Annotated in this window: 42 protein-coding genes (1 of these 42 only partly in view); 23 read left to right on the top strand and 19 right to left on the bottom strand. The window is 60.0% G+C overall.

Features of this window, described 5'->3' with window-relative positions:
• Nucleotides 1-195 carry the 3' end of a hypothetical protein gene (locus tag QD280_RS11055; RefSeq protein ID WP_279839240.1) on the top strand. It extends 372 nt beyond the left edge of the window, so only the last 195 of its 567 coding nucleotides appear in the window; its start codon lies off the left edge, out of view; it ends in the stop codon at nucleotides 193-195.
• A 120-nt stretch (nucleotides 196-315) separates the two neighbouring features.
• Complete coding sequence (gene glrR / locus QD280_RS11060) at nucleotides 316-1683, top strand: two-component system response regulator GlrR (RefSeq protein ID WP_054555312.1); 1368 nt, start codon at nucleotides 316-318, stop codon at nucleotides 1681-1683.
• A gap of 238 nt (nucleotides 1684-1921) precedes the next feature.
• On the opposite strand, the gene xseA is transcribed toward glrR, so the two are convergent.
• From xseA to QD280_RS11080, 4 genes are all read right to left on the bottom strand, one after another.
• Complete coding sequence (gene xseA, locus QD280_RS11065; RefSeq protein ID WP_279839242.1) at nucleotides 1922-3292, bottom strand: exodeoxyribonuclease VII large subunit; 1371 nt, start codon at nucleotides 3290-3292, stop codon at nucleotides 1922-1924.
• A gap of 166 nt (nucleotides 3293-3458) precedes the next feature.
• The gene (locus QD280_RS11070) at nucleotides 3459-4961 is read right to left on the bottom strand and encodes a tripartite tricarboxylate transporter permease (RefSeq protein ID WP_279839243.1); all 1503 of its coding nucleotides are present in this window, start codon (nucleotides 4959-4961) and stop codon (nucleotides 3459-3461) included.
• An 18-nt stretch (nucleotides 4962-4979) separates the two neighbouring features.
• A complete protein-coding gene (locus QD280_RS11075) occupies nucleotides 4980-5420 on the bottom strand; it encodes a tripartite tricarboxylate transporter TctB family protein (protein ID WP_107335582.1) in 441 nt (146 codons plus the stop codon).
• The gene (locus tag QD280_RS11080; RefSeq protein WP_279839244.1) at nucleotides 5417-6442 is read right to left on the bottom strand and encodes a tripartite tricarboxylate transporter substrate binding protein; all 1026 of its coding nucleotides are present in this window, start codon (nucleotides 6440-6442) and stop codon (nucleotides 5417-5419) included. Before QD280_RS11080 ends, QD280_RS11075 begins: the two co-directional genes overlap by 4 nt.
• A gap of 177 nt (nucleotides 6443-6619) precedes the next feature.
• Here QD280_RS11080 and QD280_RS11085 point away from each other — a divergent pair, with 177 nt between their 5' ends.
• The 6 genes from QD280_RS11085 (at nucleotide 6620) to QD280_RS11110 (ending at nucleotide 14491) form a co-directional block, all read left to right on the top strand.
• Nucleotides 6620-7291 (top strand): response regulator, encoded by a 672-nt coding sequence (locus QD280_RS11085; protein WP_279839245.1) that lies wholly within the window; start codon nucleotides 6620-6622, stop codon nucleotides 7289-7291.
• Entirely contained in the window at nucleotides 7288-8682 is a 1395-nt protein-coding gene (locus QD280_RS11090; protein WP_279839247.1) for a sensor histidine kinase, read from the top strand. Before QD280_RS11085 ends, QD280_RS11090 begins: the two co-directional genes overlap by 4 nt.
• The gene (locus tag QD280_RS11095; RefSeq protein WP_279839248.1) at nucleotides 8679-9827 is read left to right on the top strand and encodes an ABC transporter substrate-binding protein; all 1149 of its coding nucleotides are present in this window, start codon (nucleotides 8679-8681) and stop codon (nucleotides 9825-9827) included. Before QD280_RS11090 ends, QD280_RS11095 begins: the two co-directional genes overlap by 4 nt.
• 277 nt (nucleotides 9828-10104) lie before the next feature.
• Entirely contained in the window at nucleotides 10105-11574 is a 1470-nt protein-coding gene (gene guaB / locus QD280_RS11100) for an IMP dehydrogenase (protein WP_054555314.1), read from the top strand.
• A gap of 165 nt (nucleotides 11575-11739) precedes the next feature.
• Nucleotides 11740-13314, top strand: coding sequence for a glutamine-hydrolyzing GMP synthase (gene guaA, locus QD280_RS11105; RefSeq protein WP_054555315.1), 1575 nt, complete (start codon nucleotides 11740-11742; stop codon nucleotides 13312-13314).
• A gap of 211 nt (nucleotides 13315-13525) precedes the next feature.
• The gene (locus QD280_RS11110; RefSeq protein ID WP_279839249.1) at nucleotides 13526-14491 is read left to right on the top strand and encodes a HEPN domain-containing protein; all 966 of its coding nucleotides are present in this window, start codon (nucleotides 13526-13528) and stop codon (nucleotides 14489-14491) included.
• 144 nt (nucleotides 14492-14635) lie between these two features.
• Here QD280_RS11110 and QD280_RS11115 read toward each other — a convergent pair whose 3' ends face one another.
• The 8 genes from QD280_RS11115 to QD280_RS11150 all read right to left on the bottom strand — a co-directional run bounded on the left by QD280_RS11115 (nucleotide 14636) and on the right by QD280_RS11150 (nucleotide 23144).
• A complete protein-coding gene (locus tag QD280_RS11115; RefSeq protein WP_279839250.1) occupies nucleotides 14636-15262 on the bottom strand; it encodes a hypothetical protein in 627 nt (208 codons plus the stop codon).
• The gene (locus QD280_RS11120) at nucleotides 15259-16452 is read right to left on the bottom strand and encodes a DUF3500 domain-containing protein (protein ID WP_279839251.1); all 1194 of its coding nucleotides are present in this window, start codon (nucleotides 16450-16452) and stop codon (nucleotides 15259-15261) included. Before QD280_RS11120 ends, QD280_RS11115 begins: the two co-directional genes overlap by 4 nt.
• Before the next feature lie 142 nt (nucleotides 16453-16594).
• Nucleotides 16595-17485: a pseudouridine synthase gene (locus QD280_RS11125; RefSeq protein ID WP_279839252.1), complete on the bottom strand. Its 891-nt coding sequence runs from the start codon at nucleotides 17483-17485 to the stop codon at nucleotides 16595-16597.
• Nucleotides 17486-17714: 229 nt separating this feature from the next.
• On the bottom strand, nucleotides 17715-20084 hold the full coding sequence (locus tag QD280_RS11130) for an AAA family ATPase (RefSeq protein ID WP_279839254.1): 2370 nt from the start codon (nucleotides 20082-20084) through the stop codon (nucleotides 17715-17717).
• A 7-nt stretch (nucleotides 20085-20091) separates the two neighbouring features.
• Nucleotides 20092-20769 carry an ABC-three component system middle component 1 gene (locus tag QD280_RS11135; RefSeq protein WP_279839255.1) on the bottom strand — a complete coding sequence of 226 codons (678 nt, stop codon included), beginning with the start codon at nucleotides 20767-20769 and terminating at the stop codon, nucleotides 20092-20094.
• A complete protein-coding gene (locus QD280_RS11140; protein WP_279839257.1) occupies nucleotides 20762-22057 on the bottom strand; it encodes an ABC-three component system protein in 1296 nt (431 codons plus the stop codon). Before QD280_RS11140 ends, QD280_RS11135 begins: the two co-directional genes overlap by 8 nt.
• A 224-nt stretch (nucleotides 22058-22281) precedes the next feature.
• The gene (locus tag QD280_RS11145) at nucleotides 22282-22596 is read right to left on the bottom strand and encodes a hypothetical protein (RefSeq protein WP_043333722.1); all 315 of its coding nucleotides are present in this window, start codon (nucleotides 22594-22596) and stop codon (nucleotides 22282-22284) included.
• A 203-nt stretch (nucleotides 22597-22799) separates the two neighbouring features.
• The gene (locus QD280_RS11150) at nucleotides 22800-23144 is read right to left on the bottom strand and encodes a hypothetical protein (RefSeq protein ID WP_279839258.1); all 345 of its coding nucleotides are present in this window, start codon (nucleotides 23142-23144) and stop codon (nucleotides 22800-22802) included.
• Between the two features lie 548 nt (nucleotides 23145-23692).
• On the opposite strand from QD280_RS11150, the gene QD280_RS11155 reads away from it, so the two are divergent.
• On the top strand, nucleotides 23693-24127 hold the full coding sequence (locus QD280_RS11155; RefSeq protein WP_043333725.1) for a hypothetical protein: 435 nt from the start codon (nucleotides 23693-23695) through the stop codon (nucleotides 24125-24127).
• Between the two features lie 342 nt (nucleotides 24128-24469).
• Here the strand turns inward: QD280_RS11155 and QD280_RS11160 are convergent, their stop codons facing one another.
• Nucleotides 24470-26071 carry a hypothetical protein gene (locus QD280_RS11160; RefSeq protein ID WP_279839260.1) on the bottom strand — a complete coding sequence of 534 codons (1602 nt, stop codon included), beginning with the start codon at nucleotides 26069-26071 and terminating at the stop codon, nucleotides 24470-24472.
• 1083 nt (nucleotides 26072-27154) lie between these two features.
• On the opposite strand from QD280_RS11160, the gene dbpA reads away from it, so the two are divergent.
• From dbpA to QD280_RS11175, 3 genes are all read left to right on the top strand, one after another.
• Nucleotides 27155-28555, top strand: coding sequence for an ATP-dependent RNA helicase DbpA (gene dbpA, locus QD280_RS11165; protein ID WP_043333726.1), 1401 nt, complete (start codon nucleotides 27155-27157; stop codon nucleotides 28553-28555).
• Between the two features lie 229 nt (nucleotides 28556-28784).
• On the top strand, nucleotides 28785-29357 hold the full coding sequence (locus QD280_RS11170) for an N-acetyltransferase (RefSeq protein WP_279839262.1): 573 nt from the start codon (nucleotides 28785-28787) through the stop codon (nucleotides 29355-29357).
• A 186-nt stretch (nucleotides 29358-29543) separates the two neighbouring features.
• Nucleotides 29544-29711 (top strand): hypothetical protein, encoded by a 168-nt coding sequence (locus QD280_RS11175; RefSeq protein ID WP_166019763.1) that lies wholly within the window; start codon nucleotides 29544-29546, stop codon nucleotides 29709-29711.
• A 121-nt stretch (nucleotides 29712-29832) separates the two neighbouring features.
• Here the strand turns inward: QD280_RS11175 and QD280_RS11180 are convergent, their stop codons facing one another.
• Entirely contained in the window at nucleotides 29833-31191 is a 1359-nt protein-coding gene (locus tag QD280_RS11180; RefSeq protein ID WP_043333727.1) for a NarK family nitrate/nitrite MFS transporter, read from the bottom strand.
• A gap of 562 nt (nucleotides 31192-31753) precedes the next feature.
• Here QD280_RS11180 and QD280_RS11185 point away from each other — a divergent pair.
• The 3 genes from QD280_RS11185 (at nucleotide 31754) to QD280_RS11195 (ending at nucleotide 34379) form a co-directional block, all read left to right on the top strand.
• A complete protein-coding gene (locus QD280_RS11185; RefSeq protein ID WP_054555320.1) occupies nucleotides 31754-32329 on the top strand; it encodes an ANTAR domain-containing protein in 576 nt (191 codons plus the stop codon).
• A 50-nt stretch (nucleotides 32330-32379) separates the two neighbouring features.
• Nucleotides 32380-33588, top strand: a complete 1209-nt coding sequence (locus tag QD280_RS11190; RefSeq protein WP_279834341.1) for a CmpA/NrtA family ABC transporter substrate-binding protein — start codon at nucleotides 32380-32382, stop codon at nucleotides 33586-33588.
• A 170-nt stretch (nucleotides 33589-33758) separates the two neighbouring features.
• Complete coding sequence (locus QD280_RS11195) at nucleotides 33759-34379, top strand: TetR/AcrR family transcriptional regulator (protein ID WP_043333730.1); 621 nt, start codon at nucleotides 33759-33761, stop codon at nucleotides 34377-34379.
• 161 nt (nucleotides 34380-34540) lie between these two features.
• Here QD280_RS11195 and preA read toward each other — a convergent pair whose 3' ends face one another.
• The 4 genes from preA to QD280_RS11215 all read right to left on the bottom strand — a co-directional run bounded on the left by preA (nucleotide 34541) and on the right by QD280_RS11215 (nucleotide 39889).
• The gene (gene preA, locus QD280_RS11200; protein WP_192838599.1) at nucleotides 34541-35905 is read right to left on the bottom strand and encodes an NAD-dependent dihydropyrimidine dehydrogenase subunit PreA; all 1365 of its coding nucleotides are present in this window, start codon (nucleotides 35903-35905) and stop codon (nucleotides 34541-34543) included.
• The gene (locus QD280_RS11205) at nucleotides 35905-37305 is read right to left on the bottom strand and encodes an NAD(P)-dependent oxidoreductase (protein ID WP_279839264.1); all 1401 of its coding nucleotides are present in this window, start codon (nucleotides 37303-37305) and stop codon (nucleotides 35905-35907) included. Before QD280_RS11205 ends, preA begins: the two co-directional genes overlap by 1 nt.
• Nucleotides 37306-37459: 154 nt before the next feature.
• Nucleotides 37460-38902 (bottom strand): dihydropyrimidinase, encoded by a 1443-nt coding sequence (gene hydA / locus QD280_RS11210; protein ID WP_043333732.1) that lies wholly within the window; start codon nucleotides 38900-38902, stop codon nucleotides 37460-37462.
• Between the two features lie 84 nt (nucleotides 38903-38986).
• Nucleotides 38987-39889 carry a nitrilase-related carbon-nitrogen hydrolase gene (locus tag QD280_RS11215; protein WP_279839266.1) on the bottom strand — a complete coding sequence of 301 codons (903 nt, stop codon included), beginning with the start codon at nucleotides 39887-39889 and terminating at the stop codon, nucleotides 38987-38989.
• 487 nt (nucleotides 39890-40376) lie between these two features.
• Here QD280_RS11215 and QD280_RS11220 point away from each other — a divergent pair, with 487 nt between their 5' ends.
• Together QD280_RS11220 and QD280_RS11225 are read left to right on the top strand one after the other, a co-directional pair.
• Nucleotides 40377-40772 (top strand): hypothetical protein, encoded by a 396-nt coding sequence (locus QD280_RS11220; RefSeq protein ID WP_279839268.1) that lies wholly within the window; start codon nucleotides 40377-40379, stop codon nucleotides 40770-40772.
• Between the two features lie 4 nt (nucleotides 40773-40776).
• Nucleotides 40777-42255, top strand: a complete 1479-nt coding sequence (locus QD280_RS11225) for an NCS1 family nucleobase:cation symporter-1 (RefSeq protein ID WP_225996544.1) — start codon at nucleotides 40777-40779, stop codon at nucleotides 42253-42255.
• 145 nt (nucleotides 42256-42400) lie between these two features.
• On the opposite strand, the gene QD280_RS11230 is transcribed toward QD280_RS11225, so the two are convergent.
• Nucleotides 42401-43294 (bottom strand): LysR family transcriptional regulator, encoded by an 894-nt coding sequence (locus QD280_RS11230; RefSeq protein WP_054555324.1) that lies wholly within the window; start codon nucleotides 43292-43294, stop codon nucleotides 42401-42403.
• Nucleotides 43295-43580: 286 nt separating this feature from the next.
• Between QD280_RS11230 and QD280_RS11235 the strand changes: the two genes are divergently transcribed.
• From QD280_RS11235 to QD280_RS11260, 6 genes are all read left to right on the top strand, one after another.
• Nucleotides 43581-44690, top strand: coding sequence for an S-(hydroxymethyl)glutathione dehydrogenase/class III alcohol dehydrogenase (locus QD280_RS11235; protein WP_279839269.1), 1110 nt, complete (start codon nucleotides 43581-43583; stop codon nucleotides 44688-44690).
• A 121-nt stretch (nucleotides 44691-44811) separates the two neighbouring features.
• Nucleotides 44812-45675 (top strand): S-formylglutathione hydrolase, encoded by an 864-nt coding sequence (gene fghA / locus QD280_RS11240; RefSeq protein ID WP_279839270.1) that lies wholly within the window; start codon nucleotides 44812-44814, stop codon nucleotides 45673-45675.
• Between the two features lie 688 nt (nucleotides 45676-46363).
• Complete coding sequence (locus tag QD280_RS11245) at nucleotides 46364-47545, top strand: GlxA family transcriptional regulator (protein ID WP_043333766.1); 1182 nt, start codon at nucleotides 46364-46366, stop codon at nucleotides 47543-47545.
• Between the two features lie 191 nt (nucleotides 47546-47736).
• Nucleotides 47737-48600: a monofunctional biosynthetic peptidoglycan transglycosylase gene (gene mtgA, locus QD280_RS11250; protein WP_225996519.1), complete on the top strand. Its 864-nt coding sequence runs from the start codon at nucleotides 47737-47739 to the stop codon at nucleotides 48598-48600.
• Nucleotides 48601-48848: 248 nt separating this feature from the next.
• Nucleotides 48849-49859 (top strand): dipeptidase, encoded by a 1011-nt coding sequence (locus QD280_RS11255; RefSeq protein ID WP_052384560.1) that lies wholly within the window; start codon nucleotides 48849-48851, stop codon nucleotides 49857-49859.
• 99 nt (nucleotides 49860-49958) lie between these two features.
• Nucleotides 49959-50481 (top strand): DUF5943 domain-containing protein (locus QD280_RS11260; RefSeq protein WP_279839273.1); only part of this gene is annotated, 523 nt, incomplete at its 3' end.

A 50481-nucleotide genomic window follows, 5' to 3' on the forward strand; every position in this document is an offset into this window, starting at 1 on the left:
CCGAGCCGCCTGCAGCCGCTGCTTCGTCAGTGGCTCAATGGCCTCGAGGAGCGTCGCGGTCTGATCGCCGAGCGTGACAAGAATGACGGTGCCCGTCGCAAGCTCAGCGCCGAGAACGCCCAGCTGACCAAGAAGCTGGAAGCCTTGACGGCCATCGAAGAATCGATCAATTCGCGCCGCCAGAGCACGCCCTGAACCCTCAGCGGCAGACTCTGGCCACGACCCTGTCACTCAATCCCCGCGATTGCATGACGCAAGACTGTGCGGCCCCGACGTCGATGTCCCAGGCCCTCGGGTGTCGCAAGGAGAGTTAGTGTGAAATACGCACAAGCGCATATTCTGCTCGTCGATGATGATGCGAGCCTGCTCAAGCTGCTCGGCATGCGTCTCGAAAGCCGTGGCTTCAAGGTCACGACGGCCAGCAGTGGCCGCGAGGCGCTCAGCCGTCTCGAAGCCGCACGTCCAGACCTGGTCCTGTCCGACCTGCGCATGGATGAAATGGATGGCATGGCCCTGTTCGGTGAGCTGCAGAAGCGTCAGCCGGGCATGCCCGTCATCCTGCTGACCGCACACGGCTCCATCCCTGATGCCGTCAGTGCCACCCGCCAGGGCGTGTTCAGCTTCCTGACCAAGCCGGTCGACAAGGACGAGCTGTTCGCCGCCATCGATGAGGCTCTGGCTCAGGCGCCGCCCGTAAAGGAGGGTGACGATGCCTGGCGCGCTGGCATCATCACTCGCTCCCCGCAGATGGAGCAGATTCTCGAGCAGGCGCGCATGGTGGCGGCATCCGATGTCAGCGTGCTGGTCACCGGCCCGTCCGGTTCGGGCAAGGAGCTGATGGCCAAGGCCATCCACAACGCCAGCCCGCGCGCCTCGCGCCCCTTCGTCGCCATCAACTGTGGCGCGTTGCCGGAGCAGCTGCTGGAAAGCGAGCTGTTCGGCCACGCCAAGGGCTCGTTCACCGGCGCGGTCAGTGCCCACCAGGGCCTGTTCCAGGCGGCGGACGGCGGTACCCTGTTCCTCGACGAGATCGGCGACATGCCGCTGGCGCTGCAGGTCAAGCTGCTGCGTGCACTGCAGGAGCGTCAGATTCGTCCGCTGGGCTCCACCACCTCGGTGCCCATCGACGTGCGCATCATCTCCGCCACGCACCGCAATCTCGACAAGGCGATGCATGACGGCGACTTCCGCGAAGACCTCTACTACCGCCTCAACGTGGTCAATCTGAAGCTGCCCGCCCTGCGCGAGCGTGCCGAGGATGTGCCGCTGCTGGCCAAGTACCTGATCAGCCAGGCGGCCGCGCGCCACAAGCCGTTCGTGAAGGGCTTCTCGCCGGAAGCGCTCAACCTGCTGGCCTCCAGTGCCTGGCCGGGCAACGTGCGTCAGCTGGTCAACGTGGTCGAGCAGTGCGTCGCGCTCACCAGCTCCTCGATGATTCCGGAAGCGCTGGTCTCCCAGGCGCTGGCCGCGGAAGAGAACGCCTTGCCGTCCTTCTCCGAGGCGCGAGCCGGCTTCGAGCGCAGCTACCTGATCAAGGTGCTGAAGATCACCGAAGGCAACGTGACCCAGGCGGCGCGTATCGCCGGACGTAACCGCACCGATTTCTACAAGCTGCTGGGACGTCATGATCTGGAGCCGGGCGTGTTCAAGCCGGGCGCCGAGCAGGGTCCGCCTGACTTCTAGGGTTATCGCGTCCGAGGCCACGCGAAAGGCATGAGGTCAAAAGCGGCCCGGCGCCACGCGAAAGACCAGGGTCAAGACCTGCGTAGCAGTTCACGAGTGTCAGTGTGAGTTATGCGCAAGGTGAGTGGTCAAAAGCGGCTGGGTGTGTCGGACGTGAAGCGCCCATGAAAAAGCCCCGTTACCTGTTCAGGTAGCGGGGCTTTTTCGGTTTGGTAGCGCGACAGTGCCGATCAGAGGATCAAGGGCGCGGCTTGTAGCGACGTTTGACCTCGACGGCGAGGCGGCCTTCGCCGAGGCGGATCGAGAGCATCTCTCCGGGCTGGGTCTGGTGGGCGGCGCGAATCACCTTGCTGTCGCCGGGTGACTGCGTCTGGCCGCTGCCGACGCGTTCGACGATGGCGTAGCCACGGTTGAGCACATTGAGCGGGCTGACCGCATTCAGCGCGCGCATCGCGCCTTCCAGGCGCTCACGATCAGCGGCCAGGTGACGTGGCAGGGCGTTGTTGAGGCGCGGGGTCAACATCGCCAGTTGCTGACGATGGCGCTGGATGTCGCGCGCGGGGCTGGCCTGCTGCAGGCGGCGGGTCAGCTGATCGGCCTTCTGCTGCTCACTGGTCATGCGCATGCGCACTGCGGTGTGCAGGCGGCGTTCCAGCTCGCGGGCACGCTGGCGCTGGGTTTCCAGCTCACGGGCCGGATGTCGAAGGCGCGAGCGGGCATGATCCAGCCGCTGCGCCGCCTGGTCGAGGCGGGCCCGCTGCGCGCGCCACAGGCGCTGCTTGAGGGCGGTAAGTTGCTGCACCTGGGCGCGTTGGTCCGGGTACAGCGCCTCGGCTGCGGCGGAGGGCGTCGGCGCGCGCAGGTCGGCGGCCAGTTCCGCCAGGGTGGTGTCGGTCTCGTGGCCGATGGCGGCGACGACAGGCAGGCGCGAGTGGAAGATGGCGCGCGCCAGATGCTGATCATTGAAGGCCCACAGGTCTTCCAGGCTGCCGCCGCCACGCGTGATCAGCAGCGCATCACAGTCGCTGTCGCGATTGGCCATTGCCACCGCGCGAATCAGCTGCGGCACCGCCTGCGGCCCCTGCACGGCGACCGGCAACACGCTCAGATGCGCCTGCGGCCAGCGCTTGCGCGTCACCGCGATCACATCCTGCAGCGCCGCACCGGTGGCGGAGGTGATCACGCCCAGATGGCGTGGCGGATGGGGCAGGGCGCGCTGATTGGCGAACACGCCCTCGGCCGCCAGTTGCTCCCTCAGGCGTGCCAGTCGCGCCAGCCACTCCCCCAGCCCCGCCTGCTGCAACGCCTCGACGATCAGCTGATAGTCGCCACGCGCCTCGAACAGCGACACCTTGGCGCGCACCCGCACCCGGTCACCATCCTTGGGCTTCTCGCGCAGAAACTGGGCGCGGCTCTTGAACAACGCACAGCGTACCTGGGCGTTGTCATCCTTGAGCGTGAAGTAGCAGTGGCCGGAGCGCGGCTGCGAAAAGCCCGAGATCTCCCCCTCGATCCAGAGCTCCCCCAGGCCTCGCTCCAGCAGGCCCTTGGCCTCGCGGTTGAGCTGGGTCACGCTGATGGCGTTGGCGGCAGACGAGGTTTCGAACACGCGACATTCCTTGTGCTGGAGCTGACGGAAGCTTGAGTGAGGGCGACTATTGAAGTTGTGAAGAGAACAAGACAATGATGCCACAGGCGATGGCGCTGCCACCAAAAAGCCCCCGCACTCCAGAGGGAAAGCGGGGGCTTGGGGGTTGCCACAGGGCGTACCTTGATCAGGCCGTCTGTGCCTTGCGCTTGCCGAGACGTGACAGCAGGAAAGGCCCGAGCAGCAGCAACAGCGAGGCCAGCCACAGGCCCTGCGAGATACCCGATTGCCACAGGATGCTGCTGTCGCCACCGCTGATGGCCAGGGCGCGGCGCAGATTCTCTTCCATCAGCCCGCCGAGCACGAAGCCCAGTACGATGGTCGCCAGCGAGAAGTTCAGCTTGCGCAGCAGGTAGCCCAGCACGCCGATGCCCAGCATCAGATAGATGGCGCCCATGTCGGAATGCAGCTGATAGACCCCGACGAAGGACAGGATGACGATGCCCGGCACCAGCGCCCAGCGCGGAATGGTCAGTACGCGAGCGAAGAAGCCGGCCAGCGGCAGGTTGAGCAGCAACAGCACGATGTTGCCGATGTACAGCGAGGCGATCAGACCGCCCGCGACCTTGGGATGCTCACTGAACATCATCGGGCCGGGGGTGATGTTGTAGAGCATCAGCGCGCCCAGCAGCACGGCGGTGGTGCCGGAGCCCGGAATGCCCAGGGTCAGCATCGGCACGAAGGAGCCCGCTGCGGACGCGTTGTTGGCGGCTTCCGGTGCGGCAAGGCCGCGCATGTCGCCGGTACCGAAGGTGTTGTCCTTGTCGCTGACACGCTTCTCTGTGGTGTAGGAAACAGCCCCCGCCACCGAGGCGCCGGTGCCCGGCAGCACGCCGATCAGGAAGCCGAGCAGACCGGAGCGCAGCATGGCGCCTTTGCAGTAGAGAATTTCCTTCATCGTCACGAAGACGCGACCGATGACAGGCAGAGCGCCGGACTTGCCATGCTGCAGGCGGCTTTCCAGCATCAGCAGGATTTCGCTGATCGCGAACATGCCGATGATCAGCACCACGAAATCGATGCCGTCGTAGAGATCGGGGATATCAAAGGTGAAGCGCTGGATACCGGTGCCGGAATCGACGCCGACGGTGCCGATCAATACGCCGAGGATGGCGCCCAGTGCGGTCTTGACCGGGTCATTGCCCATCATCACCGACATGGAGGCGAAGGCGAACACCATCATGGCGAACAGTTCCGCCGGACCGAACTGCACGGCCACCGTGGCCAGCAGCGGGGCGAACAGGGTCAGACCCAGGATCGCGATGCTGGCGCCGACGAAGGAGCTGATCGCCGAGATGCCCAGCGCCGGCCCGGCCAGTCCGCGCTTGGCCAGCGGATAGCCGTCGAGGGTGGTCATCACGGCGCCGGCATCGCCCGGCACATTGAGCAGGATGCTCGACATCCGGCCGCCATATTCGGCACCGGTATAGATACCTGCCAGCAGAATCAGCGCCGATTCCGCCGGCAGGCCGAGGGTATAGGCCAGCGGCATCAGAATGGCGATGCCGTTGATGGGGCCGATGCCCGGCAGGGCGCCGAACAAGGTGCCCAGCAGTGCGCCACTGAAGGCCAGGCCAAGGTTGAGTGGCGTCAGTGCGACGCCAAAGCCCTGGATGATGAAATCAAACATGAGAAAGCCCTCTCGGAATCAGGAAAACCACAGCCCGGTCGGCAGCGAGATTTCCAGCACGGCGGTGAACAGCACATAGCTTGCTCCGGCCATCAGTACGCCGGTCACGCAGGCGGCGCGCCAGCTGGCACCGAACAGTCGTGCGATGGCGGTGATGGCGGCGACGGCCGTGATGGGGTAGCCGAGACGTACGAAGAAGAAGGCGAAGGCGATCAGGATCACCATAACCAGTCCCAGCTGCAGCATCACGCTGGCCGATGGCCAGTCACCTTCCGGGCCGGGGCGCAGGATCAGCACCAGCGAGAAGATGGCCATCAGGATCGAGAGGCCGATGGGAAAGGCCTTGGGGCCTACCGGGTCGTAGGCGAAGGGCACTTCGATACTCAGGGACTGGGCGACGATGAACGCCGCCAGTCCCATCAAGGCGAAGCCCAGGATGCGATCGGCGGCGAGTCTCATTTTGTCAGTCCCACTTCCTTGGCGAGGTCTTTGAAGTCGGCGACCTGGTCTTTCACGTAGGTATCGAAATCAGCGCCGAATTTCTGGATCGGGAACAGTCCGCGGGCTTCACGAATCTCGGCGAATTCCGGCTTGTCGCTCAGCTGCTTGAGGCGCTCGACCCAGGTGTTGTAGTCGGCGTCACTGACGTCGTTGCCCATGTAGTAACCGCGCCAGATCGGCCAGGTCACGTCATAGCCTTGTTCCGTGGCGGTGGGGATGTCGGCATAGGGGCCGTCCATACGCTCTTCGGACAGCGCGGCCAGCACGCGAATCTTGCCGCTGGAAAGCTGGGCCTTGAGCTCGGACAGGTCACCGGTGAAGACCTTGATGTGATTGCCCAGCAGAGCGGCCAGTGCTTCACCGCCGCCTTCGAAGGACACATAACGCAGCTTGCGCGGCGAGACGTCGACGGACTTGGCGATCAGCGCGGCCTTCATCCAGTCCTGGCTGCCCACGGTGCCGCCGGCGCCGAAGGGAATCTCACCGGGGTGGTCCTTGAGGTCCTGCATCAGCTCATCGAGGGTCTGCCACGGGGCATCGGCGCTTACCACCACCGCGCCGTAATCGACGCCCAGCGCGCCGACCCAGCGCACGTCATCGGCGCTGTACTTGCCGAACTTGCCCAGCGCCAGATTGACGGCGGCGCCGGTACTGGCGGCCACCACCAGATTCGGGTCATCGCTGCGCACGCCGATGATGTGGTTGTAGGCGACCGCGCCGATGCCGCCCGGCATGTAGGTGACCATCATCGGGGAATCGATGACGCCGGTTTCCAGCAGGCCGTTGGCGGCCAGGCGGCAGGTGAGGTCATAGCCACCGCCGGGCTTGGCCGGGGCGATGCATTCACTCTTGTCGGCCGCCGCCGCAGGCATGGCGACCAGGCTTGCCGCGGCCAGCACGATGGGGGGAGTCATCGCGGCGACGAGGCGCAGCGGCGTGAAGTGGCGCAGTGATGAAGGCAGGCGTCGAGTCTGGGGCATGGTGTGCTCCTGATGGCTGTTGTTTTTGTCTTCGCAGCGCCTTTTGCTTTATGTTCTTGGCGGCAATGGCGCTGGCTGGGCAATGCATCGCAGGCGTGGATGCGATACCGGCATGGTATGAGCGCGACCTTTCATCAACCTGTCACTTTCCCTTCACCTTACTGAGACTTTGGACGCATGCGCCTGCTCGTCGTCGAGGATGACCCCCTCATTTCCAGCACCCTGCAGCGCAGTCTGACGGCGCTGGGCTATGCCATCGATGTCTTCGATAGCCTCGCCCCCGCTAGGGACGCGGCGCGCCAGGGCGGCTTCGATCTGATCCTGCTCGATCTCGGCCTGCCCGATGGACAGGGCATGGACCTGCTGGCGGAGCTGCGCCAGCGCAATGACCTGACCCCGGTGCTGATCATCACGGCGCGGGACGGCGTCGATGACCGCGTGCGCGGGCTGGATCTCGGTGCCGATGACTATCTGGCCAAGCCGTTCTCGCTGGTGGAGATGGAAGCGCGCGTACGTGCCTTGCTGCGGCGCAGCCAGGGGCGCAGCGACAACAGCGTGCGTTTCGGGCCGCTGTCGCTGTCGACCAGCAGCGGCATGTTCACGCTGTGCGAGACGACGCTGGACCTGCCGCCGCGCGAACGCCGCCTGCTGGAAAGCCTGATGCTGCACGCCGGCAAGGTGGTGTCGCGCGAGGTGATCGAAGGCAAGGTGTTCGGCTATGGCGAGGTGGGCTCGAATGCGCTGGAGGTCTACATCAGTCGGCTGCGCAAGCGCCTGATGGGCAGTGAGATCCAGATCCGCACTCTGCGCGGGCTGGGCTATCGGCTCGAGCTGATCGACGCCGGATGATCATTCACGGCAAGCTGCGCAATCGCCTGCTGGGCTGGCTGCTGAGCATGATGCTCATCGTCGGCGGCCTGTTGATGATGGACGCCTGGGTGACCAGTCAGCGCTCGGCGCAGCGTGCCTTCGACAGCCAGCTTGAAGATGCGCTGTTGACCATGACCGAGGCCATCCAGTGGCAGGATGATCAGCCGCGCATCATGATGCCGCCCGCCGCGCTCAAGATTCTCTCCACGCGCCATCAGGAGCGCGTCTTCTACCGTCTGATCGATGATGAGGATCGGGTACTGGCCAACAACCTCGACATTGCGCTCTCCGCGAAGCTGCAGCGCGAGGCCGCCGAAGGCGATGTGTGGCACAACATCCACTATCAGGGCGTCGAGTGGCGTCTGCATGCGCGTAGCGTGCGCTCGGCGGGCTGGGAGCGGCAGTTCCGCGTGCAGGTCTGGGTCGGACATACCATCGAAGGGCGTGAGCAGCTGGCGCGAGAGCTTCTGACACGTGCCATGGGGCGCATTCTGGTCATGGGGCTGTTCGCCGCCATGATGATCTTCATCACCCTGCGCCTGGCGTTGACGCCGCTCAAGCGTCTGCGTCATCAGCTGCGTCGCCGCCAACCGCAGGATGCCAGCCCGCTGTCGGGTACCATGCCCGAGGAGATGCGCGAGCTGACCGATACCCTGGAGCAGCTTTTCCACCGCCAGGGGGAATCCCGCGATGCGTTGCTGCGCTTTACCGCCGATGCCAGCCATCAGCTGCGCACACCGCTGGCCGGCGTGCAGAACGCTGCTGAATTCGCGCTGAGCAGTGACTCGCCGGCGCAGTGGCATCAAGCCTTGAGCGATATCCATGCCAGCGCCGCGCGCACCAGTCGTCTGGCCGGGCAGCTGCTGAACCTGACGCGGTTGCGCCATCTGGCATTGCCCACGGAGCAGGACGCGCTGGATCTCGCTGACTTGCTGCGCAGCGTGGTGCTGGAGTGGGTCGATCACGACCTCGCGCGCCAGCATGATCTGGGGCTGGCCGAGCTGCCGGCACAGCCAATCTGCGTGATTGGCGAGCCGTGGGCGCTGCGCGAGATGATCGGCAATCTGATCGAGAATGCGCTGCGCTACACCCCGGTGGGCAGCGAGATCACCCTGGGGCTGAGCCTTGAGGCAGAGGGCGGGGGAGTGGTGCTGAGCATCGAGGACAACGGCCCCGGCGTCGACCCGCAGATGCTGGAACGACTCTGTCAGCCCTTCGAGCGCGCAGGGCGTCAGGACACTGATGGCTCGGGGCTGGGGCTGGCGATCGTCGAGACGATTGCCCTGCGTCATCAGGCCGAGTTGCAGGTCAGCAATCGCGATGCGGGAGGGCTGTGCGTGCACATTCGCTTTCCAGGGAGACAGTCATGAAGTTCACGCCTGACAGGCCGCTCGTCATGGCCTTCGCTATCGTTCCCTCCATCGTTCATATCATCGCTCCCACACGGGCACGCCGGGCCATGTATCGTCTGCTGCTCACGCTGTGGGCCAGTGTGGCCATTCTCGCGGCGGCGATGCCAGTCAAGGCGGTTGCGGCGCCCACCCAGGCTCGTCTGGTGATCGAGGCGGCGATGGATCGCGAGGTCGCGGCGCCCCTGCTGGCGGCCTTCACGCGCCGCTATCCCGACGTCGAGCTCGATTACCGCGACCGCAGCTCGATGGCCGTCAATGCTCGAGCCCAGCAGCCAGACCCTCGGGTTGACGTCATTCTCAGCTCCGCAATGCCGTGGCAGGTGGCGCTGGTCAATCAGGGGCTGGCGCAACGACTCGACAGCGACGAGGCGCGGCAATGGCCACAATGGGCCAAGTGGCGCGATGAGGTCTTCGCCTTCACCTTCGAGCCTATCGTGATGGCCTACCGGCTGGACCTCGCCGCCAGGATGCTGCCGCCTGTCTCGCATGCGGATGTCCTGAATCTGTTGACGCAACACGCCGAGACGCTGGCCGGGCGGGTAGTGGCCTATTCGCCCTCCAAGAGTGCGCTGGGCTATGCGCTCTACCTACAGGATTCCCGCTATTCGGGGCGCTTCTGGAAGCTGGTCGCGGCGTTGGGGCGGGTCGATGCCACCCTCGAGACCAGCACCCAGCGCATGCTGGAAGGCCTGAGTGACGGGCGCTACTGGCTGGGTTACAACCTGCTGGGCTCCTATGCGCTGCAATGGGCGCAGACGCATCCCGACATCATCGTGCAGATGCCCTCTGACTATGCGCTGATCTCGATGCGCACCGCCTTCATCCACCGCGATGCCCCGCACCCGGAGCAGGCGCGCGCCTTCATCAACTTCCTCATCGGTCGCGAAGGGCAGCATGTCGTGGCTGGCGAGACGCCGCTCTACAGCATCCGGGACGATATCGTCGGCCCTTTCACCGCCCAGTCACTGCGTGATCAGGTCGGTCAGCGCCTGTATCCGCAGCCGCTGGATGCCTCTTCGCTGAGCATGCTGGACACCGCGCGTCGCAATGACTTTCTGGCCCGCTGGTTCGATGCCTATTCGGGTGGCGCCCCGACGCCCTGATGGCCGCCTTCGCGGTGGCAGGCAGTCGTTACGCTCTCACCGCCCGCCAGCCCGCAGGCCGCGCCATCCGTGGCTTTAGTTGACCAGATGGTTAGTGTCGCCGGGACGTGAAGTTGCGAGTTTGATAGCCTGCGACGTTTGTCTCGGGCGGGGCGAATGGGTTATCATGGGTGATTACCTCGCAGCAACCGCTAGAACCGTAGTCATGGCGCCTGTCCATCGGGCCCTGCACTGCGGCTTTCGCGCATCCCTCATAAACTGCTACTGGGCGTTCGACATGCTACGTATAGCGCAAGAAGCTCTGACGTTTGATGACGTTCTTCTCGTCCCCGGCTACTCCGAGGTCCTCCCCAAGGACGTCAGCCTGAGATCACGTCTCACACGCGACATCAGCGTCAATATCCCGCTTATCTCCTCTGCGATGGATACCGTCACCGAAGCTCGCCTGGCCATCGCCATGGCGCAGGAAGGTGGTGTCGGCATCATCCACAAGAGCATGAGCATCGCCCAGCAGGCCGCGGAAGTCCGCAAGGTCAAGAAGCACGAAAGCGTCATCGTGCGTGACCCGGTCACTGTCAGCCCGAAGGCCAAGATCCAGGATCTGCTGGCAATGTCCGAGGAGCATGGCTACTCCGGCTTCCCGGTGGTCGAGGGTGAATACCTGGTCGGCATCGTGACCGGTCGCGACATGCGCTTCCAGCCTGACTTCAGCGATACCGTCGCCGGCATCATGACCGGCCGCGAGAAGCTGGTCACCGTGCTGGAAGGCACGCCGCTGGACCAGATCAAGGCCAAGCTGCAGGAAAGCCGCATCGAGAAGATGCCGATCGTCGATGACGAATTCCGCCTGCGCGGCCTCGTCACCGTTCGCGACATCGAGAAGGTCAAGACCTACCCGAACGCGGCGAAGGACAGCAACGGCAGCCTGCTGGTCGGCGCCGCCGTCGGCACCGGCCCGGAAACCCCGGACCGCGTCGCTGCACTGGCCGAAGCCGGCGTTGACGTCATCGTCGTCGACACCGCTCACGGTCACTCCAAGGGCGTGATCGACCGCGTCGCCTGGGTCAAGGAGCATCACCCGAAGATTCAGGTCATCGGTGGCAACATCGCGACCGCTGAAGCCGCCATCGCCCTGGCAGAAGCCGGCGCGGACGGCGTCAAGGTCGGCATCGGCCCGGGTTCCATCTGCACCACGCGTATCGTCGCCGGTGTCGGTGTGCCGCAGATGAGCGCCGTCGCCAACGTCGCGGCCGCCATGGCCAAGTACGACGTGCCGGTCATCGCCGATGGCGGTATCCGCTTCTCCGGTGACATCGCCAAGGCCATCGCCGCAGGCGCCAGCATCGTCATGATCGGCGGCCTGCTCGCCGGGACGGAAGAAGCGCCGGGCGAAGTCGAGCTGTTCCAGGGTCGTACCTACAAGGCGTATCGCGGCATGGGTTCCATGGGCGCCATGTCCCAGACCCAGGGTTCCAGCGATCGTTACTTCCAGGACAAGAACGCCGGCGTCGAGAAGCTGGTACCGGAAGGCATCGAAGGCCGAGTGCCCTACAAGGGCATGATGAGCGCCATCGTGCACCAGCTGATGGGTGGCCTGCGTGCCTCCATGGGCTACACCGGCAGCCAGACCATCGAAGAGATGCGCACCAAGCCGCAATTCGTGCAGATCACCGGTGCCGGCTTCGCCGAATCCCACGTCCACGACGTGCAGATCACCAAGGAAGCGCCCAACTATCGGCGCGACTGAGACATAGCGAAGCGCGATGCAAAGCGGGAGCCCTACACGGGTTCCCGCTTTGCTTGGGTCGAACGAACTTTCGGTATCGGCTACCCTCGACGCCAGATTGTTTCGGCCCTGCGCTCCCTCGCAGCTCCGAAGCGGGTCTCACGACTCCCCAATGAGAGACTGAAGATGCAAGACATCCATTCCCACAAGATCCTGATCCTCGATTTCGGTTCCCAGTACACACAGCTGATCGCGCGTCGCGTGCGTGAGCTGGGCGTGTTCTCCGAGGTGCGTGCCTTCGACATCACCGAAGAAGAGATCCGCGAGTACAACCCCAACGGCATCATCCTGGCCGGTGGCCCGGAATCCGTCACCGAGCTGGACTCGCCGCGTGCGCCTGAGTGCGTGTTCGAGATGGGTCTGCCGGTGTTCGGCATCTGTTACGGCATGCAGACCATGGCCGAGCAGCTCGGCGGCAAGGTCGAAGGCTCCAACGTGCGCGAATTCGGCTATGCCCAGATTCGTGTCGATGGTGAGTCCGCGCTGTTCAAGGACATCAAGGACCACCTGGACGACGAAGGCCGCCCGCTGCTCGACGTCTGGATGAGCCACGGTGACAAGGTCGCGAAGGTCCCGGAGACCTTCACCGTCACCGCCTCCACCCCGAGCTGCCCGATCGCCGCCATGGCGTGGGAAGAGAAGCAGTTCTACGGCGTGCAGTTCCACCCGGAAGTCACCCACACCCTGCAGGGCCAGCGCATCCTCGAGCACTTCGTGATCGAGATCTGCCAGTCCGAGCGCCTGTGGACTCCGGCCAAGATCATCGAAGACCTCACCGATCGCGTTCGCGCTCAGGTCGGTGACCGCAAGGTGCTGCTCGGCCTGTCCGGCGGTGTCGACTCCTCCGTGGTCGCGGCGCTGCTGCACAAGGCCATCGGCGACCAGCTGACCTGCGTCTTCGTCGACAACGGCCTGCTGCGCAAGAAGGAAGGCGACCAGGTCATGGAAACCTTCTCTCGCCACATGGGCGTGAAGGTCATCCGTGTTGACGCTGAAGACCTCTTCCTCGGCAAGCTGGCTGGCGTCAGCGACCCGGAAGCCAAGCGCAAGGCCATCGGCAACACCTTCATCGAAGTGTTCGATGCCGAAGCCGCCAAGCTCAAGGACGTCGACTTCCTCGCCCAGGGCACCATCTACCCGGACGTGATCGAATCCGCTGCCAGCAAGACCGGCAAGTCTCACGTCATCAAGTCCCACCACAATGTCGGCGGCCTGCCGGACGACATGAAGATGGAACTGGTCGAGCCGCTGCGCGAACTGTTCAAGGACGAAGTCCGCAAGGTCGGCCTCGAACTCGGCCTGCCCTACGACATGGTCTACCGTCACCCCTTCCCGGGGCCGGGTCTGGGCGTGCGTATCCTCGGTGAAGTGAAGAAGGAATACGCAGACATCCTGCGTGAAGCCGACGCCATCTTCATCGAAGAGCTGCACAACTTCGACTGGTACCACAAGACCAGCCAGGCGTTCGCCGTCTTCCTGCCGGTCAAGTCCGTCGGCGTCGTCGGCGATGGCCGTCGTTACGAGTGGGTCATCGCCATTCGTGCCGTCGAGACCGTCGACTTCATGACTGCCCGCTGGGCGCACCTGCCGTATGAGCTGCTGGAGAAGGTCTCCAATCGCATCATCAACGAGCTGGAGCACGTCTCGCGCGTCACCTATGACGTCAGCAGCAAGCCGCCGGCCACTATCGAGTGGGAATGATCGCCTGACGATCACCCCTCGCTGAGCTGACGCAGCGTTCTGTCTTGTCGGTCTCTTGACTGATCGAGACGAGAACGCAGCAAGCAATAAGCAAAAAGCCCTTCTGGCCAATGGCCGGGAGGGCTTTTTTGTGTATATAGTACACTTATATTAATGCCATGATTCGTAGTTAATATTATTGATGTGCCGTATTTTATGCTGAGGTGATATTATGGAATTTATTTTTATAACTGCTTTGCATAATGTCTCAATAATAGAGGGGTTGCATAATGGTGATAAGATTGGAGATGGGATAAAGATAACAAATGACTCTAACGTAAAATCTACTTTTGTAAACGAAAGTTTAAAGCCAATGATTGGTGCTATTGAATACAACCACCTTAAGACTACGGAAGTATTTCTGTATTCATCTGAGAAGGTCTCATCAGAAGCAGATCCAATAGCCTACCTAACCTCTAAGATGTATACTGTTCAAGATTTCCTAATGGCTTCTTGGTTAAAGAGTGATAATAGCATTAACTTTGAGCTTTGTTTTTTGGTATCTAAAGGAGTCAGGGGTTATAATGTAACCAGTAATTTTCTATCCCATAAATATCACTCTGCAGATGGTAGTGATATCAACGTAAGGTTATCTAGAAAGAAACTCCAAGAAATTCGTAAAATACATGTAGAGAGGCTTGGTATAAAAAGCAGCCAGACCCCTGTAGCAGACGCTCAGTTTTCACGTGATAATTCAAGACTTGGCAGAGCTTTAACATGGATGAATATGGCTAGAGGTAATTTCGATTTCTCAATAAGAGTTGCTAATTTTTGTACTGCGCTCGAAACACTCTTTTCGACATCTAATAGTGAAATTGCTCATCAGCTTTCAGAACGGGTTGCTATATTTCTCGAAGACAATCCAGAAGGTAGACTTGTTGTATTCAAAAAAATAAAGAAGGCTTATGATTTAAGATCGAAAATCATACATGGTTCAACAACTACTCAAACACCTTCTAAGAATCCTAAACATATTTCGGTTGATATCGAGGAAATATCAAAAAGGGTGGTTTTTAAGATTATTGAGAATGACAAGATTTTTGAAGATTTTAATAAGCCTGATGATCAGCTTGGTATTATTTTACTTTCAATGATTATAAGTGGAAGAACTCCGGCAGATAGATTTGTAACTATATAGTGTTGTTTATGAAATGTTGTTTATTGTGTTATAAAACTTGTCTCGTAAGCAAAAAGCCCTTCTGGCCATTGGCCGGAAGGGCTTTTTTTGTGGGCGCGATTCAGGAAACGCTTACCGCCTTGTTTACTCCAGCTCGGCTCATTCCTACTTGGCTGGCGCCTGCCTGGCCTTTCTCAGGTCGAGCCGGATGCCGTGGGCGGAGTGGAAGAAGCCGAAATCGGCCATCAGGCGGGTGTCGCCTTCGGGAGTTTGCCATTCGACTTCGGCGCGGTGATTGCGGACTTCGTGCATCACGGCGTCGTATTTCAGCAGCAGTGAGTCCGGATCGGCTTCCTCGGTCTTCACATCCCATTGTGTGACGACCAGCAGGTAGTCGCCGAGTTGTGGCTGATAGGTAGAGGCGAGATGCGCCTCGGTGAGCGTCAGCGGTAGCGCATCGCCGTCCTTGGTGAGTGCCAGGTGCTGACTGAGATAGTCGCCGAGCTGATCTGTCAGCGTCTGCGGCAAGGGAGCATCGGGCTTGGCGTCACCAAGCGCTGCCAGTTGCGGCGCGGCGATCAGCAGGTCTTCACGCGGGAACTGGAGAGTGAGCTTGAGCGTATGCTGCGGCTGCTGCTGGAAGATGAGCGTGCTGCCGGGCAGGGCATGGGCGTGAGCCGTCTGGATGATGCCCATGCCGCTGATTCTCATGCCATTGGCGCCAAGCGTGGCCCCGCCGATCATCACTGCGAGCGTGAGCAGCGCCGCGCGCCACGGCGAGCTGCGGGTCATTCGCTCTGACCGCCGTAGTCGTCGGTGCGGTCACGCCATACCGAGTGCGGATGGTTGCCGACCTTGTCGGTGGACTTGTTGGACTGCAACGAGAATTCGATCCACAGCGACGGGCCGTGTATGCGCACATAATCGTTTTCGGCGCTGACCTGCGGCGTGCCGGAGAAGCCGAGATAGGTCTCGGGAAGCTCGGAGGTGTACTTCTCCATGTAGGCCGCGGCTTCGGGGGCGGAGATGTCGTCCACGTAGGTCTCGATGGCCGTCAGCAGCAGCGCTTGCTGCTCATCATCCAACTCGGATACCGGCAGGCCTTCATAGCTTTCGGGAATGGCATCGTCGGCCTGGGGGCCAGCGAGGATGTCGCGGTAGGTGCCTTCCAGCGTGGCCTTGGCCTTCTGATCATCGGAGAGCGAGCTCAACAGGGTGGCGAAGGCATCGCGTTCCTGGGTCAGCGGCTCGTTCACGCGGCCGTTCATCTCGAAATAGGGGAAGGGTTCCACGCCACGGAAGGAGGGCGTGGCACCGGCCAGCTTGCCGTCGGTGTAGGTGTTGGCGAAGGCCATGTGGTGGCCGCCGTAGTACAGCTCCCAGGTGCCGGTCTCGCCGGGCGTGCCGAGGAAGGCGAACTTGGTGTTGTAGGAGGAGTAACCGGCCTTGTAGTCGGTGCTGACGGTGTTGATGTAGTCATCGGCGTTGAGCGTCTGGAGCATCTCGTCGAAGCCTTCGTCGGGCGCGTGGCCGGTGGCTTCCAGCATGATGGCTTTGACGAGGCCGCGCTGCTTGATGTTCAGCTCGCCCAGCAGCACGCCGGGGCGTTTCGGGAAGGCGCCAGCGGGCAGATTGCTCCAGTTCTCGGCCTCAGCGAGCGAGTAGTCATGCTGCAGGTTCTGCAGGATGTCATCGTCGGAGATATCTGCCTTGAGCAGATCTATCAGGCACAGCATGCGCTCATAACCGGGTGTGTCGCCGCACTCGGCGGCGCTCTCGGGGATGGGCACGCTCTGCATCTGGGTGCTGGTATCACCCATGCGCGCGCGCAGTGCCTCGCTCAGGGCCTGGTCTTCCGCTGACATCGGCGGCGGGCCATCGTGATCGGGCGGCGGCCCGTCGTGCCCTTGTTGTGCGAGGACGGGGAAGGACAGGAGCGCGGCCAGCGCGGCTCCTCCGGTCACTGCGAGACGTCGGGACATCGATGGGCCTATTTTCCGGGGACAGGAGGAAAACCTTAGCCCGCCTGACGTCGAGCAGGAAGGCTTCGCCAGATGATTTCTTTGTGCACATGCGGTGGCCTGTGCGTCGGCTGGCGACGACAGCCGCGGGGCATGTCACGGCTCACGCCAGTGTCAGGTTACCGTCGTATTCGAAGCGTCTTTCCTCGCCGGTGACGGGGTCAATGAACTCGAACCCCTTGGAGAGCAGCTGCAAGGGGCGCGCGAAGTCATCCGGCGAGAGCGGTTGCAGCACGGGGTAGTAGCGATCATTCAGAATCGGCCAGCCCAGTGTCTGCATATGCACGCGTAGCTGGTGGGTTCGGCCGGTGACGGGGTGCAGCTCGAACAATGCCTGACTGGCTGTCTGCTGCACGCAGCGAATCACCGAATGGCTGTTGGTCGCGCCGTCGGTGACATGAATGCGGAAGCGTTGCTCGCTCTGCTCGAGACGATTATTCACCTCCCACTGCTGGCCCACCAGGGATTCATCGCTGTGTATCTCGGCGATGGCCTGATATGTCTTGTGGATATTCCGCGACTTGAACAGTTGATGGTAGAGGGGGCGCGTGTCGGGATTGACTGAGCACAGCACCAACCCCGCCGTGACCCTATCCAGTCGATGCACCGCCTGCAGCGCCTCTATCCCGGTGCGCTTGCGCAGTCGCTGCTGCAGGCACTCGTTCACGTACAGGCCGCCGGGCGTCACCGGCAGGAAGTGCGGCTTGTAGGCCACCAGAATGTGCTCATCCTGATAGAGAATCCGCTCCGCGAAGGGGATGCTCGGCTCGCTTGCCACCTCGCGGTAATAGAACACGCGCAGATGTGGTTGATAGGGCGACTCTGGCGTAATCAGCGAGCCATCATCGCGATGCACCTTGCCCTCGGCCATGCGCTCGCGCCAGCGCGACTCGGCAATTGCTGGAAACTTGAGCAGCAGATACTCCAGCACCGTCGTCACACCGGGATTGACCTGAGGCAGGCTCAGCTTGGAAGGACGCGCGGAAATGGGCATGGCAGGCCTTATAAGTGTAATAGAGGTGTTGTAAATATAGTTAATAGCGGGGGTATCGAAATATTCCGATACATTTCATATATAAAATTTCTTAAAGCGATTTCAGTAAATTTTCTATGTAGATTCATAGATACGCAAGAAGAATAAATGTTCAATCTTTATACTTCTTGCGATATAAGGTTACTAAAATATTTACAAGGTTATTTTTGAGAAACTAAACATCTCGATTCTAGCTATATTCTTTGCTCTCTTTATCCAGTTCCATGAAATTAATCCGTCCTGCGGGTAGGCTATACTTCATATATTTATAACGAAAATAAGCCGACATTCTATCCTCATGGGTAGAGATGATTATTTGGCGACCATCAAACTCTGTACGAAGTAAGTCAACTAGTCCAGCTATGTTTATTTCATCTAAAGTTTGTATTGGATCATCTATCAATAGTAAGTCATTTTGAGAATATCTTTTGTTAAGTGCTAAAGTGAAAGACATCATGAGTGAGGATAGTTGACCAGAACTCATCGAGAAAATTACATCATGCTCATTACTAGGAGAATCATGAAAAGTAATCGAGCTGCCATTGTTTTTTATGAATATACCTAATCCTTGCTGATATGACTGCATTATACGACCAGAGTAAATATAGAAAATAATCTCTATTTCTCCAACTATGGAAGCTAAATATTGTTTCTTCTCTTGATTGTATATTTCTAAAAGTTTTTTAACATGGGTGCCATATTTTTTAGCTGTATTTAATTTGTTGAGCGCTTGTTTGTATTCAGTATCATACTTAATAGCGCGATCAGATGATAGTAATGCAATATGTTGTAATAAATACTCTTTCTTTTTTTCTATTGACTCTAAAGTTATTTTTTTAATAGCTGATCTATCACTATTGAATACTTCTCTAAAGAAATCATTGTAGTATGACTTTATTGAAACTCCCTCCATATTAAAAAGTTTTTCTCTAATGCGCTTTTCTAATTCCTTTACTTTTGAATCTAGGATATATTTATCTACATCCGTAGATTCTAATACAAGTAAGTCTTCAAAAACAACATTATTCTTTATGAGATAATTTTTATATTTATTTAAACTCTCTATTCTAGACTCAGGCAGTGATATTAAATCTTTTTTGTAGCTGATGTGATTTTTTTGTGATTTCAAATACTCTTCAGAATCATTGTATATTATATCTAAATAATTGGTTTGAATGTGATTAAGCTGAGACCTTAAATTTTCGTTTTCTTTCTGAGAGTTTATCTCTAGATAATTCGTATGTTTGTTTATTTCTATCAATAAAGTATGGTAACTATCCCATATAGCCCCACATAAAACGCAGCGAGAAGTTTCTAATAAATTAGAATGTTTTAGCTCTTCTAAATTTTTCAAAATTTTCTTACGTTTATCTAAAATATCAGCATAACTTTTTTCGGCTACGTCAGTTAACTTCCAGTAAGATCTAACTTTATCTATTTCTAAGTTTAGTCTATTTAAATCTACATTCTTAGGTAGATAGGAGATAAATTCTTTTTCAAGTGTTCGATCTGTGTTTTTTATAAACGCTATAAAATCGCTACTTATGCCAAAAAGTTCTACCTTCTTTATATATCGCTCAGACTCTTCTATATATTCGGTTTTTCTATTAAGGTTATAGTAGTATTTTAGAAACTCTGACATAATATTCGTGTTATATAACAAATAAGCCTCTATATCCTTATTGTGTAGATGTTTTTCATAATTTTCGAAGTTGCTGATAAAATCTTTTAGGTTGTTAATCTCTCCATTATATGAAATCCACTTTTTAGCTGTTTCTATATCGGATGTGAGATGTTCTTTATCCCATTCTTGGTTTGTAGTGTTAACTAGTTTTTCATAAGAGACTTTCTTGTACTCAGGAGTGACATCCGTGTATGCTAATTGTCTAGATTGCTCAAGCTTGTCTAGCTCTAATTTAGCATCTTTGCTATATAATGGCTTAAGTTTGGCGTGTAAACCTTCTAATGTGTTTATTTTTTCTTGCACTTCCCCAATTTCAAATAGATGAGCTATAGCAATTTGCCTCTCTTTATCCTTTTTCTTTAGCAGTTTAATGTTTTCATCTTGTTCTATATAGTGAAATATTTCAAAGTTTCGCTTATACTGCTTACCTAGAATCTCTGATATAAAAGCATCTTCATCATTAATTAGTGTTTTCTCTGTACTGTCTAATGAATCTAGTGAGTATAGCTCGATATTAATATCCTTTAAGTTCTTTGCTTTATCAAGTAATTCCTTTTCTTTAGATCTCTCTATATAAATAGTTCCTTGACTTGTTCTTATTTCAGCACGGATAGACATTACAGCCCCGGAGGGCGCTTTTCTATTAAGCCAAGGGCATCCAAATTTAATTTTTCTACCATCTGATGTAAGTCTTTCGAGATCTAGATATCTCTTAATACTTCCTGTAAAAAGTAGCTCTATTGCATCAAATAAGGAAGTTTTACCGAAACCATTAGGTCCATCCAAGACTGTTAATTGATTGTTGTTAAACTCTATAGTTATGTTTTCAAATGCTTTAAAATATGTGATATTTAATTTTTTTATCAGTTGAGTCATATTACACCTAGCTGTTTGTCATCAAAACTTTAACGAGCTCGTCAGGATTTTTTGAATTAACTAGATTATCGAAATTCTCTTGTTCCAATAAATGTTCGAGTTTTTTCAAATCTTCTTTAATTCTAGATCTTTGTATCCTATTTGTAATATTCTTTTCCAAGCTTGCCATATCCAGTTTACTAGTATGTTCAATTTTTAAAAATGGGACCTTAATGGCAATCCTATAAAGCAAGCTTTCCCATCCAGATGATAGATGTTGATCTTTATAGGCTTTAAATGTATCACTGCTGAGAAGTTTATCTTCGAGTAGAGTTCTTAAATCTGTAGCATTGATTTCTTTGTTTAAATCATTAATTTCATCTATTGTGTACGGTAGCACATGTTTTTTAAAGAAGAATTTATCTTCTTCTAAATGATGTATTACTTTACTAGTATGGGTGCTAAGAACATCTACCTTCCATACTATTAAGAGATTTATATTTTTCTCTAGTGCTGTGTCTTTGATCTCTTTTTTACACTTAGATAGCCACACTGCTTGTTCTCTCGAGATATCGTCTGGCTTTTGATATGTTACAAGCCAGTACGATGTTTTATCAGAGTTGGTGTGATAATAAAGATCCAAAGCACCTATAGGATGATGTTCAAATTCATTTGAGTTAAAAATCTCTTGTATTATATTATTCATCTATTAAATCCCGTGGTACATTGCGAAGAGAAATCATGCATGTATTGTTATAGCTAGAAATACTATTTTCTGTGTACGATTCTTCATTGGACTCCATTGCGCCACCGTCAAATTTAATAGTTGAAATATCCTCGACATCGATTGCGCTAGTTATTAAGGTTCTTCCCTCAAAAAGCATATTAACATCTCTTGACAATGCATTTCTTAGAATTGATTGACATATTAATTCACTGTGCTCATTAGCAGTATGTATACCTGTAGGATAAAAGTAGCTATCATTCGAAGCCCAGGTAAAGCTTACTGTGTTTGACTCATCAACGTTTACCTCAATCAAATGGTTAAAAATATTTAAGATGGCAAGCTTTATTGAGTCACTATCAAAGGACTCGTCTTTGTATAGTCGCAGATTAGAAAACTCACCTTTACGATGTGGCATCGTTATATTTAGTAAATCAACCATTCCTTTAATGTCTAGGGCTAATATCTTAGCTATGTAGTTGTCGAGTTTTTTTATTTTCTTGTCCGAGAGTGCGTCTTGTGATTCTAGGTACTCTTGATAGTAACTACCAATGTCACATTTCAGTTTGTCTAAGAAATATTCATCGTTTTCGAACTGGCTCAAATCATCAACAACAATTCTTGAATACAAATCACAAAGTGGGATAAACTCGTCCGACACTAAAGAGTTCTGACTTTGTGTAGCGTTGTGTATTCGATGATGCACACTGATAACTTTATTGCTAATGATTGATTCTAGCGATTCTCTGATTTTTTCAACCACGTGTAGCTTGAAAGAATTTAAATTATCATCTTTCTTAATAAGGTATTTTAGTTGTAGCTCTATATACTGGTTTACTTCGTCTAGTGGGCAATAATTTTTTGACTCAGCAACACCTTCCAATGGTTGTAAGGGATAAGAGTATAGCTTTACTGGATAATAGTTTTCAGTAAAGTTTGGAGGTAATTTTGTTATTTCACGAGCTGTATGAAAGTACGCCGTATCAATGCATCTATCCTTAGCATTTTTCTTTTGTGTTTCAATGCCACTTTTATATTCGCTGAAACTCGTCTTTTTGTAAGCTTTTACTTGATGAAGTGATATGCAGTTTTCTCCTTTAAAAATGGCAAAATCATCTTGACTTTCTAGCTGCAACTTAAAATCATGATGTTCATTTATGTTGTCTGACATTGTTTTAATGCAATGATATAAAGCTAATTTCCCTTGGTATACAAATCCACTCCATGTAGATATCGCCGTATGAGGAGCTTTAGTCTTTTGATCGGTCATCATCAATGCCTAGTGTTGTAGGTTTTTCAGATTTTTAAAGAACGATTTAATGACTTATTAGATGTGATGCAATATGTGTAATTAGCTAAAACATGAGCTGTTATTAATATTGCAATTGTATACCAAAAAAGCCCTCCCGGCATCGCCGGGAGGGCTTTTTCATGCGTCTTGCAGACTACGTTCACCGATGGGGTGATCTGCGGGGTTCTACTGAGATCAGACCGTTACATCGGGTGTTGCTCTTCTTCGTAGAGCTCGGCCTTGGCGTCGCGTAGGACATCTTCGCAGGCGCTGTGGTTGGCCAGTTGCAGCATCAGATTCTGGCTGAGGGCGAAGCCCTTGCCCAGGCAGGTGTCGACCTCTTCGCGGGTGAGCGCCGGGGTGACATTGCAGTCAATCTTCATCGTACGACTACCGCCATCAAAGCGGTCGGCGAGGGCGCGCAAGCGCCAGGCAAGCCGTGTTTTCCAGCGGGCGGTGGGGTCGGGGCCTTCCGTCACGTCGAGCGTGCAACGCCATTCAGGTTTGTAGACCTTCATGTGAACCTCCTCGGCTGGTCGTTTTCAATGATCGATCGTGATGTTCTGCTCCGCGTGCTGTGCTTGATGTCGTGCCTTGTTGCTCGTACCAGAAATGCGTTCCAGTCGTGCATATGACAGTCGTGCTCGAGGCTCGCGCGTCATCTTGATCGACGACAGGCCGAGCCTCTCTCTCACCATACGAGTTTTGGCGCCGAGATACATCAGTCTGAGTGTAAACGTTGCTTATCCTGATGTATCTGCAACAGCTGCTCCAGCGCCAGATGCAGCCAGTCGAAAGTATCAAGGGGCCTCACGACCCGCGCTGGCACGCCACTTTGTGCAGCGGTGGCGGGGCTGTCAGGCGGAGTGTGCTCACCCAGCAGCTCCGCCAGGCTCTCGATCTGGATGCCTTCGCGTAATGCGAATGTCTCAAGCTCGCCACTGGCCAGCCAGATCTCCTGAATCACCGTCGGCACCGCACTCATGGCACAGGCATAGTCGAGAATCTCGCCGCGCTCGCGTTCTGCTGTAATGCGCGCGGCATGCGCCAGCAGTTGGGCGCTCAAGGCCGGAAAGCGCGCCTTTGCAATGTGGGGCGGCAGGTGCGAGTCGCCAGGCCCGGGCGCTTGCCAGCGGCGCAGCGCAGGAGAGGGCTTGATTGAAGAGCCCGGCATTGAAGCGTCTGACGACGGGCAAGCAGACGGATGGTCAGTCTTGGAGGCCATGTGGATAAACTCCAGCGCGAAGGGCGGGCCGGCAGGCCGGTCGAGGGTTGAGGGCTAGGGGCTAGGGTCAGGGCGAGGCAGCAAAGGCGATAGCCGCTGATGAATCAGACAGCGAGAAAGGCAGAGTGTTGGATGGCGGGAGAGTCAGCGCCTCTTGCGCGGCAGTCACTGCTGCTGTTTTACCCAACAATGGCAGCTTGAGGGCGTTAGACCCTTCGATGCGGCAGGCGTTTGCGCCAAGGAGTCACGCGGCGGGGTTACGCTGCCAAGTGGTTAATTTTGCGAGAAAAATCATCGATCAATGCAACCAGGCAGCCACTTGGTGCGTACACAGCAACACGTGCCCGCTGCGTTGCAGCGCAGGCCCATTCCCCCTGGAGAGAATTGACATGACGAAGTACGCCGATCGAATCCGCATTTCCCTGTTGCTGCTGCGCCTCGGGGTCTTCCTCGTGATCACGATGTGGACACTGGACAAGTTCTTCAATCCTGGCCACGCCGCCGCCATCTTCGAAAAGTTCTATGCCATCGGTGGCATGGGCGAGGGCATCGTCATCGCGATTGCCGTCATCGAGATGGTGCTGTTGCTGCTGTTCGTCACCGGCGTGAAGAAGACCCTCACCTACGGTCTGGTGCTGTTGCTGCACGCCGGGTCTACCTTCTCTGCCTTCAAGCAGTATCTGGACCCGTTCGATCACCTGCTGTTCTTCGCTGCCTGGCCGATGCTGGCCGCCTGTGTCGCGCTGTTCATGCTGCGCGAGATCGATACCTGCTTCACCCTCGGTGGCAAGCAGGCGCGTCTTGAGGAAGAAGCGGCACGCTAAGTGACCGTGGGCGAGCTGGCTGAAAGGTTCGGCCACGGCTCTTGCTGAGATGACACACAAAAGCGCCGCTCGGGACATGCCCGGGCGGCGCTTTTGTGTGGGGAGGTATCGCCATCGTGCGTCTTCGTGTGGCCTTTCTTGCTTGCGCCGGGGAGAGTGGGGGCTCCAGCGTCGTTATGTTTTGTTTCTTGTTATGTTTGTCCAAAAGGTAATCAGTTGGCTTGTGTGCAGGTAGTAAAGCCCATGATTGTGTCTACTGTGCTCCATAATCGGCATTACGTAATCATCTGATGGCAAGGCCCACAGGCAGCACTGTGCTTGCTCAGGTCACGTCATGCCTTGCTACGCCATGCGGGACTTCTGCTGCAGGCCCAGTGAGTCACTCAGCACCTTGAGGGCGCTGGAGAAGTCCTCGGCTTCGCTCGCCTGTGCGAGGCTGTCCGCGCTGGCCTTCTCGCTGACGACACTGTTTGCGCTGGTCTTGTCGCTAGCGCTGGTCATTCCACTGCCGCTGACGCTTGCCATGCCGCGATCGCTGGCGATCACCTGACCGACGGAGTGAGCAGTGTCGCTGCCGAGTGCGTCGTCACTGGCGTTGCGCGCAATGATGGCGTGGAGGGCCGGCAGGCTGGCGTGGTTATGGAACTGCCAGACGCCGTAGATGCGGCCATCGAAGGAGGCTTCACTGCCCAGTGTCGGGTCGACGGCGAGACCGGCGCCCAGCCCGAACATGTAGAGGCCCGCAAGACGCTGGCCGTGGATGTCGCAGGGGTTGCCGTTGGCATCGGAATCCAGCCCGCCATTTACTTCACGCAACGTGATGGGCTGATGATGGGCGTCGCTGATGGTGGGCAGAATCGGCTGATAGCCGTTGCACTGCACCACGATGGGCGCGTCGGCGAGCACTTCGCTGGCCAGTTCCAGGCGTTGGGCACTGCCGGGGCCGGTCTGCACCAGCTGGATGTCCATCGCGCACTCTTCGATGCGGCCGGTGGCCAGAATTTCCTGACCGATGGTCAGCGCCCGGTAGCGCAGCCCGCCGGAACGGTTGATGCGACCGCTGATCGGGCACACATCGCGCTCGGCATCATAGTGATAGCCTGCGGCGCGCGCTTCTTCGGCGTTCTCGAAGAACAGCCGAATCGGCGAGCGATGCAGCAGGGTGATCTCCTTGACGCGGGTATTGCGCAGCGCGTCGGCCAGCACGTCGAGCATCGAGAAGGCGCTGTGCGAGCCACCCACCACACAGACGCGACCACCACGTCGCAGTCGCGGCAGCAGCAGGCTGCGCAGCTGCCCCGGCGGCATGCGCAACAGCTCATCGCCGCTGTAGATGCGTGCGCGCCGCGACGGTGTCAGTCCCTGACGGTGGAGGCTCTGGGTCAGTTGCTCCGGGCACTGCTGGCCGCCCAGATTGAGCACCAGGTTCTCGGTGCGCAGCCGCGACGTGCGCTGGGCCACTTCCGGTTCATGCGAGAGGGTCAGAATGCTGGTGCCGTCGAGGTACTGCAGCGTGTCCAGGCTGGTGCCGCACCACATCTCGACGCCCGGCAGGGCGGTGATGTGCGCCAATACCAGGGCACTGGCGGCTTCCAGCAGCTCGCCGATCTCATCGAGTCGCGGGGAGGAGTAGGGATCGGCGCGGATTCGCTCCAGACAGGGTTCGCCTTCGAGCGGGGCCAGCACGTCGACGAGTGCCGGGTCGCGCAGGCAGTCGAGGAACACATCGCCGACCGAGTTGGCGGTGATGCGATATTCGCCCAGCCGACCTGCGCCAAGCTTGCCGCTGGCGTGGGTGCCGCCGGCATCGAGAATCAACAGTCCGTGGCGGGCCAGTGTCGTGATCTGGCCTGTCTTGAGGGCATTGAACAGAAACCCCATGCCTGCCGGGCCGACACCGGCCACGATACATCCGTAGCCCGTGATTCTTGAGAGGTCCTTCATGTCGTCTTGCTCCCTGGGTCGTAGTGACATCTTGTGGCTGTTTCGGTAGAGAGGTGTGATCCCCTCTGACAGCTGGCGGCTTGAAGACTGCGCCGCTCTATTGCTGCTCCCCTGTTGTCGGGACAGCGGTGACCGTGGTGTTGCGGGTGGCAAAGATCGCCTGTCCGTGCGATATCATTTGCTCTTTGACGTGCTATTACAGCAACTTGCATGCACGTGGTGACATGCATTGTGGCGATGAAGCTGCAGGATTCACGTCAATGGTGTTTCCATGGTGTTGCCGGTTCTGAGTGCCGGCGACCTGTGCCTTGCGCCGGGCTTGATGACCGGTTTCATGACCAGCGTGATGACCGGCTTCGCACGAGCTGTCAGTACGCTTGCAACGATCCAATTCGGGAGACCACCCCGAGATCGAAAACGCCTGTGCGGCACGGACAGCATTTCGCTATCTGCAAGTCATTGATGTTCATGACATATATTCAGATGGAGCCTCTGGGCGCGCAGCGGCACCGCTGCGGTAGCCGAGCGGTATCCAGCAGCACATCACTGATGAGAGGTGGCATTCCTCATACCCGGTATGGGGGTGGGCTCATCTCGGTATGCGCCAATCCTGGTGTGTCATTGGCACTGATGGTCTGAGGCAGATAACAAGAACGTCTTGATGATTATCCCGTCACGAATGTCGGCGCCATTTTCGTGAAGTGCGCTGCAGGAAATGCACGGCGTGAAATATGCAGCGACTCGGCCACCGCCTGATATGGGATTTCGTGACATGCCAACTGACCGTTGGCCATTTTGTTTAATTAACGATAATTAATAAATGATATTTGGCGGGAATCGAATCCTGTCGTGACGAAAATCATGCTTTGAGTTGAGTCACATTCGAGCTGGCTCATACGGTGTGCTGAGAGGTGAGTCTGGCGGGCAAGAGAGGGCGTTGCTCAAAAAGGCTATCTCGCCTGGGGAGCCGGTATCAGGTGCTGGCATCCGTGGCAGGCGTTAGTGGCCACGCTCTGCTATGCTCTGCGCCCGCGCGTAAGCCCGTTCGGCTCGTGCCTGTTCATCGATTGAAGGAATGTCCCCGTGACTGACGCCACCGCCACCCCTGCCTTTGCCTCTCTGGCGCTGGCGCCCGAGCTGCTCGACAACCTCGCCACGCTCGAATATCACACCATGACGCCGATTCAGGCGCAGAGCCTGCCGCCGATGCTGCAAGGCCGCGATGTCATCGCCCAGGGCCAGACTGGCTCCGGCAAGACCGCTGCCTTCGGCCTGGGGCTGCTGTCACGCCTCAAGGTCTCGCGCTTCCGTGTGCAGTCACTGGTGCTGTGTCCGACGCGTGAGCTGGCCGATCAGGTCGCCGGCGAGATCCGTCGTCTGGCGCGCGGCCTGCACAACGTCAAGGTGCTGACCCTGTGCGGCGGCGCGCCCTTCGGCCCGCAGCTGGGCTCGCTGGAACACGGCGCGCATATCATCGTCGGCACGCCGGGGCGCGTGGATGAGCACCTGCGCAAGGGCAGCCTGAGCCTGGTCGAGCTCAATACCCTGGTGCTGGATGAAGCCGACCGCATGCTCGACATGGGCTTCGCCGAGGTGCTGGATGCCATCGTCGCCGAGACCCCGGAAGAGCGTCAGACGCTGCTGTTCAGCGCGACCTTCGCCGATGGCGTGCGCCCGATCGCCGAGCGCATGCTGCGTGATCCGGTCAGCATCGAGGTGGCCTCCACCCACGATGACAGCAGCATCCGTCAGCTGTTCCACCGTGTCGCTGATGACGAGGCGCGCTTCGAGGCGCTGCGTATCCTGCTGCTCAAGTACCGCCCGGAATCCAGCGTGGTGTTCTGCAACACCAAGCGTCAGGCGCAGGAAGTCAGCGACGCACTTAATGAGCACGGCTTCAGTGCCATGGCGCTGCACGGTGACCTCGAACAGCGCGAGCGCGACCAGACACTGGTGATGTTCGCCAACAAGAGCACCTCGATTCTGGTGGCCACCGATGTCGCGGCGCGCGGACTGGATATCGAAGCGCTGGATGCGGTGTTCAACTACGAGATCGCGCGTGATCTCGACGCCCACGTGCACCGTGTCGGGCGTACCGGCCGTGCCGGCAGCTCCGGCATCGCCTGCACGCTGTACACCGAGAAGGAAGACTATCGTCTGACCAAGCTGGGTGAATTCCTCGAGCAGACGCTGGAAGCCGAGCCGCTGCCCTCGAAAAGCATGCTGACGCGCGAGCCGTTCCATGCGCGCATGGCGACGCTGCAGATCGACGGTGGCAAGAAGGACAAGCTGCGCCCCGGCGATATCCTCGGCGCGCTGACCGGTGACGGCGGCCTGGAAGGCAGCAAGATCGGCAAGATCAAGGTGCTGGCGCGGACCACCTTCCTCGCCGTGGAGCGTGATGTCGCCAAGTCGGCACTCACCCAACTGATGAACGGCAAGCTCAAGGGGCGCTCCTTCCGCGCGCGTCGTCTCAAGAGCTGAGGCGGGCAGCGTCGGTGACGTGTCTGACCGGTATCGGCGAGAACCCTGAGAGGGACTGAACCAGTCTTTTCATCTGCCATGCGACCTTGATATCACCCCAAGCGATGCCCGCCACCACGGCGGGCATCGTGCTTTTTGAGCAGCAGATTGACGCTCGCAGCCGCTGCGGGCGGTGGCTAAGCTTGAGGTAACGTCCCTGACCATCAGGGCGCTGATTCGGTACCTCGTGATGACTGCCAACGCCGTCGATAATCTTCGCATTCGTGAAGAACGTCTCATTGATCATGAGCGCATCTACCGCATTCATGAATCCGTCTTTGCCGGCCATCGTGAAGCGCGCCTGGGTGACAGATTGCGTCGAGGCAATCTGGCGCAGATCTCGCTGGTGGCCGAGCGTGTCACCGACCCGGAGACCGGCCGCCACCTCAGTGAAGGCGAGGGCGGCCTGCTGGGGCATGTGATGGTGTCGCGCGTGGAGCTTTCCGGCTACCCGGACCGCGTGCTGATGGCGTTGGCGCCGCTGGCGGTGCTGCCCCAGTATCAGCGTCACGGCATCGGCAAGCGGCTGGTGATCTCGGCGGTCAAGCGCTGCCGGCTGCTGGGGGCGGGGGCCGTGGTGGCGGCAGGCCATGCGGATTTCTATACCCACCTGGGCTTTCATCCGGCGTGTCATTACGGGCTCTACTGCCATCATGACGACGTGCCGGGTTCCTTCGTCGCCTTCGAGCTGCTGCCGGACTATCTGGAGGGGCTGGGCGGTGAAGTGCAGTTTCCCGATACCTTCTCTGAGCTGGGTATCTGAGCAGCCTTGTGCGGTTGATCTGAGCAGTCCTGAGCGGTTGGTTTTGATCAGCAACAGGCAACTCGGCGTTGCGTGACCCTTGAAACGGCAAGGCTCCCGCTCCATGTCATGGGTAACACCACGTGGCAGCCTGAGTGTGATGGCAGCTGTCGCGTCATTCCGACCGATGATTCAAGGAGAGACATCATGAAGCTCAAGACTCTGGGTAGTTCGCTGATGATTGCCATGCTCGGTCTCGGTGGCCTGTCGCTCGCCGGTTGCGAGGACGAAGGCCCGATGGAGAAGGCTGGCGAGAAGATGGACAACGCCGTCGAGGAAGCCGGTGATAGCGTCGAGAACGCCACCGATAGCTGAGGCTCGGCTGCCAGCGCCGCGATGAATCGCCGCTGACCTGAGCTGTCGCCAGACACAAGAAGGCCCCGCCTCCCATGAGGCGGGGCCTTCTTGTGTCTGGCTCGGGGAGAAGGAAGTCCGCTTATGCCGAGGCGGGCTGCTGCTCGCTCTGCTGCTTGCGGTCCGCGACGGCGGCGTCGTAGGCGCGGCTTTCCTCGGCTTCAGTGGCGGCGCTGAAGCGCACCAGCAGCGCGAACAGCGAGATCACGATCACGCCCATGCCCAGGTACATCAGGCCTTCCTGGTAGGTCAGCTCTTCACTGCGGAACAGGAAGCCCGCGGCGACCGCGCCCGCGTTGCCGCCCGCGCCGACGATGCCGGCGACCGCGCCGAGTGCCTTGCGATTGACGAAGGGCACGATACCGAAGGTCGCGCCTTCCGCCATCTGCACGAAGAGGCTGAAGACCAGCATGATGCCGATGGCGACTGCGAGGGTTTCCATCTGGGCGAAGCCGACCAGCGCCACGCCTTCACACAGCAGCGCGATGAACAGCCAGCGCACGCGGCCCTTGAGGCCGGACTGGCGCGCGAACAGGTCGGAGAACACACCGCCCAGGGTGCGGGCGAACAGGTTCATCAGGCCGAACAGGCCCGCGATGAGACCGGCGGTGGCAAGATCGAGATCGAAGTGGTCGAAGAAGTAGATGGCGGCGACGTTGTTGATGGTCAGCTCGACCCCGAAACAGGCGCCATAGACGAGGAACAGGGCCCAGACGCGAATGTCGCGTGCCGCCGCGCCGAAGGTGGCGCGCATGCTGTATTCCTTCTCGGCCTTGGGCAGCTCACCACGCTCTCGCAGCTCGCTGAAGTTGCCGTCCGGCGCATCCTGGGTGAAGAAGTAGTAGGCGATACCGGTCAGGAACAGCACGATGCCCGGCACGACCATCGCCAGACGCCAGCCCAGGGTCTGCTCGACGCCCAGCATCAGCAGGCCGGCCATCACCAGCGGCATCAGCATCTGGGTGGTGCCGCCGCCCAGGTTGCCCCAGCCCGCGGTAGTGGCGTTGGCGGTGCCGACCACGTTGGGGCCGAACATCACGGAGGTGTGGTACTGGGTGATGACGAAGGAGGCGCCGATGGCACCGATGGCCAGACGGGCCAGGAAGAAGGATTCGAAGCTGTCGGCGAAGCCGATGCACATCACCGGCAGCGAGCCGAGGCACAGCAGCCAGGTGTAGGCCTTGCGTGGCCCGATGCGATCGCACAGCACGCCGATGGCGAGGCGCACGATCACCGTGATGGCGACGGAGGCAATGATGGTGTTGCCGATCTGGGTCTTGGTCAGGCCGAGGTCGTCACGCACCACGGCCATCAGCGGCGCGATGCCGAACCAGCCGAAGAAGCAGACGTGGAAGGCGAACCACGACATGTGGAAGGCGCGCATTTGCGGGGTGTTGAAGCTGAACAGCCGGATGCGGCTGGCCTTGTTGCGGATATCCATGAGTGGGCTCCTGATTCAGCGTCGGTGCCGGGCACGAAGTCAGGTGTGCTCGGCGAGTGGTCGAACGGCTGTGAATGAACGACAGCAAGGGCGCCTCGTCATTGAGGGGCCTGGTTCGACGCACTCGTACTCCGAAGAGCCTGGTCCACGTCATGGATAGCGATGGCAGCAGTCGGTGATGCCATGGTTGCCGGCAGCAGAGCGTCTGTGCGGCAAGTGACAGGAACAAAGCAAGTAGCGCGCCAGTTGCGGGGGTGTGGGCGGGACAAGTCCCAGAAGATCAATGGCTTGGCGAGGGCAGTAGGCTGGCACGCGCAGGCGGTGTCCCGGGCTGGAGGCGCGCTCGATGCGCGCTGGCGGTGCGTCATCGAGGCGCGAGGTACCAGTCTGGCGCACGCGACTGGCGCTGGGAGGGTCGGGCAGGCGCGTGCCTCATTGCAGTGCAGCGACGCTTTCGGCTCGGCCGCTCTGAAGGCCTTTGGCCGCAAGGTTGCACCAGATTGCGGCACGAATCCTGCTTGGGTGTACGGCAAGTCTCATGCCCGACCCAAGGAAACCTGACATGCCCGTGACCGTGCTGATCGTCGATGTCCGCAGTGAGCGCTCCGCCGCGCTGGAGCAGGCGCTATTGAGCGCCGGCTTCGAGGTGGCGCTGCGCGTTGACGAGCACGAGGACCTGCACGCGCTGGTCGAGCAGCATCAGCCCGATGCGGTGATCATCGACGCCGACCTGCCCAGCCGCGACACCCTGGAGCATCTCGGCCAGCTGGGGCGACGCTATCCCAAGCCGATGATCATGCTGGCCAGTGAAGATGCCCCGGACCTCGTGCGTGAGGCGGCCGGCGCCGGTGTCTCGGCCTATGTGGTGGACCACGTCATGCCAGCGATGGTGCGCAGCATGGTCGAGGTCGCCATCACCAGCTTCGAGGCGCACCGTGCGCTCAAGGGGGAGCTCAACCGTACCCAGACCACATTGGTGCAGCGGCGCAGCGTCGATCGTGCCAAGGCCGTGGTGATGGAGACGCGTGGGCTCAGTGAAGATGCCGCCTACCAATACCTGCGCAAGACCGCCATGAACCGGCGCCTGGCCCTGCATGAGCTGGCCGATGAGCTGCTCAAGGCCGCGCGTCGGCGCTGAGCCGGTCGCCGTACTGTCCTTCTCTCTCGATCGTTCAAGAGGTGTGCGTGATGCCCACAGATGTACCCCTGAATGGCCATCAGCTGACGCTGGGCCTGATGCCACTCAATGATGCCGCGCCCTTCGTGGTCGCTGAGCAGTTGGGGCTTTTCCGCGAGGAGGGGCTGGCGGTGACACTCAAGTGGCAACCCTCGTGGGCGGCGTTGCGTGATGACCTGCAGACCGGCGTGCTGCAGGGCGCGCAGATGCTGGCGCTGATGCCGCTGACCTCGACCCTGGGCCTGGATGGCCGCGCCACGCCGGTGATCAGCGCCATGACACTGAATCTGGGCGGCAACTCCATCACGCTGTCCCGCGCGCTGATGGCCACCCTCGGCGAGGACGGCCACGACCTCTCCAGCCCGTTGCAGGTCGCGAAGGCGCTGGCGGCGCATGTGCATGAGCGCAAGCAGCGCGGTGAGCCGCTGCTCAAGCTGGCCAGCGTGCACCCGTTCTCCTCGCATCGTTATCTGTTGCGCTACTGGCTGGCGGCGGGCGGCATCAACCCGGACCGCGACGTCGAGATGCGCGCCGTGGCGCCGCCGCTGATGGCGGCACAGCTGGCCAGCGGTGCGCTGGATGGCTTCTGTGTCGGTGAGCCCTGGAACAGTCTGGCGGCGGCGCAGGGCATGGGGCAGGTGGTGGCGGGCAGTCACGATATCTGGCGCTTCGGGCAGGAAAAGGTGCTGGGCGTGCGCGAGGACTGGGCGGAGCAGCATCCGCTGGCGCATCAGGCGCTGATTCGCGCGCTGCTCAATGCCTGCGCCTGGCTGGACCGCCCCGGCAATCGGGACAGGGCCGCCGAGTGGCTGCACGATGAGGGCATGCCGGAGGTGCCGATGAGCGTGGTGACACGCGGGTTGGAAGACGTCGATGTCGAGCAGTCGGTGGACGACTTCCAGCAGCACAATCCCGGCTGGACCATCTTCCATCGCTATGCGGCCAACTTCCCGTGGCGTTCCCAGACGCGCTGGTACATCGCCCAGATGCAGCGCTGGGGGCATCTGCAGGGCTTCAATGACGAGGATCTCGAGGCGACGCTGACACGTTGTGTGCGACCGGATCTTTACCGCACGGCGGCCCGCAAGCTGGGCATGGTGGTGCCGGTGGCGGATGAGCGCAGTGAAGGCACGCATCCGGCGCCCTGGTGGCTGAGCGGCGAGGCGGGCCAGGTGCCGATGCCGGCGGATGGTTTCATCGATGGCGCGGTCTTCGAATGATGTCGCAGGCGCGGTTCTTGCCGGTCCGCGCTGGCGCGGGATTGCACAGCACTTGCAGAGAAGTCGCCATCTCCTTTGCCGGATGACAGGGCAAACCTGACGGCTCAGACATGTTGGCAGTGCGGTTGTGATATTCTCATCGCACTGCCAGCACCGCGTCAGGGGATCGCATGACCACTCGCAAGTCTCAGATTCGCAAGGATAATGTCGGCCGCATCCTGCTCGCCGCCGAAAAGATCTTCGCTCTCAAGGGCTATGTCGGCGCCAGCATGGTCGATATTGCCGCCGAGGTAGAGCTGCCCAAGTCCAATCTGCATTACTACTTCAGCACCAAGGAAGCGCTGTATCGCGCGGTGCTCGATGGCCTGTTGGCGCTGTGGAAGGAAGATGCGCTGTGCTTCGAGGCCTACGACGACCCGCAGCTGGTGCTCTCCACCTACATTCGCGCCAAGATGATGCACTCGCGCCAGCGCCCCTATGGCTCCAAGGTGTGGGCCAGCGAGATCATGCAGGGCGCGCCGGTGTTGGGCGAAGAGCTGACGGTGTGGCTCGACGAGTGGGCCGAGATGAAGAAGTCACGCCTGCGCCAGTGGATCGGCGAGGGCCGCATCGACAACGTCGATGCCTCCGCCTACCTGTACATGATCTGGGCCAGCACCCAGCACTACGCCGACTTCGATCATCAGATCGCGGTGCTCAATCAGGGCAAGGCGCTGAGTGATCGGGAATTCGAGCAGGCGGTGCAGAACGTGACGCGGGTGCTGCTGAAGGGCGTCGGTTTGTCTGCCTGAGTCAGCAGGCGACTTCATGATTGCGTTATCCTTAAGCTAATCATGGTCATCGTTGATTGGTCATCAAACCAATCAAGAAGGGGCTGCCATTGCTGGCAGCCCCTTTTTTTGGTTCCCATCTATTGCTACCTGCGCCCCGCGATCAGAGGAGCACCAGACGATCAGGCCGCGCGATGCGGATTGCGCGGGTCCTCCATCCAGTTCATGTACGGCTTGCCGGTGTCCTGCACTTCCATGGTGATGCAGTCCTCGACCGGGCAGGTGATCTCGCACAGGTTGCAGCCCACGCAGTCGGCGTCCTTTACCTCATAGCGGGCGGTGCCGTTGTCCTTGGCCAGATGCATGATGGCCTGGTGTGAGGTGTCCTCGCAGGCGATATAGCAGCGTCCGCAGCCGATGCACTTGTCCTGATCGATGCGGGCGATCACCTGATAGTTCATGTCCAGCTGCTTCCAGTCGGTGGTGTTGGGCACCGCCGCGCGCGAGAACTCATCGATACGCTGATAGCCCTTGCTGTCCATCCAGCGCCCCAGGCCGTCCTTCATCTCCTCGACGATACGGAAGCCGTGCAGCATCGCCGCCGTGCACACCTGCACGCTGCCCGCGCCGAGGGCGATGAATTCCGCGGCATCCTCCCAGTTGGAGATGCCGCCGATGCCGGAGATCGGCAGGTTGGCGGTTTCCGGCGTGCGCGCGATCTCGGCCACCATGTTCAGCGCGATGGGCTTCACGGCGCTGCCGCAATAGCCGCCGTGGGTGCTGCGGTCGCCGACGATGGGATGCGCGACCATGCGGTCGAGATCCAGATGGGTGATGGAGTTGATGGTGTTGATCAGCGAGACGGCATCGGCGCCGCCACGCCAGGCGGCCTTGGCCGGTTCACGCACGTCGGTGATGTTGGGGGTCAGTTTGACGATCACCGGCAGCGAGCTGTAGGTCTTGCACCAGCGCGTGACCTGCTCGACATACTCCGGCACCTGGCCCACCGCCGCGCCCATGCCGCGTTCCGGCATGCCGTGGGGGCAGCCGAAGTTGAGTTCGATACCGTCACAGCCGGTGGCTTCGACCTGCGGCAGGATGGTCTTCCAGGCCTCTTCCTCGCACGGCACCATCAGCGAGACGATCAGCGCGCGGTCCGGCCAGTCCTTCTTGACCTGGGTGATCTCGCGCAGGTTGATCTCCAGCGAGCGGTCGGTGATCAGCTCGATGTTGTTGAAGCCGCTGACCTCGCCATTCGGGCCATAGTGCGCCGAGTAGCGGGAGGAGACGTTCACCGCGGCCGGGTCTTCGCCGAGGGTCTTCCAGACCACGCCACCCCAGCCGGCCTCGAAGGCGCGTACCACGTTGTAGGCCTTGTCGGTGGGCGGGGCGCTGGCCAGCCAGAAGGGGTTGGGGGCGCGGATGCCGGCGAAGTTGACCGACAGATCGGCCTTGTAGCTGGCGACGTGATCGCCGCTTGATCCAGCACTTGAGTCAGCACCTGCCGGGCGGGCGTTGTCATCATTGAGCGGGGTATGAATGGTCATCAGGCGGCCTCCACCTTGAGCATCAGATCGTGATGGATGGCCTCGGCGGCCAGCTTGCCGTGGGCGACGGCTTGAACGGTGAGGTCCTGCCCGCGGGCGATGCAGTCACCGCCGGCATAGACGCCGGGCAGGCTGGTGCGCAGCATCTCGTCCACCTCTATCCTGGCCCCTTCGCGGGCCAGCCCTGCGGCATGGGCGTCGCTCAGGCTCGCGTCATCGAAGCCCTGACCGATGGCGGTGAAGACCCCATCGCAGGCCAGCGTGAAGGTCTCGCCGGTATCGACGAGGCGGCCATCCTCGACCCGCGTGCGCGCGAACTGCATCGCGCTGAGCGCGGCGTCATCACCTTCTTCGCTTCTACCGCTATCGTTTGCCACATCGATCGCCAGCGGGCGCGCCCAGGTGTGGATCATCACGCCATTGGCGCGCGCGATTTCCTGCTCGTGATGGGTGGCGGACATCTGCTCCTCGCCACGCCGGTAGACCAGGTCCACCGTCTGCGCGCCGAGGCGCCTGGCCTGCACGGCGATATCGATGGCGGTGTTGCCGGCGCCGATCACCACGGCGTGTCTGGGCACCGCCAGGGCGTTCAGCTCGCCACTCTGACGCAGCACCTTGATGAAGTCGGTGGCCGCCATCAGGCCGCTGGCATCCTCGCCGGTCAGGCCGAGGGCGTGGCTGGTGCCAAGCCCGAGGCCCAGGAAGACGCTGTCGAATTCGCGTGTCAGGGAGGCCAGCGCCAGGTTGTCGCCGAGGCGCAGACCGTGGCGGATCTCGATGCCGCCGATCTCGAGCAGGAATTCGACTTCGCGGGCGGCGAAGTCATCGGTCAGCTTGTAGCGGGCGATGCCGTATTCGTTGAGGCCGCCGGCCTTTTCCTCGGCCTCGAAGATCACCACGTCGTGGCCGAAACGTGCCAGACGATGGGCGCAGGAAAGCCCGGCTGGCCCGGCGCCGACCACCGCGATGCGCCGACCGGTGCTGGCGCCACGCGTGAACGGATGGGCTTCGAACTGGGCGTTGTCCAGCGCATGACGTTGCAGCAGGCCGATCAGCACCGGCTGGCACTCATCGCCCTGATTGCGCACGCAGGACTGCTCGCAGAGGATCTCGGTGGGGCAGACGCGGGCGCAGCTGCCACCGAGGATATTGGCATCCAGAATCTCGCTGGCGGCGCCTTCGAGATTGTCATCGTGGATACGGCGAATGAAGGTCGGGATGTCGATGCTGGTCGGGCAGGCCTTGATGCAGGGTGCATCGTAGCAGTACAGACAGCGCGAGCTCTCGATGAAGGCCTGGCGCTTGCTGAGCGCCGGGTGCAGGTCTGTGAAACGCGCACTCAGCGCCTCTTCCGCGAGCCCGCTCGGGGCCCAGTGGGAAGGAGTGGAGGATGTGGTCACGGTGTGGCTCCTGCCCGCGCTCAGGCGCGGGGTCGTTGTTGTTGGTCTTGCAGGCGAGTCGGGTTGCGCTCAGGGATTGGCAGCGCGTCAGGTGCGCCGCCAGGCCGTCGTTCAGTCGTGCCGTACTGGTCTCAGGTGGGACGTTCGTCGTCCGTCAGCTGCGATCCACGGCACTGACGACGTTGCTCTCGGCGCGGGCCTTGAGCTGGTCGAACACGCTGGGGTAGGCCGGACGCTCGACATACTGGCCGTGGCCGCGCTTGGCATGCAGTTCGCCATCGCGCCATGCCCAGTCGCCGCGGCTGATGGTGTGACGCGGAATGCCCTTGACGGTGCGGCCTTCGAAGATGTTGAAGTCGATGTTCTGGTGGTGGGTCTTGGCCGAGATGGTGCGTTCGGCGTTGGGGTCCCAGACCACGATGTCGGCGTCGCTGCCGACGCGGATCGCACCCTTGCGCGGATAGAGATTGAAGATCTTGGCCGCATTGGTGGAGGTCAGGCCCACGAAGTCCTCGGCGGAGAAGCGCCCGGTGTTGACGCCTTCGTGCCACAGCATCGCCATGCGGTCCTCGACCCCGGCGGTGCCGTTGGGAATCTTCGAGAAGTCGTCCTTGCCCATCTCCTTCTGCTCGGCGCAGAAGCAGCAGTGATCGGTGGCGGTGGTCTGCAGATCACCGGACTGGATGCCGCCCCACAGCGCCTGGCGATGCTCCAGCGAACGGAACGGCGGGCTCATCACGTGGCCGGCCGCGAATTCCCAGCTCTTGTTCTGATAGACCTCTTCATCGATCAGCAGATGGCCTGCCAGCACCTCGCCGTAGACCGGCTGACCGTGCTCGCGGGCGTAGCGGATTTCCTCCAGCGCATCGGCGGTGGAGACGTGGACCAGATACACCGGCGTGCCCAGGGTGCCGGCGATGCGGATGGCGCGGCTGGCGGCCTCGCCCTCGACCTGCGGCGGGCGCGACAGCGGATGCGCCTCCGGGCCGGTGATGCCGTCGGCCAGCAGTTTCTGCTGCAGGTGGTAGACCAGCTCGCCGTTCTCGGCATGCACGGTGGGAATCGCGCCCAGCTCCAGGCAGCGCGCGAAGCTCGAGACCAGGGTGTCGTCCGGCGCCATGATGGCGTTCTTGTAGGCCATGAAGTGCTTGAAGCTGTTGACGCCGTAATCGGCGACCAGCGTCGCCATGTCCTGGCTGACACTCTCGTCCCACCAGGTGACGGCGACGTGGAAGCTGTAGTCGCAGCACGACTTCTCGGCCCATTCGCGCCAGGTGTGATAGGCCTCCATCAGCGGTTGCTGGGGGGAGGGGATCACGAAATCGATGATCATGGTGGTGCCACCGGCCAGCGCCGCGGCGGTGCCGGTCTGGAAGTCCTCGCTGGCCACGGTGCCCATGAAGGGCAACTGCATGTGGGTGTGCGGGTCGATGCCGCCGGGCATCACCAGACAGCCGCTGGCGTCGATCACTTCGCAGTCGTCCGGTACGTCCAGGTCGGTGCCGATGGCGGTGATGGTCTCGCCGTCACACAGCACATCGGCGGTGTAGCGCTCTTCGTGGGTCTGGATGCTGCCGCCCTTGATCAGGATTGCCATGAGTCTCTCCCGGCCGCATCGCGCGGCCTTGTCCGGCATTGAGTGTCAGGTCGTCTTGTTGTTGTCGTGCGGGTCGTCAGTCCGTCACTCGCCATCGGTGAGGCGGGTATAGGCATCGGGGCGACGGTCGCGGAAGAACTGCCAGTTGTTGCGCACCTCGCGCACCATCGACATGTCGAGGTCGTGGATCAGCAGCTCATCCTCGGTGGCGCTGGCCTGGGCTTCGATCTGGCCGCGCGGATTCACGAAGTAGGAGGAGCCGTAGAACTCGCCGATATCCCACGGCTGTTCATGGCCGACGCGGTTGATGGCGGCGATGTAGCAGCCATTGGCGGCGGCGGAGGCGGGCTGCTCCAGCTCCCACAGGTATTGGGAGAGGCCCGCGACGGTGGCGGAGGGATTGAAGATGATCTCGGCGCCGTTGAGCGCCAATGCGCGCCAGCCTTCCGGGAAGTGGCGGTCGTAGCAGATGTAGACGCCGATGCGCCCGTAGGCGGTGTCGAAGACCGGCCAGTCGGACTTGCCCGGCTTGAAGAAGAATTTCTCCCAGAAGCCCGCCACCTGCGGGATGTGGGTCTTGTGATACTTGCCCAGATAGCTGCCGTCGGCATCGATGACGGCGGCGGTGTTGTAGTACACCCCCGGCTGCACTTCCTCGTAGATGGGCACGATGATCACCATCTGATGCTTCTTCGCGTACTGCTGCATCAGGGTGACGGTGGGGCCGTCGGGCACGCGCTCGGCGGCGGCATACCACTTGGCATCCTGGCTCGGGCAGAAATAGGGCTGATTGAAGACTTCCTGGAAGCACAGGATCTTGACGCCTGCCTCACCGGCCTGGTCGATCAGCGGCAGGTGGGCTTCGTTCATGGCATCACGGATCTGCGCGGGCTCGAGGTCGGTGGAGACGTTGAGTCCCATCTGGATGACGGCGCAGCGCAGCTTGCCGGCATCTTCGGTATAGGAGATGCGGGAATCGTTCGACATGTCTTCCTCATCGGGCGCTTGGCGCCGGTTGTTGTTGTCTTCAATGAGTGCTGGTGGGCTGAGCGGGTGAGCAGGGATAGCGCGAAATGGCCCCAGGAAAAACACGCCGCCTGCCTGGCAAATCTGCATGCCGCTGGCAGGTATCGTGGGTCAGGAAAGGTCCGATTTAAATCCTGTCTCACCAGTCAGCTTAATGAACATTAGACAGTGTTCCCGCGTTCGGCAAGATGAAGTGTCAAATAAAGTCTTGTGGATTTATCTTGTTGTTATCAAAGAGTTTTTATCCCAGAAAAGGCCGTATTTCACCATTGTGGTGCCTGGAGAATCAGCGTGGTTCACGCGATTTTCAAAGGAAAAGGCGATGCACAACAGTGGCTTGTGATCGTTTGCGGGGACATTGCGCAAGACCGCCTTGCACCAGCTTGGAACCTGACCATACTGACAGTTGGCGCGAACACGGCTTGTCGCCACCTGACAGGCGTCATGCATGAAAATACGCGCCATTGCATCTCAAGTTGTCTTGCAAGACAGGTTTGATTTGTCGGCAATAATCCGGCCGGCGGCATGCGATTTGCCACAGGGTTTTCCACACGAACTGCGCAAGGTGTTTCTTCTACACGGCCTGCCACAGATTCGTCTGCCGCAGAATCTTCTGCATCAGAATCTTCTGCATGCAGTGCCGAATGAAGTGTGCCTGATGAAGTGTGCCGAACGGGGAGGAGCGAAGAGGAGTCAGGAAAGCGACGGAGAAGACGAGGAAGACAAGAAACGACAAGTGACACAAGGCAAGCGCAGTGCATCACCCTCAACAATAACAACAGCTGAACAGGTGAGGACTCATGGCCCCGACACAGACGCGCTCGCACATGGTGCGCAGCAATGAGGAAATGATCGAGCTGGTGGTGGCACAGGATGTCGCCCGCAGCCCGCGTTACAACGAGGATATCGCGCCGACCAAGAGTGCCGAACGCACCTGGTCGCGCTGGAACATCGCCGCACTGTGGGTCGGCATGTCGATCTGCGTGCCGACCTACACCCTGGGTGGCGTCCTGACCGCCTACTTCGGCCTGAGCGTCGGCGAGGCGCTGTTCACGATTCTGGTCGCCAACCTGGTGGTGCTGATTCCGCTGACCCTCAACGCCTTCCCCGGCACGCGCTTCGGGATTCCCTTCCCGGTGGTGCTGCGCTCCTCCTTCGGCATCATCGGCTCCAACGTGCCATGCATGATTCGCGCGGTGGTCGCCTGTGGCTGGTTCGGTATCCAGACGATGTTCGGCGGGCTGGCGATCCACCTGCTGCTGTCGAGCCTCTCGGCCGACTGGAAGGCGCTGGGCGGGGTAGGCGAGGTCATCGGCTTCTTCGTGTTCTGGGCGCTCAACCTGTTCGTGGTGATTCGCGGCGCGGAATCCATCAAGTGGCTGGAGACGCTGTCCGCGCCCTTGCTGCTGGCGGTGGGTGTCGGCCTGATGGTGTGGGCGCTGCCGCATACCTCGATCAGCGAGCTGTTGGCCCAGCCGCCGAATCGTCCCGAGGGCGATGGCGTGGCCAGCTACTTCATGGCGGGCCTGACCGCGATGGTCGGCTTCTGGGCGACGCTGTCGCTGAACATTCCTGACTTCAGTCGTTACGCGAAGAGCCAGAAGGACCAGATCGTCGGTCAGATCATCGGTCTGCCGCTGACGATGTTCTTCTTCGCGGCGCTCGGCGTGGTGCTGACCGCGGCGTCCAGCTCGCTGGTGGGCGAGACCATCTCCGACCCGGTCAACCTGATCGGCCGCATCGACAGCCCCGGCTGGGTCGCCATCGCCATGGTGCTGATCATCATCGCGACGCTCTCCACCAATACCGCGGCCAACATCGTCTCGCCGACCAATGACTTCCAGAACATCGCGCCGAAGTTGATCAACCAGACGCGCGGCGTGCTGCTGACCGGGCTGGTCGGGGTGCTGCTGATGGGCTTCGAGCTGATCAAGAAGATGGGCTGGATCGTCTCGGACGTGAGTCTCGAGAGCCTCTATTCCAACTGGCTGCTGGGCTATTCGAGTCTGCTGGGGCCGATCGCGGGGATCATGATCGTCGACTACTTCGTGATCCGTCGTCAGTCCTTTGATCTGCCGGCACTCTATCTGGATGGCAGCACCTATCCGGCCTTCAATCCGGCGGGCTTCATCGCCTTCTTCGTGCCGGTGGGGCTGACGGTGATCAGCTTCTCGCAGCCCGGACTTTCCTGGTTCTACGACTACGGCTGGTTCACCGGCTCGCTGCTGGGGGCGCTGGTCTACTTCGTGGCCAGCAAGTTGCTGGTCAAGGCACCGCCGGTGCATCTGCCGGAGGCAGTGCCGGGCAGCGGGGCGCAGCGCGCCTGACACCGTTGATGAACATGGTGAATGCAATGACAGACGGGCTGCCGATTGGCAGCCCGTCTGTCATTCGTCGGCTCATCAGCTTATCCGCTTATCCGCTCATCAACTTATTCGCTCATCAATTCGGCAGCTCATCCGCGGCGGCGCATCATGCGTCAAGTCCTGGGATGCCGCCCTCGAAGCGCTCGACCATGAAGTCGACGAACTGGCGCACCTTGGGCGAGAGGTGGCGGTGGCGGGGATAGACGATCCATACCCCGGTATCGCGCACCTGGTACTCATCCAGCACCGAGATCAGCTTGCCGCTGGCGAGATGGGGCGCGACGTAATAGTCGGGAATCTGGGCAAGGCCAAGGCCCTTGAGCGTGGCGTCCAACAGCGCCGGGCCGGAGTTGGCCTGCCAGCTGCCGGTGATGCGCACCTCACGGCGCTGACCCTCGACCTCGAACAGCCACTCGCGCTTGGAACCGGCCAGGCAGCGGTGACTGGAGAGCTCGGCCAGGGTGTGCGGGCGCGGCGCCTGCTGGAAGTAGTCATGCGAGGCGACGACGAATTCGCGGCGGTCCACCAGCCGTCTTGCGATCAGCGAGGAATCCTTGAGCACGCCCATGCGGATGGCGACGTCGAAGCCCTCGTCGATCAGTTCCACCGGGCGGTTGGTGAAGTGCATCTGCACTTCCAGTTGCGGGTGCAGCAGCTGGAAGTCGTTGACCAGCGGCGCGACGTAGCGCTCGCCGAAGGTGGTGGCGCTGGTCAGCTTGAGCACGCCGCTGGGGCGGGCGTGGAAGTCACCGATGGCCTGTTCGGCGGCGCGGAAGCCATCGAAGAGGTGATGGCAGTGCTCGAAATACACCTGTCCGGCATCGGTGAGACGCGTCTGACGGGTGGTGCGGTAGAGCAACTGGGTGTCGAGCTGGGCTTCCAGCTGGCTGATCAGACGACTGACATGTGAGCTGGACACCCCGAGGTGACGGGCGGCACCGGAAAATGAGCCGATTCTGACGACTTCCACGAAGGCTTCGATACGGTCCCAGCGCTGCATGCTGGCTCCTCTTTCATTGTTGTTGAGTGGCAATAATCATCTGAGTGCCGACGGCTTAATCCCACCCGCATGACTGCGTAGACTGTGCTCCATGCCAAGCCCGCGAGGATGAACCGCAAGGACGAGCCCAGTGCCTGTCGCGTGGGGAGTCCCTCGGGCGACTCATCCATGCAACCTGTCAGGTGCTGCTACCTTTCAGGGTGGCCTCCGTGGTGATCGTCACCACACCAGGGGGCATGAGATTGGCAGCCAGTTTACCGCTATTGATGCTCACTAGGAGAGATTCATGAAATCACGTGCTGCGATTGCGCTGGAAGCCGGCAAGCCGCTGGAACTGGTCGAGATCGATGTCGAAGGGCCGAAGGCCGGTGAGGTGCTGGTTCGCATCGTCAATACCGCCGTCTGTCACACCGATGCGTTCACCTTGTCCGGCGCAGACCCGGAAGGCCTGTTCCCGTCCGTGCTGGGCCACGAAGGCGCCGGTGTCGTCGAGGAAGTGGGCGAGGGCGTGACTGGCCTGGTACCGGGCGACCACGTCATTCCGCTCTATACCGCCGAATGCGGCAAGTGCAAGTTCTGCCTCTCCGGCAAGACCAACCTGTGCAGCGCCGTGCGTGCCACCCAGGGTCGCGGCCTGATGCCGGACGGCACCTCGCGCTTCTCCCTCGATGGCAAGATGCTGCACCACTACATGGGCACCTCCACCTTCTCCGAATACACCGTGGTGCCGGAAGTCTCGCTGGCCAAGGTGTCCAAGGAAGCGCCGCTGGACAAGATCTGCCTGCTGGGCTGTGGCGTCACCACCGGTATCGGCGCGGTGATGAACACCGCCAAGGTCGAGCCGGGCTCTACCGTCGCCATCTTCGGCCTCGGTGCCATCGGTCTGGCCGCCATCCAGGGCGCGGTGATGGCCAAGGCGTCGCGCATCATCGCCATCGACATCAATGAAGACAAGTTCGACCTGGCCCGCAAGTTCGGCGCCACTGACTTCGTCAACCCGAGCAAGCTGTCCGTGCCGGTCCAGGAAGCCATCGTCGACATGACCGACGGCGGCGTCGACTACTCCTTCGAGTGCATCGGCAACGTCAATGTCATGCGTGCGGCGCTTGAGTGCGCGCACAAGGGCTGGGGCGAATCCATCATCATCGGCGTCGCCGGTGCCGGTGAAGAGATCGCCACCCGTCCGTTCCAGCTGGTGACCGGGCGCGTCTGGAAAGGCTCCGCCTTCGGTGGCGTCAAGGGCCGTACCGAACTGCCGGGCTACGTCGAGCGTTACATGGACGGCGCGATCAATCTGGACGACTTCATCACTCATCAGATGCCGTTCGAGAAGATCAACGAATCCTTCGATCTGCTGCACGAAGGCAAGTCGATCCGTACCGTGCTGAGCTTCTGATCCGAGGCTGAACTGCCGCCGGGCAACAGGGAAACACCTGTTACCCGGTGAGGTCTGGAACGCGAAACGGCGTCGGCTTGCCGACGCCGTTTTCATGGGCGATATCACAAGGGAGAGCATGATGACCGCGACCGAACAACTCGAGCTGGTCAACGCCAACAAGGTGCATGGCGGCTGGCTCAAGCGTTACCGTCACCGCAGCGGCAGCCTGGATTGCGACATGGTGTTCGCCATCTATCTGCCACCCCAGGCCGAACAGGGCCCGGTGCCGATGCTGTGGTGGCTGTCGGGGCTGACCTGCACCGACGAGAACTTCATGCAGAAGGCCGGCGCGCAGAAGAAGGCGGCGGAGCTGGGCATCGCCCTGATCTGCCCGGACACCAGCCCGCGCGGCGTCAATCTGGTCGGCGAAGACGACAGCTACGACTTCGGCAGTGGCGCAGGCTTCTACGTCAATGCCACCCGCGAGCCGTGGGCGCGTCATTACCGCATGTATGACTACGTCACCGAGGAGCTGCCGGCGCTCGTCAAGCGGCACTTCCCGGTGGATGGCGAGCGTGAGTCCATCTCCGGTCACTCCATGGGCGGTCACGGCGCTCTGATCTGTGCGCTGAAGAATCCGGGCCGCTATCGTTCGGTCTCGGCCTTCGCGCCGATCGTCAATCCGATGGCCTGCCCGTGGGGCGAGAAAGCCTTCAGCGGCTATCTCGGTGATGACCGCACCCAGTGGGCGCAGTGGGACACCTGCGAACTGGTCAAGCAGGCGAGCAAGAGCGGCGCCGCGCGTCAGGAGCTGTTCGTCGAGCAGGGCGAGAGTGATCAGTTCCTCGAGGAGCAGCTCAAGCCGGAGCGTCTGGAAGCGGTCTGCGCCGAACTGGATCACCCGCTGGTCCTGCGTCGTCAGCCCGGTTACGACCACAGCTACTTCTTCATGGCCAGCTTCATCGATGAGCATCTTGCCTACCACGCGAAACACCTCCTTTGAGGTGTGAGTGTGGTAGCCGGTAGAAATGAAAAGGCACGCGAAGCACCTGCTTTGAGGTGAGCCTCAGGCGTTGAGGTGTGAAAGTGCCAATCGCAGCTGATCGCTCGCCGAGCAGAGATGCTGCGTGAAAGACAGAAACGACAGTCCCGCTATCGATTGATGGATAGCGGGACTGTCGTTTTTTCGTCATGAGAAGCGGCGTTTTTCAGAACCTCAAGGCATGAAAGCCCGATTTGGTGGCGTTTGCTTATGCTGCGTCAGTGGTAGCCAACTCAGGCGTTATTCTGTGCCGTACGGCAACGATGATTTGCTGCATAGCGGCGATAAAGTCACTGCGCCATGCAGGCGCGATGGTTTACTGTCGAGAGGTGGACAACGCACGACGTCCAGGCAGTGAATCACGACATCCCTGACGCTATCGGAATTGCAGAGGTCGCTTATTGACCTTCCCCTGATGGGGCCGATCGCCGATGTCGTCGCTGCTGGAGCCGACCCCTCAAGGTTCGCTCCCTGCTGAGACCCAATAACGATAATACTGCGGACCCCCGCCGGCCTCATCAGGCCACGGGAGAGGGCACCACGAGGCCCCGGTCTGCCACTCAAGCAGATATAGAGAAGGACTCCCCTCATGGCATTGACCAGTGGCCGTTTCGCCCGCCCGTACGAAGCTCACTCATCCGCTGCAGGAATGGCCGGCGAGACGCGCCAGCCGCAGACCATCGGCTTCCTGCTGCTCGACAGCTTCACGCTCATCTCGCTGGCCTCGGCGGTGGAACCGCTGCGCATGGCCAATCAGCTGGCCGGACGCGAGCTGTACCGCTGGTATACCGTGACGCTGGAAGGCGCCCCCGTGCGCGCCAGCGATGGCCTGCAGGTCACGCCCGATACCTCCACCGAGGCCTGCCCGCCGCTGGATATCGTCATCGTGTGCGGCGGCGTCGGCATCCAGCGCTCCGTGCATCGCCCGCATGTCAGCTGGCTGCAGGCCCAGGCACGTGCCGGCCGCAAGCTGGGCGCCGTCTGCACCGGCAGCTGGGCGCTGGCTCAGGCGGGGCTGCTCGAAGGCCATGAGACCAGCATCCACTGGGAGTGTCTGGCCGCGATGCAGGAAGCCTTCCCGCGCGTGCCGCTGACCACACGACTGTTCTCCATCGATCAGGACCGCGCCACGGCCTCCGGCGGTACCGCGCCGATGGACATGATGCTGACCATGATCGGTCGCGAGCATGGCCGCGAGCTGGCGGCGGGGATCTCCGAGATGTTCATCTGCGATCGCGTACGTGGCGAGCAGGACCAGCAGCGCGTGCCGCTCAAGCATGTGCTGGGCACCACCCAGCCCAAGCTTCTGGAAATCGTCGCGCTGATGGAGGCCAATCTGGAAGAGCCCATCGGCCTGGACGAGCTGGCGCACTATGTCGATGTCTCGCGCCGTCAGCTGGAGCGGCTGTTCCAGCGGTATCTGCACTGCTCGCCGTCGCGCTACTACCTCAAGCTGCGCCTGACCCGCGCGCGTCAGCTGCTCAAGCAGACGGCGCTGTCGATCATCGAGGTGGCCTCGGCCTGTGGCTTCGTGTCCACGCCGCACTTCTCCAAGTGCTACCGCGAGTACTTCGGCATGCCGCCGCGTGACGAGCGCATCGGGGGCGAGCGCAGTGTCAGCGTGCTGGAGGTGCCGTGTCGCGCCGATGGCGATCATCAGCTGACCGGTGTCGCCAGTCTGGAAGGGCTGCTGCACCAGTCGATCGGCCAGAGCATGGTCGGCAATGCGCCCCTGCAACCGGCCAGCGAGTCCCCCGTCTCCTCGGCGATTCTGGCACTGGCCAATGCGCGCGGTGAGCCGACCTACGCCAGCGTGCGCCTGCAAGGCTGATGCCTGCCGACTGACACCAGACTTCCGCAACATCCAACGCCTCTGCCGCTCCGGCAGGGGCGTTGTCGTTTTCACAGGAGCCACCGGCACGCTCTGGTACACTCGAAGGCACCAGGAAGCAGTGGCTGACACGACAATGGCTCGGCGGCGGAATGACGAGCCACGACACGCACGACAGGGGACGGCAAGGGATGGCACGAGGACAGCAACGCAGGCAGGAAGGCACGGAGCGTGTGGCGGGTGCTCGGCGCGGGGCGACACGCCGCCCGGCGCCGCGTGCCGGCATGCGCCCGATGGAGCGTCTGCGCTGGCTGGCGGTGTGGACATTCAAGGTCATCGCCTGCTGGATGGTGGCCTGCATCGGCCTGGTGGTATTGCTGCGCTTCGTGCCGCTGCCGGTGTCGATGGTGATGCTCGAGAAGTGGGGCTATGGCCTGGTCACCGGCGAGCCGATGGCGCTGCAGCATGACTGGGTGCCGATGGAGCAGATTTCCAACAATGCCCGTCTGGCGGTGATCGCCTCGGAAGACCAGAAATTCCCCGATCACTACGGCTTCGATGTCGATCAGATCGTCAAGGCCATCGATGCGCGGCTGGCCGGTGAGCGTCTGCGCGGCGCCAGTACCATCAGCCAGCAGACCGCCAAGAATGTCTTCCTGTGGAACGGGCGCAGCTGGGTGCGCAAGGGGCTGGAGGTCTGGTTCACCATCCTGATCGAGATGATCTGGCCCAAGGAGCGCATTCTCGAGGTCTACCTGAACGTCGCCGAATGGGGGCCGGGCGTCTTCGGCGTCGAGGCCGCGGCCGAGCATCACTTCAATACCGATGCCGCCAGCCTTTCCGCCTACCAGGCCAGTCTGCTGGCGGCGGTATTGCCCAACCCGATCCGCTTCAATGCCGGCAAGCCCTCGGCCTATATCCAGCGCCGCGCCAGCTGGACGCGCCGTCAGATGAACAATCTCGGCATGGGCTACTTGAAGCGTCTGGAACAGCCGCGTGGCTGGTTGAGCTGGGACCTGCTGCCTTCGCTCAAGGAGCTGTCCCCCGCGCATTGACCGGCTTGACGCTACACCATCGGCTGTCCCACGACGCCCCGGCTCTCTCGAGTCGGGGCGTCGTCGTTTCAGAAACGACAGCCCTGACGCGATTCGATAGCCACGGGTCGCATCTGGCGTCAGAGGGGAAAGAGGGCAGGACTATGCTGGCACAGCCTGCTGGAGATCGTGTTCCGGCAGGCCCTGTCCGCCGGGTACGGGCAGTGACCTGACTTCCAGAGCCGCCTGCCCAGCGCCGGAGCGACATGATGTCCGAATTCTCCTCCTCCTTCGGTGGGTCCGATGCGGCCCGCGCCCTGCACGATGACAGCATCGTCATCGATGGTCTGGTGATCGCCAAGTGGCAGCGCGAGCTGTTCGAGGACATGCGCAAGGGCGGTCTGACCGCTGCCAACTGCACTGTCTCGGTCTGGGAAGGCTTCCAGGCGACCGTCAACAACATCGTCAAGAGCAACCAGCTGATCGCCGAGAGCAGTGATCTGGTCTGCGTGGCGCGCACGGCCGCCGACATCCGCGCCGCCAAGGCCGCCGGCAAGACCGGCATCATCTATGGCTTCCAGAATGCCAACGCCTATGAAGACCAGATCGGCTATGTCGATGTCTTCAAGCAGCTCGGCGTGGGCATCGTGCAGATGTGCTACAACACCCAGAATCTGGTCGGCACCGGCTGCTACGAGCGCGACGGCGGCCTGTCCGGCTTCGGGCGCGAGATGGTCGCCGAGATGAACCGCGTCGGCGTGATGTGTGATCTCTCCCACGTCGGCTCGAAGACCTCCGAGGAAGTCATCCTCGAATCCAAGGTACCTGTCTGCTATTCCCACTGCGCGCCGGCCGGTCTCAAGGACCACCCGCGCAACAAGTCCGATGCCGAGCTGCGCTTCATCGCCGAACACGGCGGTTTCGTCGGCGTCACCATGTTCACCCCCTTCCTCAAGGCCGGCGTCAACGCCACCGTCGACGACTACGTCGAGGCCATCGAATACGTGATGAACCTGGTCGGCGAGGATGCCATCGGCATCGGCACCGATTTCACCCAGGGCCACGGTCAGGACTTCTTCGAGTGGCTGACCCACGACAAGGGCTACGCCCGTCGTCTCACCAACTTCGGCAAGATCGTCAATCCGGAAGGCATCCGCACCATCGGCGAGTTCCCCAATTTGACCGAGGCGCTGCTGCGTCGCGGCATGAGCGAGCATCAGGTACGCAAGATCATGGGCGAGAACTGGCTGCGCACGCTGGAAAATGTCTGGGGCGGCTGAGTCTGGCTGCCCGTGCCCTTTATTGATCGCTCTTACTTGATCTCTCTTTCCTGATCTCTCTTTTGCAATTCCCTCAAGCCCCCTTTGGAGGACACCGACATGAGCAAGATGGCCCCTGAACTGCCGATCGAAGTGGATAGCGAGACTGGCGTCTGGACGTCCGATGCGCTGCCGATGCTGTACGTGCCGCGCCACTTCTTCATCAACAACCATGTCGCGGTGGAAGAGGCGCTGGGCGTGGAGAAATACGCCGAGATTCTCTATCACGCCGGCTACAAGAGCGCCTGGCACTGGTGCGAGAAGGAAGCCGAGCTGCATGGCCTGGTCGGCGTCGAAGTCTTCGAGCACTACATGAAGCGCCTGTCGCAGCGCGGCTGGGGTCTGTTCATCACCGAGGAGATCGATCTGGAGCGCGGTACCTGCAAGGTGCGCCTAGAACACTCCTGCTTCGTCTATCAGCAGGGCAAGACAGGTACCAAGCTCGAGTACATGTTCACCGGCTGGTTCGCCGGCGCGATGGACCAGATTCTGGCTGCGCGTGGCAGCGAGCTGCGCACCGTCGCCGTCCAGACCCAGAGCGGCGGTGAGGAAGGCTGTGACGTGGGGTATTTCGAGGTCGCTC

Source organism: Cobetia sp. 1AS1 (genome assembly GCF_029846435.1).
GTDB classification, from domain to species: domain Bacteria; phylum Pseudomonadota; class Gammaproteobacteria; order Pseudomonadales; family Halomonadaceae; genus Cobetia; species Cobetia amphilecti.

Bases quoted from the DNA above. Each gene is read 5' to 3' on its own strand.
- QD280_RS11185 (WP_054555320.1), top strand. From the start codon at position 31,754: ATGCCCGTGACCGTGCTGATCGTCGATGTCCGCAGTGAGCGCTCCGCC.
- QD280_RS11075 (WP_107335582.1), bottom strand. From the start codon at position 5,420: ATGAGACTCGCCGCCGATCGCATCCTGGGCTTCGCCTTGATGGGACTG.
- guaB (WP_054555314.1), top strand. From the start codon at position 10,105: ATGCTACGTATAGCGCAAGAAGCTCTGACGTTTGATGACGTTCTTCTC.
- QD280_RS11245 (WP_043333766.1), top strand. From the start codon at position 46,364: ATGGCCGGCGAGACGCGCCAGCCGCAGACCATCGGCTTCCTGCTGCTC.
- QD280_RS11175 (WP_166019763.1), top strand. From the start codon at position 29,544: ATGAAGCTCAAGACTCTGGGTAGTTCGCTGATGATTGCCATGCTCGGT.
- QD280_RS11145 (WP_043333722.1), bottom strand. From the start codon at position 22,596: ATGAAGGTCTACAAACCTGAATGGCGTTGCACGCTCGACGTGACGGAA.
- QD280_RS11115 (WP_279839250.1), bottom strand. From the start codon at position 15,262: ATGACCCGCAGCTCGCCGTGGCGCGCGGCGCTGCTCACGCTCGCAGTG.
- QD280_RS11140 (WP_279839257.1), bottom strand. From the start codon at position 22,057: ATGACCGATCAAAAGACTAAAGCTCCTCATACGGCGATATCTACATGG.
- QD280_RS11230 (WP_054555324.1), bottom strand. From the start codon at position 43,294: ATGCAGCGCTGGGACCGTATCGAAGCCTTCGTGGAAGTCGTCAGAATC.
- QD280_RS11190 (WP_279834341.1), top strand. From the start codon at position 32,380: ATGCCCACAGATGTACCCCTGAATGGCCATCAGCTGACGCTGGGCCTG.
- QD280_RS11095 (WP_279839248.1), top strand. From the start codon at position 8,679: ATGAAGTTCACGCCTGACAGGCCGCTCGTCATGGCCTTCGCTATCGTT.
- QD280_RS11120 (WP_279839251.1), bottom strand. From the start codon at position 16,452: ATGTCCCGACGTCTCGCAGTGACCGGAGGAGCCGCGCTGGCCGCGCTC.
- QD280_RS11130 (WP_279839254.1), bottom strand. From the start codon at position 20,084: ATGACTCAACTGATAAAAAAATTAAATATCACATATTTTAAAGCATTT.
- guaA (WP_054555315.1), top strand. From the start codon at position 11,740: ATGCAAGACATCCATTCCCACAAGATCCTGATCCTCGATTTCGGTTCC.
- QD280_RS11215 (WP_279839266.1), bottom strand. From the start codon at position 39,889: ATGTCGAACGATTCCCGCATCTCCTATACCGAAGATGCCGGCAAGCTG.
- QD280_RS11070 (WP_279839243.1), bottom strand. From the start codon at position 4,961: ATGTTTGATTTCATCATCCAGGGCTTTGGCGTCGCACTGACGCCACTC.
- QD280_RS11110 (WP_279839249.1), top strand. From the start codon at position 13,526: ATGGAATTTATTTTTATAACTGCTTTGCATAATGTCTCAATAATAGAG.
- QD280_RS11080 (WP_279839244.1), bottom strand. From the start codon at position 6,442: ATGCCCCAGACTCGACGCCTGCCTTCATCACTGCGCCACTTCACGCCG.
- hydA (WP_043333732.1), bottom strand. From the start codon at position 38,902: ATGGCAATCCTGATCAAGGGCGGCAGCATCCAGACCCACGAAGAGCGC.
- QD280_RS11170 (WP_279839262.1), top strand. From the start codon at position 28,785: ATGACTGCCAACGCCGTCGATAATCTTCGCATTCGTGAAGAACGTCTC.
- QD280_RS11220 (WP_279839268.1), top strand. From the start codon at position 40,377: ATGAAAATACGCGCCATTGCATCTCAAGTTGTCTTGCAAGACAGGTTT.
- QD280_RS11235 (WP_279839269.1), top strand. From the start codon at position 43,581: ATGAAATCACGTGCTGCGATTGCGCTGGAAGCCGGCAAGCCGCTGGAA.
- QD280_RS11135 (WP_279839255.1), bottom strand. From the start codon at position 20,769: ATGAATAATATAATACAAGAGATTTTTAACTCAAATGAATTTGAACAT.
- mtgA (WP_225996519.1), top strand. From the start codon at position 47,737: ATGGCACGAGGACAGCAACGCAGGCAGGAAGGCACGGAGCGTGTGGCG.
- fghA (WP_279839270.1), top strand. From the start codon at position 44,812: ATGACCGCGACCGAACAACTCGAGCTGGTCAACGCCAACAAGGTGCAT.
- QD280_RS11085 (WP_279839245.1), top strand. From the start codon at position 6,620: ATGCGCCTGCTCGTCGTCGAGGATGACCCCCTCATTTCCAGCACCCTG.
- QD280_RS11255 (WP_052384560.1), top strand. From the start codon at position 48,849: ATGTCCGAATTCTCCTCCTCCTTCGGTGGGTCCGATGCGGCCCGCGCC.
- preA (WP_192838599.1), bottom strand. From the start codon at position 35,905: ATGACCATTCATACCCCGCTCAATGATGACAACGCCCGCCCGGCAGGT.
- QD280_RS11090 (WP_279839247.1), top strand. From the start codon at position 7,288: ATGATCATTCACGGCAAGCTGCGCAATCGCCTGCTGGGCTGGCTGCTG.
- QD280_RS11195 (WP_043333730.1), top strand. From the start codon at position 33,759: ATGACCACTCGCAAGTCTCAGATTCGCAAGGATAATGTCGGCCGCATC.
- QD280_RS11180 (WP_043333727.1), bottom strand. From the start codon at position 31,191: ATGGATATCCGCAACAAGGCCAGCCGCATCCGGCTGTTCAGCTTCAAC.
- QD280_RS11160 (WP_279839260.1), bottom strand. From the start codon at position 26,071: ATGAAGGACCTCTCAAGAATCACGGGCTACGGATGTATCGTGGCCGGT.
- QD280_RS11155 (WP_043333725.1), top strand. From the start codon at position 23,693: ATGACGAAGTACGCCGATCGAATCCGCATTTCCCTGTTGCTGCTGCGC.
- QD280_RS11225 (WP_225996544.1), top strand. From the start codon at position 40,777: ATGATCGAGCTGGTGGTGGCACAGGATGTCGCCCGCAGCCCGCGTTAC.
- QD280_RS11125 (WP_279839252.1), bottom strand. From the start codon at position 17,485: ATGCCCATTTCCGCGCGTCCTTCCAAGCTGAGCCTGCCTCAGGTCAAT.